Below are 51,739 nucleotides of genomic sequence, written 5' to 3' on the forward strand. Positions count from 1 at the left end.
AGTTTTGGCATAAATCCCATGTTTACGGCAGCCAATAACAATCCCGGGTTTCTCTACATCTTTCAGAATTGCCTCTTTTTCTTCTCCTGTCCATGTTCTTTTCATATGTCTGAATTAGTGTTTTTAATTCACTAATTTAGTCCTAATGTTTAGGGGGCTAGATCACATAAATCCCATGTTTACGGCAGCCAATAACAATCCCGGGTTTCTCTACATCTCTCAGAATTGCCTCTTCTTCTTCTCCTGTCCACGTTCTTATTATATGTCTGAATTAGTGTTTTTAATTCACTAATTTAGTATTAATGTTTAGGGGGCTAGATCACTTTAAACCGATGTTAAAAAGCTGATAATTGCGTTTAATGATCCGGGTATATTTTCATGTGTCAATGCTGGATCTGATTGGCATTATTTTGTAACTATCTTTGCATATCAAAAACTATCAGATGAAAAAAATCAGTTTCGTTATTTTTTTATTGGGCATTGTCTTTTCATTGCAGGCACAGAATATCACACTCACTTCAAAAAACGCTAAATTCCGCTTAGGGTTTAACATAGGAAACCTTTACCAATGCAGCGATGTTGAACGATTACCTGGATTTGGATATGGCCTTACCCTTGAACGCATATTAAAACCCGGGAGTGATGATTTTTTCAGCTTTTCGCTGAGAGCACGTTACCTTCATGGAATATCAAAAGGACTTGACTATCAGTCATTTAGCGGCATACAGAACAATGTTGCACTGAATGGCACACGAAATACATTAATTAATTATGCCTCTTCTCCGGGATATGTTTACAACAATTACCGGACAAAAATTACTGATTTTTCAGGTGAATTAATGTTGTATTTCAATCAGTTGTGGTTAAAAACGCATATACTGCTTTATGGATGGGGAGGATTCAGCCTTGCTTCGTATGAAGCTACCATCAATGCAGTTGATGGTTTTGGAAATATGTACGACTATTCGTCCGTCATGCCCGGAACAAAAGATTTCGTCAGGGATCAACTGAAAAGCATGCTGGATAAAAAATACGAATCTTATGGCGACAATTTAGCAGGACCTGAACTGCTTTTTGGCCCTTCTGCAGGCATAGGGCTCGGGGTTCAGCTTACCAGACGAATTGCAGTTGGAATCGAACATAAAGTTACCTGGACCAATACAGACCTGCTGGATGGGCAGCAGTGGGATAAAAACAATATTCGCTCAACGGATGATGACATTTACCACTATACCGTTTTGGGATTGAAATTTTTATTAGGAGGAAGTGATGAAACCAAAAAGAAAGACAAAACAAAACCCCAAACAGAAGATCCGCGCAGGCCACAGATTTTCATAACAGAACCTCAGCAAAATCCATATCTGAGCCCCGATTGCAAAACCTATATAACAGGAAGTGTAACCAACCTCACCTCTGCCCAGCAACTGGTTATCAAAGAAAACAATGTGGTTCTCCCGCCAACGGCTTATTTTTTCAGACCTGAAACAGGTACTTTTAAAATAGAAAAGACTATTACACAAAACAGTGAATACCAGATTATTGCCACAAACCAATATGGTAGTGCCATCAAGTTTCAGCACATCCACTGCACACCTAAAATTAATAAACCCATCATAACCATTGAAAAACCGCAGGCCAATCCGTTTCAGACAAACAACTGCTTTGCTGAAATAATTGCTCACATCGAAAACATAAAAGGGAAAGAAAACATCACCGTTACAGAAAATAATGCTCCCCTGCTGGCAGCTGAATACACTTTCAACACCTATAACCGTTTGATTATCAATAAGAATATTAAAGATCGCTCGGTTTTTGTCATCACCGCAAGAAACGAGGCAGGAACTACTTCTGCTGAAGTAGTCATTGATTGCCGAAAACCTTCCAATAAACCAGAAGTTAAAATCACTCTTCCTTCAGTAAGCCCTTTTATTACAAGCGATTGTAAAGCAGACATCAGGGCACTCGCCACCGGAATTACAAACAAATCTCAAATCAGCATCACAGAAAACGGGAATTTATTGTCATCTTCCTTTTTCACCTTTGATCCGGTCAGTGGTTTGATAAAGATAAATAAAAACATCAGTGGATCAAGTACCTTCGTCATTAAGGTTCAGAATGAAAACGGCTCTGCTTCAGCCAGCACGATTATTCAATGCAAACAACTCCCCAAAACTCCTTTCGTTGAAATAACCAATCCCTCAGTCAATCCTTTTACCACAGAGGATTGCAGGGCAAACATCACGGCAACTATACAGAACATAGAGAATATCAATCAGATAAGCGTTTTTGAAGGATCAAATCAATTGTCTTCAACTTACTACACCTACGACAGTTATGCCAAAATTCTGAAAATCAACAAGTTACTCTCCGGAAGTGCTGTCATAAAAATTGTCGTCAGAAATGAAGCCGGGAGTGCAGAAGATGCCGTTGAAATCAAATGTTTAAAAGCACTTCCGCCATTACCAAAAGTAACGATTACCGAACCAAAGGCAAATCCTTTTGTTACAAGTAATTGTAATATAATTGTTTATGCTCTGGTAGAAAACATTAAAGGCTCTGAGCAATTAACCGTAACTGAAAACGGTTTCAGTCTGAATACTTCTTTCTGGAAATATAACCATGCCAACGGCATTGTCAGTATCAGTAAAGAAATCAGTGGAACTTCGGTATTTGAAATAACCGCAAGAAATGAAGCAGGAAATTCAAAAGCCTCTGCAACGATAAATTGCGACAAAAAATCACTTCAACCATGCATCACCATTGTCAGTCCGCAGCAAAACCCGTATCAAACCACAGATTGCAAGGTAAGCGTTCGTGCCAATACCACAAATGTTACCAATAAATCGCAGATTATGATAAAAGAAAACGGTGTTGTAATTCCTTCCACTTCCTATTCTTTTGACAATTCAGGAGTTATCACCATGACAAAAGACTTCAGCGGGAAAAGCAACATTGAAATAAAGGTTACAACAGCCAATGGAACTGCCTCGGCCTCTCTGGTGGTCGAATGCCTGCCCAAAGCTTTACCTCCGGTGGTTACCCTGGTCGAACCAAATGTAAGTCCTTATCTGTCAGCTGATTGTATTGCAAAAGTAAAATTCAGTGTTAAAAATATTGAGAACAAAAACCAACTTGTACTAAAAGAAAATGGTAGCATTGTCCCATCATCCTCATGGTTTTATGATGCAGCCGAAAATATGGTTAGTTATACCAAAAACATTACAGGAGAAAGCAACTTTGAACTGACCGCCACCACAACGGCAGGAACTTCATCGGCAAAAGCAACCATCAGATGCCAGCGACAGGAACAAAAGCTCCCGAAAATTGTGATCACCTTTCCGGTTCAGAATCCATTCAAAACAAGTGAATGCAATGTTCAGGTAAAAGCATTGGCCACGAATGTAACTTTAAAAAATCAGATAACGATAAAAGACAACGGAACCATACTGACATCTGAAGCCTTTTCTTTTGATCCGGCCAGCGGAATTATCAGCTTCACCAGAAATGTCAGTACCAAAAGTATAGTTGAAATAAAAGTCAATACGCCATCGGGCAGCGCAGTTGCTTCTCTGGTAATTGAATGTACGCCCAAACCAGAGCTTCCGGTCATTACCATCACACAACCTACCACCAATCCATACACCAGTCCTGACTGTAATACCGGGCTTAAAGCCACTATCAGGCATATTAACACCAAATCTCAGATTTCGGTTAAGGAAAGCGGCAGCCTGTTACCGGAAAATCTCTGGAGTTTTGACCCGTCAAGCGGATTGCTTAGTTTAAACAAATCAGTTGTGGGAGAGCAGTTATACGAAATTACAGCCACCAACCAGGCAGGTACATCAACGGCAAAAATAACCATTAAATGCCAACCTAAAATTCTTCCGCCTACTGTGGTGATAAGCAGTCCTGCCATCAGCCCCTATGTAACAACAGATTGTAAAGCCACAGTAATAGCCAAAACCACCAATATCAGTCAAAAAAGTCAGATTAACATTAAGGAAAACGGAGTAACGATCCAGTCAGACCTGTTCACATTCGATCCTGTCAAACAGCAGGTAACTTTAACCAAAAACTTTGCAGGTACAGCCGTTTATGAAATATTTGTTACGAATGAAAGCGGAACTTCTTCAGCCAAAACCACCTTTCAATGCCAGATACCTAAAAAACCACCTACAGTAAAAATTGTACAGCCCACGCAAAATCCTTTCATGACAAGCGAATGCAATGCAATAATACAGGCCACCGTAACAAATATCGAAAACAAATCGCAAATTACTGTTAAAGAAGGAAATACGCTGCTTACACAAAATGACTTTGAGTTCGATATTGCCACAAAAACTATCAGGGTTAAAAGGAATGTCAAAGGAACGGTAAATTTTGAAATCACAGTCAGTAATCAGGATGGCTCAGCAACTGCCAGACAAACAATTACCTGTATTGAGCCGGTATTGCCACCGGTTGTAACCATCACCCAGCCTGCACTGAACCCATATAATACTTACGACTGTAAGGCTGATATCAGGGCAAATGTTAAAAATGTTACCGACAAAAACAATATTTCCATTTTTGCAGGCAATCAGAAGCTTACCGCCTCCGAATTTAATTTTGATGCAGCAACAGGGAATATCAGTTTTATTAAAGCATTGCCTCAAAGCAGTACAATTAAAATTACTGCAACCAACAGTGCAGGGACATCCGGTGCAGAAGTTACCATCAATTGCCTGCAGAAAGCTGATCCTCCGGAAGTGGTCATTATTACCCCTTCATCCGACCCGTATTTATCTGCACAATGCAATGCTTACGTAATCGCTAAAACAAAAAAAATCACGTCTAAGAACCAGATTACCATTTACAAAAACGGCTCTGTTCTGGATGGAATGTATTACAATTTTAATGAAGAAGAAGGTGAAATCATGTTTGACCAGGGTCTGAGCGGAGAAACCACTTTCCGTATAGTCGTTAAAAATGAAGGCGGCAGTGCAGAAGACAAGGTAACAATCAAATGTCCTCCACCTGTAAAAACTCCTGACATAAAAATTCTGTCACCGGCCTCGAATCCTGCACAAATCAGCACCTGCAGAGCTGTTCTTCAGGCAAAAATCCTTGATTTTGGAGATGACGGGAAACTTGACGTCAGGGAAAACGGAAAAATATTACCTGCCTCCAACTATCAGTTTGATAAAGCTACCGGATTGCTGAACATCACCCGTGAATTTGTAGAAAAAACCACTTTCACCATCAATGTTTCAAACAAAGCTGGAAGTAAATCTGAGAGCATTTCATTTGTCTGTTCCGGTGGTGAAAAACTTCCGTTGGTTACAATAACAACACCCGTTGAGAATCCATATTATTCCGCTGATTGCAGTCTATATCTGACAGCTGATGTAATCAATGTTCAGGATGCAGACGGCCTGACGGTTCAGGTCAATGGGAAAGAACTTGAAAATAGCCAGTACACCTTTAATGCAGATAGCGGGAAACTGGTCGTCAACACCCGAAACCTGCCGGCAAAAGCAAAAATTACCCTTACTGCCAGAAATGAATACGGTACAACCGTCCGGTCGCTTGAGGTGAACTGCAAACCGGGATATTGATATTAAAAAATTCTTGAGTTTACGACAGAATACCCGACAATTTCCCAATTGTTGTAGAAACGGGAACGCATATAAACCAGTATGAGGTAATCATTTTCGGTTTCGTAGTGACTCCCCTGAAACCTGAAACAATCAGCTTTTCCGGAGGCCGGGTCTTTAATGACATAATAATAATTGTAGTAACCCTGCTTCAGGAAAATATCTGTCATATAAAGCTGTTTTTCAGGTACATAATGAAGTTTAAAGCGTGGATCAATCTTCCAGTCGCTCAGCGCCCCGAAAAGATAAATCTCTTCATCCTTGGGGTAAGGAGTACTTAACCTGAAAAACACTTTCACATAGTCAATTTCATTCATTCTCAGGGTTCGGGTTTCTCCTGCTATAATTCTTTCACCATTGATGTCGCTCCATTCGGCATAATCGAGATAGCTCCTGTCTTCATCAGTCAGCAGGTAGTACCTGAAAAAGGAATCGAGAACAATTTTATGAACACCCTGACCTGGAAATTTCTGCGGGCGTAAATCAATGAAACGCCATTCACTCAATCCGTCAAACAGATTTTCCTCATCATAATCATAAATCAGAACATTGTTTCTGACAAACATGGGTTGCAAATGTGTAATGACATTGTCCTGCCTTTTGTTTTGCGTGATGCTAACTTTGAAATCCAGTAAGGGGTTAGCCACATCAAGCCCCTGATAATCAACTTCAAAATCAATTTCCTGTTTGCCGGCTTTAAACCTTGCCTGAGAAGCTCTCAATACTTCGGCAGTCACTTTGGCTGACGAGCTGACCACATAAAATCTGCGGATAATAACCGGCTGATCTTTTTTCCCTGCCGGATAAACCATCAAGGCATAATTCCCCGTTAGTTTGAACCATGTTCCCCGAGAGGGAAAACTGACATAATAGTTGGTATATCTGATATAAGTGTTGATGGAAAAATTGTAGTTTTCAATGTATCCATAATCAGGGCCTGTCAGGTATTGATCAGGGAAAAGTTCGCTGACCGTCCAGTCAAAATTGCAATAAACTATCTGATATTCAAATGATTTATAACCACCGCTCATGTCGTCAAAAGCAAGGGTAAGCGACATATCAGGTTTATTGATGTCGATAAAAGGATAGGAATTAATCTTCCCCGACTGATAAAACAAAATGGTCTGGAGCTGGTTGTCCAGAATAGTATCGGAAATGACATCAGGAAAAGAATATCCGGTACGATGGCACAGCATTAACAGCAGAAAGAATAAAAAAGTACTGGTTTTTTTCAAGAAAATATTCATTTATTGTGTTTTAGAGCCAGTGCAAAAATGACAAATATCATTATTCGGTTGAATTCAGTAAGATAATTTTGCAATTCGTACAACTTTAAAGCCACAACCAAAGACAAGTATAAAAAGTTTCGCATAGATTAGAAATAATGAATTTAATAATTCAATACTTTTGCAGAAGAAATTTTTATTCAATTTTTAATTGGAAAGCAAATGTCATCAGACATCATCAAAATTAAAAGAGGATTAGACATCAAGCTGGCAGGACAGGCTGAAAAAAAAATACATGAGGCATTAAGCATCGAAGAATATGCCCTGAAACCTACAGATTTCAGAGGAGTCAGGCCAAGGTTGCTGGTAAAGGAAGGGGATAGCGTTAAAGCCGGAACTCCTTTATTTTACAGCAAAGACAACGAGCAAATCATGTTTTCATCTCCCGTTTCAGGTACTGTCATTGAGGTGTTGAGAGGTGAAAAGAGGGTTTTGCTTGAAATCAAAATCAAAAAAGATGAAACACAGGAGTACATTGATTTTGGCTCAGCTGATCCGAAAAATCTTAGCAGAGAAGAAGTTCTTGAAAAGATGCTGAAAAGTGGTGTATGGCCACTGATACGTCAGCGTCCCTATGCCATAATGGCTAACCCCATCGATCAGCCAAAAGCCATTTTCATTTCTGCATTTGATTCTGCTCCGCTTGCACCCGACAAAAACTTTATTGTTCAAGGATATAAAGAAGATTTTCAGGCGGGTATTCATGCGCTTTCCAAACTGACAAACGGCAAAATTCATTTGAATATCAGGGAAGGGGAAGCTGTTTCTGACGTATTTACAGGAGCAACCGGAGTTCAGATAAACCGTTTTAAAGGCCCTCATCCGGCAGGAAATGTTGGTGTTCAGATTCATCATATCGACCCGATCAATAAAGGGGAAAAGGTCTGGTATTGTTATCCTGAAGATGTCATCATCATAGGACGCCTGTTTTTAAAAGGTATTTATCAGCCTGAAAAAATCATTGCCCTGACAGGCTCCGAAATTAAAGAACCTGCTTATTACCGTATCATATCGGGAGCAAAAGTAGAAAGCCTGCTGAAAAACAATCTTTTATCAGATCAGGTTCGTGTGATTAGCGGTAATATACTGACCGGAACAAAAATTTATCCAAAAGGATTCATTGGTTTTTACGATAGTCAGATAACCGTTATCCCCGAAGGGAATTATTATGAAATGTTCGGATGGCTGAGCCCCGGATTCAAAAAATTCAGCTTTTCCAGGACATTTCTCAATTTTTTCAACAGGAAAAATCTGAAACTGGATACCAACCTGCATGGAGGCGAACGTCCCTTCATTGTTACAGGACAGTACGAGAAGGTATTTCCTTTCGACATTTATCCGGTCTATCTGTTAAAGGCCTGCCTGACGGAAAACATTGATAAAATGGAGCAACTGGGCATTTATGAAGTAGCTCCTGAAGATTTTGCCCTTTGCGAAGTCGTTTGCACTTCCAAAATCAATTCCCAGGACATCATTCAAAAAGGAATTGATTTAATGATTAAAGAAATGAGCTGAAAATTTTTATAAAATTTTAAAACGAGAAAAATTGAAAGCGCTTAGAAATCAAATAGATAAAATCAAACCTCACTTTGAAAAGGGAGGAAAGTTTTATTTCCTTCACTCGACATTCGATGCGTTCGAGACATTTCTGTTTGTCCCCAACCATACAACCAAAAGCGGAGCACATATCAGAGATGCCATCGATTCGAAAAGGACAATGATTATAGTGGTTCTGGCTCTTCTTCCGGCCATGTTTTTCGGATGCTGGAATGTTGGCTATCAGCATGACCTGGCTCTTGGCCTGGATGGCTCTGTTTTCAGCAGGTTCTGGCTGGGATTTGGTAAATTCTTCCCGATATTGGTGGTATCTTATGTGGTTGCACTGGGAATTGAATTTGCCTTTGCTCAGATTAAAGGCCACGAAGTTAATGAAGGGGTTTTGGTAACCGGATTTCTTATTCCACTGATCATGCCCCCTACTATTCCGCTGTGGATGGTGGCTGTTTCCACTGCTTTTGCCATTATTTTCGGTAAGGAAGTTTTTGGTGGTACCGGAATGAATGTGTTTAACCCTGCATTGGTTGCCAGAGCCTTCCTTTTCTTTTCCTATCCATCCAAAATTTCTGGTGTTGAGCCATGGGTTTATACAGGTGGTCAGCCGGTGGTAGATGGATTCAGTGCGGCAACACCGCTTGGAAATGCCGGAACGGGTGAATTCGATAAACTTGCCTCAACATGGGATGCATTTGTGGGAACCATTCCCGGTTCCATTGGTGAAACCTCTTTCATCGCCATCATGATTGGTGCTTTAATTCTTTTACTGACCGGAATAGGCAGCTGGCGTATTATGCTTTCTGTTTTTGCCGGAGGTGCCCTGATGGCATGGATATTCAACCTGATTGGTGCTAATGAATATATGCAAACCGTTGACCCTGTCATGCACCTTGTTTATGGCGGTTTTGCCTTCGGGGCCGTATTTATGGCAACCGATCCCGTTTCTGCTGCTCAGACCAATACCGGTAAATACATCTATGGTTTCCTGATTGGTATTTTCACCATTTTAATCAGGGTAATTAACCCGGCTTATCCGGAGGGAATGATGCTTTCCATTCTCCTCATGAATACTTTCGCTCCCCTGATTGATTATTATGTGGTGGAAGCCAACATCAGGAAAAGGACAAAAAGAGTTAAATTAGTCAATAAATAAAATCACTTTTATGTTTTCAAATCGGTATATTTTTATTTATTCATCAATATTGACGATTTTGGTGGCGACAGTTCTGGCTGCTGCGGCAAATCTGTTAAAGCCCCGTCAACAACAAAATATTGAAATTGAGAAAATTCAGAACATTTTGTCACCGGCAGGCATTGAAAGCACCTATTCGACTGCAAAAGAGCTTTTTGCCAAATATGTTACCAAACAAATTGTGGTCAATAGTAATGGCGAAGAAATTCAGGGTGTCAGGGCTTTTGATGTTGACCTGTATATTGAAAACAAAAAGCCACTGGAAAAAAGGAACCTTTCCATTTTCGTCATCACCCACGATGACGGAGAAATCAATTATGTAGTTCCTGTCAGAGGAAAAGGTCTGTGGGGACCAATCTGGGGATACATTGCTTTCAAGGATGATTTAAATACCATCAAAGGTGTCCGCTTCGACCACAAAGGTGAAACACCCGGACTTGGCGCTGAAATCAATACGGAACACTTTCAAAGCCAATTTCCCGGTGAACAGATACTGGATGCCACAGGAAAGTTTATTTCCATAACTGTTTACAAGGGAAAAACGCAGCCTGAAGACAAGCATGCCGTGGATGGCATATCAGGGGGGACTATTACCAGCAAAGGGCTTGAAGCCATGTTGCGTGATGGTCTGTCCGGTTACGAAAATTATTTTAAAAAATTACGAAACTCACAGAATCAGTAAGATACTATGACACAGAAACAATCATTATTTTCAGCAAAAGAAAAAAAGCTGCTGTTAAATCCGCTGAATAAAGAAAATCCGATTACCGTTCAGGTACTTGGGATTTGTTCAGCACTTGCGGTTACAGTTCAGATGAAGCCTGCTATCGTCATGGCATTGTCAGTAACCATCGTTACTGCATTTTCCAACCTGATTATTTCTCTGCTCAGAAACACTATCCCGCCCCGAATCAGAATCATCGTACAACTGGTAGTCATTGCGTCACTGGTAATCCTTGTAGATCAGATACTTAAAGCCTATATGTATGATGTCAGTAAAAAACTTTCCGTTTTTGTCGGACTAATCATCACCAACTGTATCCTGATGGGTCGCCTTGAGGCTTTTGCAATGGCCAATAAACCTTTTCCTTCCCTGATTGACGGACTTGGCAATGGTTTGGGCTATGGTATGATTCTGATTATCGTGTCATTTATCAGGGAACTTTTCGGATTTGGGAAAATACTCGGCTACCCGGTATTTGAAAAGCTTGGCATTTATTCTATCGGTTATGAAAACAATGGTTTGATCATAGCACCACCAATGGCTCTAATCATTGTCGGAACTATTATCTGGATACAAAGAACCAAAAACCGTGATTTGATTGAAACAAAATAAAAAATAATAAAACATGCAGGAATTATTTAACATATTCGTCAGGTCTGTCTTTATCGACAACATGGTCTTTGCCTATTTTCTGGGCATGTGTTCTTTCCTGGCAGTATCAAAAAATGTCAAAACAGCTATCGGTCTCGGGACCGCAGTAGTTTTTGTACAAATTATAACTGTTCCGGTCAATTATCTTATTGAAAGGTACGTATTGAAAGAAGGAGCATTGGCCTGGTTAGGAAGCGGTTTCGCTGAACTCGACCTGAGTTTTCTTACCTTCATCATATTTATTGCTACCATAGCCTCAATGGTTCAGCTGGTCGAAATGGTGGTCGAAAAATTTTCTCCTTCTCTCTACAATTCATTGGGTATTTTTCTGCCACTTATTGCGGTCAACTGTGCAATACTTGGCGGCTCTCTCTTTATGTCAGAACGTGAATACCAGTCATTTGGCGAGGCATTTTCTTTCGGACTCGGTTCTGGTGTAGGTTGGGCTATTGCCATCATCTCCATTGCTGCCATCAGGGAAAAAATTCAGTATTCACATATCCCTGCCCCCCTGCGTGGGCTTGGTATTTCATTTATTCTAACCGGATTGATGGCCATTGCTTTTATGAGTTTCATGGGAATTAAAATTTAATCATCGAATAATTTTAAAAAAATGATACTACTTACCGTAAGTTTGTTCAAAATCTTCATTATCAGCTCAATAGCTTTTTTATTGATTATTTTGTTGCTTGTGGCAATATTACTGTACGCAAGGTCGAAACTCACCTCCGAAGGAGAAGTCAATATAAGGATTAATGGAGAACACGACCTGAAAGTCAATGCCGGCACTTCCCTGCTTTCGGCACTTTCGGCTCAGAAACTTTTCCTGCCCTCAGCATGCGGAGGCGGAGGTACCTGTGGCATGTGTAAATGCCGTGTCATTTCAGGTGGAGGAAGTATTTTACCAACAGAAACCAGCTTTTTTACCCGTAAAGAACAATTGAACAACTGGAGATTAGGTTGCCAGGTAAAAGTCAGGGGTGACATGGAAATCATTATCCCCAAAGAAGTCTTTGGAATTAAAAAACTGGAATGTGAAGTAATCTCCAACAGAAATGTAGCTACCTTTATCAAAGAATTTGTCGTTCGTTTACCCGAAGGAGAATCACTTGATTTTCAGCCAGGTGGATATATTCAGATTGATGTGCCGCCCATTGAGGTTGATTATAAAACCATTGAGGTAGATGAAAGATTCAAAAGCGATTGGGATAAGTACAAGATGTGGGATTTAAAAATGAAGAATACAGAGCCAATTTTCAGGGCATACTCTATGGCCAATCACCCCGCTGAAGGAAATATCATCAAGCTTAATATCAGAATAGCCACACCTCCATGGGATCCGAAGAAAGGAGGCTTCATGAATGTAAATCCCGGGATTTGCTCATCCTATATTTTCTCCCGTAAGCCAGGCGATAAAGTAGTTATTTCAGGACCTTACGGAGAATTCCATATCAAGCATACCAAACGTGAAATGATGTACATTGGTGGTGGAGCAGGAATGGCACCGCTCCGTTCTCATATTTTCCATCTGTTCCATACTTTAAAAACCACCGACAGAAAGGTTACATACTGGTATGGCGGACGTTCATTAAGGGAACTGTTTTATGTGGATGAGTTCAGAGCTATTGAGAAAGAATTTCCAAATTTTACTTTCAACATTGCCTTGTCGGAGCCACTACCTGAAGATAACTGGACAGGCTACACCGGGTTCATTCATCAGGTCATTATCGATAATTATCTCAAGCTTCATCCTGAGCCGGAAGAAATTGAATATTATTTCTGCGGCCCTCCCATGATGAATGCGGCAGTGCTTAAAATGCTTGATGATTTTGGTGTGCCACAGGAAAATATCGCCTTTGATGATTTTGGCGGATAAGTATTTTCAGGGCATAAAACTTTTAAAAAAATTAATTTTGACAATATTTTTTTTCTCCAGATATTTGCACCCCCTAAATAATTAGTCATGGCGCGTGTATGTGAATTAACAGGTAAAAGGCCGATGGTTGGGAATCATGTTTCTCACTCCAATAAAAAAACCAAAAGAAGATTTTTACCCAATCTTCAGATGAAAAATTTCTTTATCCCGGAAACAGGTCAGACCATCAGGCTAAAGATTTCAACGAGTGCACTTCGGACAATCAACAAAAAAGGTTTGTACAATTACCTTCTTGAACTTGAGAAAAAGGAAGGGATTAAAATTTTAAAATAATGGCAAAGAAAGGAAAAGGCGGAAGGCAGCAGATCATTTTAGAATGTACTGAACATAAAGACAGCGGAATGCCCGGAACTTCCAGGTATATCACTACCAAAAACAAAAAAAATACTCCGGACAGACTTGAGCTGATGAAATACAATCCTATTTTAAGAAAACATACACTGCATAAAGAAATTAAGTAATATGGCAAAGAAAGTTGTTGCTGGTCTTAAAAAAGCTACAAATATTGTAAAGGTCATTTCCCCTGTCAAATCCCAGAAAACAGGGAAATACAGATTCAAAGTCGATGTAATCGATAAAGAAGAACTTTCAGGATTCCTCGCTAAGAAAAAATAATTTTTCTCTCTCTTTCACCCTTCATATTTAGATTCAGTATCCAAACATACTGATTTTTCTCATTACAAACAGGTGTTCCCGATAATTATCGAAATTATTGTAGTATATTGCGTTTACAAAAAATCAGCCTTATGAAAAGATTATACGCTCTTTTAATAACAATTTTAGTAATAACAATTTCAGCAAATGCCCAGAATTATTGCACTCCGACCTATACAGGAGGCGGGCAGTTGTCGAGATTTTATACACATATACTTAATGTAACTTTCGGGGAGATTAACTTTACCACCGCAGAACCCTGGAATCTATATCCTGATGTAATTTATCAGGATTACTCCACTTATTCCACAGGGACAACTGATGTAGTTCCTAATTATACCTACCCCATTTCCATCAAAGTCGGTAACGGAGCAAACACGCAGGACGTGACGGCATGGATCGACTTTAACCAGAATAAAATATTTGAATCGAGTGAACGACTCTTTCTGGTCAGAGATTATGAAAACACTGGCGACCACATTATACGTGCAAGTGTAAAAATCCCTGCCAATGCTGTATTAGGAGTTACCCGCCTGAGGGTATGTACCCAATCGGCCACAGCCACCCCACCGGATCCTTGTGTCAGCAATATTACCGTTCAGGGCGGAAATCCTCCGACAAATGTCAGCTCGGTGCATTATCAGGATTTTCAGGTAGTCATCAAACAGCCTGATATTCAAAAGTTTATCAGTACAACCTGCTCTCACGACATAACGGATGAGGTAGTTGCCGGCACCAATAATAATCAGATATTGAAAATCATTATCACCACCAACACAAACGGGACATTATCACCCTTGAATGCCGATACATTTTATTTTTCAACTCTGGGGACCACCAATCCTGCCGAAATCACCAATGCAAAATTGTTTTTTACCGGAAAAAGTCCTGAATTTTCAACCAAAACACAGGTTGGTTCAACAATTTCCTATCCTTCTTCCATGTTTAAAATTTCCACTTCACAAAAGCTCGAACCAGGGACAAATTATTTCTGGCTCACTTATGATATTTCAGGCAATGCTATTCTCGGCAATATCATTGATGCCCGTTACAATGGCATTCATATAGTGTCGAGGCGTTTTCCCACGGTATTTGACCCAACAGGTTCGCGAAGAATTGGTTATTGTATCTCAAAAGGAAGTAAAAGCCAGTTTGTTTATACACGAAGGGTAACAATAGGCACTATCAATAACGGTATTCAATATTATTCAGGGACAGGGTATTCGGACTACACTTATCTTAGTACACAACTCTACAAAAATAATTATCAACAGCTATCAATAGAAACCGGGAACGGGGTTAATCCAAACTATGTTTCTGCATGGATTGACTTCAACAAAGACGGACTATTTGACAATTCTACCGAAAAAGTTTTGTTCGACAGTATTCTTCCTGTAGCCCCGAATGCAAGTTATGGACCTGTTATCGATAGCTTTATGATTCCTTTAAATGCACCGGTCGGGCCTACCAGAATGCGTGTTACTACTCATTTTCGCGGACAACCCGGTGCACTCCGGACCCCGGCACTTCCCTGTGAAAACCCTGTCGATGTCGGTGAAGTGGAAGATTATTCCATTATCATAGCTGATTCAGGACAAACCGTTGCCGATTTCAGCTCTAATGTTACCTGTCTTGGCAGTCCGACCATCTTCACTGATAAATCATATACTTTCGGGACACAATACAAAGTCAGTTCATGGATATGGGATTTTGGAGACGGTGATACTTCTCATGCGCAAAACCCATCACACACCTATAAAAATCCGGGCGTTTACAATGTCAAGCTTACAGCCAAAACAAATGCTCCCAATGCTATCAACGGAACTGTCATAAAATCAGTCATTGTCAATAAACCAAAAGCTGATTTTTCATGGAACAGTTATCTCTGGAAAAATCCTGTTACATTTCTGGAAGAAACCACTGGTGGAATCACAACAAGCTGGTATTGGGACTTTGGTGATCCTAACAGTGGCTACAATAACTTTTCAAATTTGAAAAATCCTACTCATATTTATGATACAACAGGCTTTTTCACAATAACGCTGATTGCAACGGTTCAGGGAGGATGCCGCGATACGGTTAAAAAGACCATTTTAATCGACAGTGTGGTGGCTCCGGTTGCTGATTTCAGTGCATCTACCTACAATCCATATTACAATCAGAATATCAATTTCCTCGACCTTTCTGTCAATAAACCTCAATCGTGGAAATGGGTAATTACCCCCTCTTCTTTCAAGTTTAAAAACGGCACCAACCAATACAGTCAAAACATTACTGTTTCCTTTGACAGCATCAGGACTTACAATGTAAAACTGATTGTCAGCAATTCAAGAGGAAAAGACTCAGTAACCAAGGTCATTACCGTTAAAAACTATTCAAAGCCAACTGCCGATTTTTCAGCCATGCCATTGAGTGCCAAAGCAGGTCAGTTGGTTAGTTTTCTTGATGAATCAAAAAATGACCCCAGTTCGTGGACATGGAGTTTTGGAGACAAAGATTCTGCTTTTGTACAACATCCAAACCATGTTTACACCCAAACAGGTAACTACACAGTATCGTTAAAAGCCTCCAATCCTGCCGGAGATGATACAAAAATCAAAACAAACTATATCAAAGTAACCAATGAATACACGCTTTGCGACAACGATGCCCCCCGTTCCGACCTGTTCAGCGGTTTTATCTTTGATTCAGGCGGAAACAACGGCAATTATAAAAACAACTCTTCCTGCGGATTCCTCATTCAACCGAATTGTGCCGGGCCTATTACCCTGAATTTCTATTTCCTTGACTATGCCTCCGGTGATTATCTCAGGATTTATGACGGGGTTGACAACAAAGGAAAACCCTTGTTCAGCGGAGATGGATTTACCGGATCTGTTAAACCCAATCCGATCACTGCCTATTCCGGGGCCATGTATATTGAAGAAATAACCGATGGGACTACCAATGCCACCGGATTCAGTGCTGCATGGAGCGCTGTACCCAACATCAAACCCAAAGCCGTTATTGACGCTGACACTGTTGGTTATCTCAACGGGCCGGTAACATTTTTCAATAAAACCATTTTGGGAACAAATAACAGCTATAAATGGGACTATGATGATGACGGCATTTATGATGATTCGACCCACGTCAATGGGAATTTTAAGTTTACAACTATTGGTTATCATACCGTTGCCTTGCTGGCAGAAAATTGTGCCGGAAGTCATGTTACCAAACATACCCTTCGGATAATCAAGCCCACTCAGGCTCCGGTTGCCGACTTTATGACCGATAAAGATACTGTTGCTGAAGGCGAAAAAGTTCAGTTTTATGATCTTTCCACCAATGGCCCGACTCACTGGAAATGGGAAATAAAAGCTTATGATTACTGGAGCGCATGGTATTTTACTGATGGCACTTCCGACACTTCACAAAACCCTGCCATTGAATTTTACGGAATTGATGCTTTCGACATCAGTCTGACAAGTGGAAATGACATTGGCACTAGCCAGAAAATCACCAAAAAGAAAAAGGTTGTAACCTTTGTCAGGGCACAGATGGGGACCTGGCCTTTCGAACAGGATGCTGGTGCCGGCAGGCTTTTCGATGGAGGAGGCCCTAGCGGAAACTACCTGAATAATGAAAACTATGCCTTACTCTTAAAACCCTGCGGTGAAAAAGTTTACCTGAAGTTTTCAAAATTTGATTTTGCAGCAGGAGACTATCTCAGGGTTTATGACGGGAAAGATAATACCGGCAAGCCATTGCACCCCGGTTCAGGATTTACCTTCGGTGCTCCGCCTTCCTTTACTTCACCCATTGTTGCCGAAAGCGGATTTATGTATATCGAAGAAGTTACAAACTCAAATACCACAGCTACCGGATTTGTGGCCGACTGGTGGGTTAAACCTGTTGCCACTCCGGTTGCCTCTTTTGAATATCCCGATACTGCCTATACCGGAGGTGCTTTTACCTATTTTAAAAATACTTCCAAAGGAAGAGTAGATAAAACTTACTGGGATTTTGACTATGATGGAAGCATTGACGATTCAAGCTACAACGGAATTTACCAGTTTTCAACTCCAAAACATCAGTATGTTTACATGAAAGTTGTCAACTGTGCAGACGAACATTCTACGACCAATGAGTTTGAGGTAATAAATCCTACCCGTAAGCCTCTTGCCGACTTTAAAGCAGATCGTTTAAATGCCGATACTTCAGACATTATAGAGTTTACCGACCTGTCTAAATTCGGGCCTAATAAATGGCAATGGGTATTTACGCCACCCAATGAAAAGATAGTTAACCCGGAAGGAAATAATTTCCCTGTCATACAGGCAAAAATCTCCACTCCGGGAAAATATGACGTTGAACTCAAATCTTCCAATGGCTTTGGAACAGACTCTCTTTTAAAACAATCTTACCTGAATATTTTTGCCTATTGCAGGCCGGGTGTCAGCAATCTGCAAAGCAACTGGGGTATTACACGTGTCATGTTAAATACCCTTGACAACTCTTCAGAAGCCGGTAAAGCAGCCTATACCGATTATTCTGCCACTAAATCCACTATCCTTGAAGTTGGAGGAACTTATGCTTTTACCGTTCAAAGTCCCAATCTGCCTTATTCATTCAGTAAAAAGATATGGATTGATTACAATCAGGATGGTGTGTTTACAGAGCCCGATGAATTAGCAGCATCTATTGCTTCCCAGCAGGCAACACAATGGAATGGGACATTAAAAGTTCCCTCCACTGCGATACTTGGCCCGACCAGAATGAGGGTCAGCTACAATTATTCCGGCTATGCCCACACACCCTGCGGACCAAATCAATTTGGCGAAATTGAAGATTACCGTATCATCATTTCCAAAGATGTTACTCCTCCTAAAATTACCCTGAAAGGATATAATCCCACCATGACAGAGATCGGATACCCTTATATTGATTCCGGAGCTGTTGCCATTGATGCAGTTGAAGGTGATCTTTCTTCACAGATAATTCTGACTACCAATGTTAATGTCAATAAAGTAGGTCAGTATTATGTCAAATACAATGTTTCGGACAGCAAAGGGAATAAAGCAACTGAAGAAGTCAGGGATGTATTTGTAACACCCGACAAAACCAAACCTGTTGTATCCCTTAAAGGTTCTAATCCTCAGATTGTTGCTGTTCATTTTCCATATATTGAATCAGGTGCCACTGCCACCGATAATCTTGACGGAGACGTTAGTGCCAATCTGGTCATTCAGAATCTTGTCGATACAGGTAGAGTTGACACATATTTTGTCAGCTACATTGCTTATGACAAAAACGGTAATTTCTCTGATCCTGTGAAAAGAACCGTTTATGTCGTTGATACGGTGGCTCCGGTAATTACCCTTGTCGGGCCCGATACACTTATTGTTCCGCTTGGCGGCCCTGTTGATGACCCGGGTGTCGTCATCACCGACAATTACTACACCGGCTTAAAACCTTTGGTAACAGACAATATTAACATCAACAAGGATGGCTGGTACTGGTACAAATATGATGTTACTGACCCTTCAGGAAATAAGGCAAAACAGGTAATCAGAGTGGTTAAAGTCGGGCACCCTGAATCTATAGACGAAAATGGTTTCAATGACTTAATTGCCGTTTATCCAAATCCTTCTTCCGGTGTGATCAATATTAATTTCAATCTCAGGAATGAAGCCAATGTAGTTACCAGTATCTATAATTCTTTAGGCGAACTGATCTTTTCCGGAAAGCCTGAAAGAATTCAGCAATATGTAACCACGCTTGACCTGAGCCATTATGCCGAAGGAATTTATTTGATCAGAATCAATGTTGACGGTAATACCATCAGTTATCAGATAACGCTGACAAGATAGTCTGCAATAATATGGTCGCAAGGAAAGATGAGGTTACGCTGAAGGAAGCTATCAATAAGTTTATTGAACACTACAATCTGAGAATTAAATTTGATGAAAGAAGAATTACCGAACACTGGCAGGAAATAGCAGGAGAGCTTATTTATCGGCATACCACCAACCTTTTCATCAAAGAAAATGTTCTTTTTATTGAAGTCAATTCATCTGTTGTGAAGCAGGAACTGATTTTTTTAAAAGCAAGGCTGAAAACTGTTATCAACCGGTTTTTGGGTCAGGAGATAATCAAAGACATTAAGATTCTGTAACTTTTTTGGTTTGCGGGCACTTAACCCTGAAATTTACCGGATGAAAAAAACATATCTGTTTCTCATTTTTATTCATTTTCAGCTATTTGTCAGTGGTAACCGGTATTTGTCCGGTGAATTTTCATTTGATGTAGCAGGAAAAGACAGTATTCTCGTCAGGCTGACGCTGGTGAGAGATTGCCTAGGAGATGTTTTAACTCCTGTAACCATAAACGTTTTCTGTGCTGAAAATGAAATATTATTAACTCAGCTGAAGATTGATGTCCCGGCAGGAACCGACATTACCTATGCCTGTCCATTGATGGGAGGTAGCAGATGTGAGAATCCAAAAAGTGTTTTTCCTTTCGGCTTTGAACAGTTTATTTTTCAGAAACTGTTAATATTGCCCGACACCCTGAATTGTTGTGCTTTGAGATTTAATTTTCAGGATTGTTGCCGGTCGCTCAATCTAAAAACAACTTCAATAAATCAACCTTTTTACACGGAAAGCACCCTTAACAGGTGTCTGATGCAGGAGACTTCAATCAGCTATGCAAATCCTTCTGCCTTTGTCTATATTACACATATTGAACTTATTTATTCGCAAGGGATTCAGATAACTTCCAAAGGCTTAACTATAGACTCTGTCAGGTGCAGACTGGCCACCCCAAAAAATTCACACAATTCATCTTTTATTTTTGACAGTCCTTATACTTTTTCTACTCCTTTGTTTTTCAGGGGATTCCCGGATACATCTCTGGATTTTCCATCCGGTTTTCACTTGTCGAAAGAAGATGGGACACTCTCATTTACAGGCGATACTGCACAAACAACTGTTTTATCTGTTCTTTATGAGCTTTTTGCACAGGGGAAAATGCTTGCCTCGCTCAGACGCGAAATGTATGTAGCCATTATGGACTACCCCATCAACCATCTCCCTGAATTGATTTACGACACCACCTATAAAGAGGTTAAAGCAGGAGATTCCGTAATTTTTCATTTTCAGACTTTTGACAGCGACACTTCCAACACTGTATTAATCTCCTATTCCGGTAGTCTGCCGGGGGCAATATGGACAAGTAACAGCGGATATGCAAAGCATCCGGAGGCGCAACTGATCTGGAAAACAAAAAGAGAATTTATCAATGTCATACCTTATCAGTTTACGGTTACTGTCAGCGATAATCATTGCCCTTCACATGGCATTGTTTCAACCGACTTCTATGTGCTTGTAAATGAAACAGGTGCGATGCCGGATATCCCTGCCATGTTTACCATCGAAAAATCTGAAGACAAAATATTCATTCATTTTAATCCTTCTTCACAAGATGATTATACGCTACTGATTACTGATGTTTGTGGTAAATTACTGTATTACAATAACTCCTGTCGTCATTCAGAATCAATTGACTTAAGTAAACTGCCCTCAGGGATATACTTTCTCCGCATAAACAGTAATTATATGTTGAAAGAGAAAAAGGTATATAAATTTTTCAGAAAATGAGGCAACAGGTCAATCAGTGTTTTTTAGCCCTGTAAAAATTAATGGGATAACCGGCATCTGCCGTACCTTTCAGAATGGCATCCAGCTTTTTGCGGATGAGCCGTTTTCTGAGAGGGGAAATCAGGTCAATAAATAAAACACCCAGCAGATGATCATATTCATGCTGAATCACTCTTCCGTTGATTCCGGTAAAAGTTTCCGTTTGCTCTTTAAAATTTTCATCCAGATACCTGATGGTAACTGTATCAAGCCGCTCAACGTCTTCCCTGATTCCCGGGAGGCTCAGGCATCCTTCTTCATATTTCCACAACTTTCCGCTTTCTTCAAGGATTTCGGGATTGATAAAAACGAGTTTTTTCCCTTCAGGGTAGTTGTCAACACGGGTAGTATCGATAATAAATAAATTGATACTCAGTCCGATCTGGGGAGCAGCAAGCCCGACCCCACTGGCTGAATACATGGTTTCAAACATATCAGCTATCAATACGTCAAGTCCCGGATAATCCGGATTAATGTCTTCACTTTGCTGTCGCAATCTGGGATCGCCATACGCTGTAATTCTTCTGATCATCTGTTATGGATTTCGAGATAAGATTGTAAAATGATGGTTGCACTGACTTTGTCCACCAGCTCCTTTTCCCTTCTCTTCATTTTTTTCAGGCCACTTTCGATAATTACCCTGGAGGCCATCCGTGAAGTTAAACGCTCATCAATTGTAACTATATGAATATCAGGGAATTTATTTTGAAAAAGTTTGATGAATTTTTTCACAGCCGGAGTGGCATCTGTCTCATTTCCGGATAAATCGACCGGATATCCTATCACAACTTTTTCAACTTCTTCATTTCTAAGGTAATCTTCCAAAAATGAAAGGAGGCCGGTTGTTTCAACTGTGGTCAGTGAAGTGGCAATAAGCTGTAACTTGTCGGTAACTGCAATACCAACCCGTTTCAAACCATAATCTATTGCCAGAATTCTTGCCATGATTTTTAAAGTTGACTTAATTCACAAATATTATGCAATTATTTTTCAGTACTTTAGCTTTGGATTCCTACTTTTGTCAAAAAATCAGGTGTTTAAAATCAGGGAGATACATATTGAAAATTATAAAAACTTATCGTCTGTCCACCTGAATTTTTCTTCCCGATTTATTTGTTTTACAGGAGAAAACGGAGCCGGAAAAACCAATATGCTCGATACCATTTACTACACTTCGATGGGAAAAAGTTATTTTTCCGGTAATGATGTAAGGAACATTCAGGAAGGCAAGCTTTACTTCAACCTCAGGCAGGTCAATGACATCAACGGAGAGATTACGGAAGTTTTCGTAGCCCTTGCAAACGGAAGTAAAAAAAGGATCAGAGCCAATCAAAAAGATTATGAAAAAATCTCAGACCACATCGGGCGTTTTCCTTTGGTTATGGTTACACCTTACGACATTGAGCTGATCGACAATGGCAGTACAGAAAGAAGAAAATTTCTTGATCGCCTGATTTCTCAAACAGACCAGAATTATCTCAATCTGATACTTCAGTATAACCGTGCACTTCAGCAGCGTAATGCCCTGCTTCGCTGGATGAATGAAAAAGGCAGCCGGAATGTAAAGCTGCTTCAGGCTTACAATCAGGTAATAATAAAAACATCCAGTCCCATTTTCCTGATCCGTAAGCAATATATTGAAGATTTGAACGAGCTGGCTTCTGAATTTTATGCTGGCATTGGGAATAAAAAGGAAGAAATCAGTCTTTCCTATGTTTCTGTTTTAAATGAAAAATCAGCTGAAAATATTCTGACAGAAATGGAAGAAGATGATATCTCAGCCGGCAGGACAATTACCGGAATACACCGGGACGACATCAACATACGCCTGAATGGTAAAGAAGCAACATCATTTGCTTCACAGGGGCAGAAAAAAAGCATTCTGCTGGCTGTAAAACTGGCTGAATATATCCTGATAAAAAACCATAAAAATTTCAGACCTGTTCTGCTCCTTGACGACCTCATGGATAAACTCGATGAAAAAAGATTTCAAAACCTGCTACATTTGATTACAAATGACGATTTTGGTCAGGTCTTTATTACCGACACCAGCTATGAAAGAATGAAAAACATGTTGGATGCTGTAACTGCTGATTATTCTTTTTTTGAGGTCAATGAAGGGAATATTCAATTAAAAACTATTTTTGAAACATCATAAATCATCTGGTTTTTACGATAAAGCTGTATTTTGAACCGTTTTGAAAAATATCTCCGGCTGTTTTTGATGTGGCGTGTAAGAAACATCAAAGATAAGCCTTTTATCCTTATCCTGAGTGTGTTGATTGGTCTGCTGACCGGATTGGCTGCTGTAGTACTGAAAAACACGGTTCATTTTATTCAGGAAGTCCTTGTTAAACAATTCAGTGACCTGAATATCAATTACCTGTATCTTTTTTACCCGTTTATGGGAATTTTATTTACGACCTTGATTATCAAATACATCATAAAAAAACCATTGGGACATGGAGTTCCGGCCACACTGCTTTCCATTTCGCGTCAAAATGCAATAATGCCACTTCATTCGACCTATTCTTCCATCATTACAAGTGCTTTTACAGTTGGTTTTGGGGGAAGTGTCGGATTGGAAGGTCCGACTATCAGCACCGGAGCTTCGATTGGCTCAAACGTAGGTCGTTTACTTCGTCTCGACTTTCGCAACCGTGCTCTCCTGATGGCTTGTGCGGCTTCAGGTGCTATGGCAGCCATGTTTAAAGCTCCCATTGCGGCTGTCATCTTTTCTATTGAAGTGCTGATGCTCGACCTCACCCTTTCTTCCATGATTCCCCTTCTTCTGGCTTCTTCCGTAGCCGTTCTGACTTCTTATTTTTTCTTTGGAAGAGATGTCCTTTTGCATCCCGACATGAAAAATGCCTTCTTTTTTCATGAAGTCCCATTCTTCGTTTTACTGGGAATTCTTACGGGATTTTTCTCTGTCCATTTTACAAGGGGATTCTATATGGTCTCCGGATTTTTTAACAATATTAAAAATACTTTTACCAAAATTTTAGCCGGAGGTGTTTTTCTGGGTGTTCTGATTTTTATATTTCCCCCACTCTTTGGCGAGGGTTATGAATCCATCAACTTCCTGCTGCAGGGGAACCATGATGTTTTGCTGAAATCTTCATTATTTTTTCCATTCCGTGATAATGTATGGATGGTCATCCTGTTCCTTGGGAGCATGGTTTTCTTTAAAACATTTGCAACCGCTGCCACATTAGGAGCAGGAGGAATAGGTGGGATTTTCGCTCCTTCCCTGTTTATGGGGAGCCTGCTGGGTTATACTTCAGGCCTCATTGCCAATGAGTTATTTAACATGGATGTTTCACTCATCAGTGCAGCTCTGGTAGGCATGACAGGCACTGTTGCCGGGGTTTTACACGCCCCGCTGACCGCTATCTTTCTGATTGCTGAGGTTTCTTCGGGCTATGATCTCATCATTCCGCTGATGATGACCTCTGCCATTTCCTATTCCACCATGAGATATTTTGAAAAATATTCTATTTACACTTCTGAACTGGCAAAGCAAGGCGACCTCCTCACTCATCATAAAGATAAAACTGTCCTGACCTTGCTGAAAGTTCCCGATCTTGTCGAGAAAAACTTTTTAACAGTTAGTCCTGACGACAGCCTGAGAACTTTAGTAAAACTTATCAAGGAATCTGTCAGAAATATTTTTCCGGTCGTAAGTGAAGACGGTGATTTTCTGGGGCTTATACCATTGGATAACATCAGAAAAATTATGTTTGAGCAGGAAATGTACGACAATGTTTTTGTCAGAGACCTGATGATACAACCTGGTGAACTGGTAACCATGCAGGATAATATGGATATTGTTATGGAGAAATTTAAATCCTCCGGACACTGGAATCTTCCGGTAGTGGACAACGGTAAATATATAGGCTTCGTTTCCCGTGCAAATATCTTTAATGCTTACAGAAATATGCTTCTGCGTTTTTCAGAAGATTAAAATTTTCCTTATTTTTATCCTTAAAACTTTAACTTTGTGGGTGATTAATCCTTAAATTTTTTTAAAATGGCATCATTAAACAAAGTATTTTTAATCGGGAATCTGGGACGTGACCCCGAAATCAGAACATTCAGTGAAGGTTCAAAAAAAGCAACTTTCACTCTGGCAACCACAGAAAGATATAAAGACAAAAACGGTGACTGGAAAGATGATACGACCTGGCATAATATAGGTGCATTCGGATTTCTGGCCGACCGTGCTGAGACATATCTGAAAAAAGGCAGCCAGGTGTTCATTGAAGGTCGTATTACGACACGTACTTACACGGATTCAAACAATGTTGAAAAAAAATTTACTGAGATAATTGCCAGCAATTTCATGATTCTGGGTAAAAAGGAAAGCACTACTGAAACAAGGGAAACCCCGGATCAGGTTCCTGAAATCGATTATCCTCCTGTCGGACTTGAAGCTGCACCTGAAGACGACCTCCCTTTTTAAATTCTGCAAAATAATATATGATTCTTTCGGAGATAATCTCTGTTTATTTCAATTTGCTGCAAATTATTCAGGTTAAAAATGAAATCGACCTGAATTATTATCTGGTGGCTGCTTGTCTCCTTATTCTTTTATTATTGTCGGCTTTAGCTTCCGGCTCCGAAGCTGCCTTTTTCAGTATTTCACCTAAACAAAAACATCTGATTGAACAGTCAAAACATTACCATGATAAACTTATTTCCAAACTCATACATGAGCCGAAAAAACTGATCGGAACCATCCTCCTGTTTAACAATCTGGTCAATATTTCGATTGTGGTATTGTTTACTCTTTCCTTTAATCATTATTACAGGATAAGCAATTCACCCCTTCTGTCTTTTTTATTTGAAGTGGTTTTTATCACACTTTTACTGGTTATTTTCGGAGAGTTATTCCCGAAAATTCTGGCAACTCAAAAAAATTATTCCTTTTCAAAGTTGGTGGCAATTCCAATATCCTTCTTGTTTAAACTTTTTAGCCCGTTTACTTTTCTGATGATCTCAGGAACAAAAATAATTGATGAAAGAATCAAGCGTAAAAACATTGGTTTTTCTGCAGAAGAGCTCAGGCATGCCATTGAACTCACCGGTAATAAAGAGCAGTCTGCCGAAGAAAAAAACATACTGAAAAGGATAGTTACTTTCGGCAATGTGTCTGTCAAACAAATCATGACCCCACGTATGAATGTGGTTGCCGTTGAAAAAAACATGGACTTCCTTGAACTTTTAACGGAAATTAAAAACAATAAATTTTCAAGGGTTCCTGTGTATGATCTTAATCCGGACAATATTTCAGGCATTCTTTATATCAAGGATCTTCTTCCTTATCTTGATAAAACTGCAAAATTCAACTGGCATAAGCTGATTCGGCCTGCATATTTTGTTCCGGAAACCAAAAAAATTGACGATCTGTTACACGATTTTCAGACAAAAAAAGTTCACATGGCTGTTGTTTTTGATGAATTTGGCGGATTTTCAGGAATTGCTACCCTTGAAGACGTTTTAGAAGAAATTGTGGGTGAAATAACGGATGAGTTTGACGAAACCCAACTTCCTTTTATCAGAAAAATTGATGAAAATACTTTTCAGCTTTACGCTTCTACTTCTCTGACAGATACTGTTAAAGCGCTAAATCTGGAAGAAGATTTCTTCGATACATATTCAGCAGAGGTGGAATCTATCGGTGGACTGATTGTCGAAATTCTCGGTAACATTCCGTCCACAGGGCAAAAAGTTAGTTTTAAAAATCTTGAAATGACCATAACTGCATCTGATGAGAAAAAAATAAATGAGATTACCATAAAAATAATTCAACCGGAAGAATAATTACCCATGCCTGATTTTTCCCATCTGCTTAATGATCAAAACATCTCCCTCGTTATTTTTATTATCACCTACACCGGTATTATTTTCACCCGACTTCCGTGGATCAATGTTGACAGGCCTTCAGCAGCCTTCTTCGGTGCTGTTGCGATGGTTCTTTTCGGCATCCTCAGTATCGATGAAGCTATTCATGCTATCGATTTCAATACAATCCTGCTTCTGCTCGGCATGATGATTATTATTGCTACCCTTCAACTGGACGGTTTTTTCTCCCTGATCGCCACCAAAACCATTACCTACTCCCGGAATCAAAGACGTTTGCTTGTGTTTATCGTTTTTGTTACAGGCATTTCAAGTGCTTTTCTGGTCAATGATGCTGTTGTCCTGATTTTTACGCCTGTTATTATCATTATCTGTCAGCAATCTCAGCTCAATCCTCTTCCTTTTCTGATGGCTGAAATTCTCTCGTCCAACATCGGTTCAGCCATGACCATCACCGGTAATCCGCAAAATATGCTGATTGGTATTAATTCCGGTATTTCCTATTCCAGATTTTTATTTCAGCTACTACCTGTTTCGCTGATGGGTATGATCATGATTGTTTTTGTTGTCAGGTGGGTTTATAAAAAAGAATTTACGACTAAAAAGAAACTGATAACCAACCATGATGAATTTTCCTTTAATTACTCCTCTATGAAGTTATCGGTTCCGGTATTCCTGCTGGTGATCATTTTTTTCTTTCTCGGCAAATTATTTTCAATCAGCATTCCCCTGATTTCCCTGACCGGAGCTTCCCTGATACTGATATTTGGAAAAATAAAGCCATCAAAGGTTATTCAAAAAGTTGACTGGGTGCTGCTGCTCTTCTTTGCTTCCCTGTTTATTGTGGTGGAGGGTATTGAAAAAACGGGCATTACACGAGAACTTATTTCTTCTCCCATACTTCATGAAGACTTGAAAAGCATAGGTATCATTCATCTGACCAGTCTTTTTATGTCGCAGATTGTCAGTAATGTTCCATATACCGTACTGATGCTTCCTGTAATGAATCAACACCAGAGCGAACTGTTGTGGCTCTGTCTGGCTTCTGCTGCTACCCTTGCTGGTAATGCCACTCTCATTGGTGCCATGGCCAATCTTATCGTTGCCGAAAGTGCATCTTCCTATGGTATTAAAATCAGATTCAATGAGTTCCTCAAGTCTGGTCTGCTGACCACTTTTTTATCATTTCTGATTTCGATAGCTGTTTTTTACCTTTACCTTCACAGATAATAAAAGGCTGTCTTTATTCAAGACAGCCTGACAGGTTTATATGTATTTTCCTTAGTTGTTTTCAGTCGTGAGCGGCTCAACAGAAACGTAGGATTTGTCGTTCCTTTTCTTCCTGAACTTCACCATGCCGTCAATCTTTGCAAACAAGGTATGGTCTTTTCCGATTCCGACATTTTCACCGGGGTGATGTACTGTCCCGCGTTGCCTGACCAAAATGTTTCCTGCTCTGGCAAACTGTCCGCCATATAATTTAACGCCTAATCTCTTGCTGTGTGATTCGCGTCCGTTTTGTGAACTACCCGCACCTTTTTTATGAGCCATTTTGCTTAGTTTTTAATGTTTGTGATTAAAATTTTTGTCAGATACTGACGGTGTCCTCTTTTTACCCGGTAACCCTTATGCTTTTTCTTCTTGAAAACGATTACCTTATCTCCTTTCAGATGTTCAACAATTGATGCCGTAACTTTTGCACCTTCTATGACGGGACTACCTACTTCTACTTTCCCATTATTTTCTCTCAGCAATACTTTATCAAACTCCACCACATCACCTTTATTGCCTTCAATACGATGAATATACAAAGACTGATTTTCCTGAACCTTAAATTGCTGGCCTACAATGTCAACTATTGCGTACATAAAATGTTTTATTTGGGGGTGCAAATATCCGGACTATTTTTTCAATTGCAAAATTAATTTTGATTTTATCTGAGTTTTTTATGCTCCTTAACATCTAACTTGACCTTTAACGAATCACTGATTTTCTATCTCATAGAAAATCAAGTTGTTACATCTCTCTCCATTCCTGATCTTTTTGCAAAACCAAGGAACTCACTTTGTCATTAAGTAAATAACATGATTCGACCTCATTTTATTAAAAATCTATTTAGTCCATTAAATGATGAATGGTTTAGCTAAGAATAATCAGAACCTTCTCCAAAATATTTTTACAAAATTTATCTGCTTTAAAAATTTTAATCTCCCCACATCTCATCTTCTGAGGAAGCGATAACTTACCTTTGCAGTATCATTATCTGTTGAATTTCATGCTGAAAATATATTTTTGGATTATCACCGGTTGGTTTATCCTTCTGTTTCTATTCATTATATTCAGGAAAAGAAAAGTCAGAAAATTATTGCTTTATTTGGTTCTTATCAGTTTTTCCCTGATTCTGCTCGAAGCTTTGTCGCTGATTGCGTTAAAAATCAATACCGGATACTGGCTTTTCACAGAATTGCACAACCCCAATGCTGAATTATTCAAGCCCAATCCATATATGGTCAGCGAGCCGATTCCTGGTGCCTGCCTGCATATCAGGGGGATCACCTATACTCATAATTCATTGGGATTCAGAAATAAGGAATTCAAAAAGGGCAAAAATAAATTCCGGATAATTGCCATTGGGGGCTCCACAACATACGGGACAGGAGTCAGCGATCATCAGACATGGCCATATTACCTCGACAGCTTACTGGAACCAAAAGCTGAAGTACTGAATTTCGGAGTGTCAGGTCATTCCACTGTTGAACATCTTGCCCAATCTTTTCTGATAGTACCGGATTATCATCCGGATGCAGTAATTCTTCTTTGCGGTTTAAACGACCTCAGAAACTGTTTCATAAAAAATGTACGGAGCGATTATACCGATTTTCACCCCTATAATCTTGAAGCGGTACTTGGGTTTCACCAGTTCAACAAATTGCCACGCTTTGCTCTTATTCGGGTCAGCATTCTTTTGTTACAAAAGATTGGTTATTACCCCTATTTCAATTTTCAAAAAGTCCATATTGAAGAGGAACATAGCATTGCAAATGATCAATATATGCTTGGACTTTATCGCAGGAACCTCTGTTCACTGGTCAATCAGCTTAAGTTTATTGGTGCAGAAATTGTTTTAGTACCTCAGGTCTTACACCCGGAAGCAGTTAAGGGAGGGGGATTGAAATGGTGGATTCCATATGTAAAAGATAATGAATTGATTCCATTGCTCGACAAATACAATGAAGTCGGAAAAGAAGTTGCCGACTCGATGAAGGTAATTTTTGCATCTGATGTATTGAATGCCGGCTGGAAAGCAACCGATTTTACCGACCCAAGCCATTTTACTCCTGAAGCTAATCTGAAATTTGCAGGAATTCTGGAAAACTGCATCAGGAAAAACATTTTACCTAATTAATTGACAAATGAAAAAAGCAATAATTTTACTGTTTTTCAGTGCTATTACATTTTTAGTTTCTTCCCAAAGCCCAGACATCAGCATACGAACCACAGGAAAAATATGCGGAGAAATTCTGGAAGCTGAATTTATCAATGCAGGAACAACAGAATTATACATCAGTATTCAGCCCTTTTATTTACCGGATTTGCCGGGCGGACAGGCAGTTATTGTCCCGTACGGATTATCCTTCAACCTTCAGCCTTCAGAGCGAAAGCTGATTAACCTTAATGGTTTTACAGTTTTTTCCGACAGACCCTTTCCTGAAAAAGGCCTGCAGTTTACCCGACAGGATATTGAAAAATACAGGCTCACAGATAAAACTGACTTTAATGATTCAATAAGCCTTTACGGGAATTATATCCCTGAAAAATTTACAGGTTCACGGCTAATCTCCCTTGATTTTATTCCGACCAAACCCGGCACTTTTGAACTTTTAGGCTATAAAATTGATTTACAACATCAACCCACTATTGCTTCCAGATTTTTGTTATCTCAGGCAAAGATGCTGGCAGATGGCTATGAGAAGCTTTTTACAGCCGGAAAAGTCATTACTCATTTCAACAATGACCCTCGTCTGGAAAAGAATATAATGATACAGGCAGCTCTATGGATCTGTTCTGCCGGACTCGAAGGCAAAGCATTGAAAAACAAAATTTTATCAAAACTCTTCAGGGATATGTACATTGCTGTTTTACATCAGAAGCCTGAAGATGATTTTCTGAAACACACCGATAGTTATTTACGCCTTCTCGACCGGATGGGAAAAGAGGGAAAAGTGTTTATACGACCCGAAGACCTCGACCGTAAGCCACAGTGCCTTCCTGCTGTAGTTGGGCTGAGTGCTATCAGCGACAATGTCAGAACGCCAACCTTCAGCAAGGTCAGGTTTGCTGAATATACAGTGAGGAATCAGGCGATGCTCGGCCCAAAAAATGATTGTCTGCCTTGCATTTTACGTGAAGATATGAAACCCGCCTTAAGAAATTACCTGTATCAGACCGAAATCACAAAAGCATACGGAAATTTTACCTTTTTACGTAATTTGCTCGATTCGGTAGCTTTACCCGTTTTTGTTGCCCAGCCGCTTTCTTATCTCGATGGAATGAAAAATTTTGAACCCCGCCTCTGGGTTGCCGGAAGTGATAAAGAGCTAAATGAAACCCTGTTGCTGATGTATGAAAACATGGCCTATTACCTCCAAAATATTACCAGATTTACTGATATTCAGGAACTTAAACCTGTATATAGTTTTGTATCTGCCTATCAGACGGAATACATTAACTTGTTTAAATTCATATCGGATGTCTTCCGTTTCAGGGAAAGCCGGTATTCATTCGACTGTTGTGAGCTGACAAAAATGCCTGATGTTTCTTACCTGCAACTCAGTCAAAAGCTGGAAGAATTTTTTAAAAAGTATCATAAGGATTTAAGCATAGAACTGCCACAATATGTTCCGCTTGTGTTTGATTCTCAGTTTTTTAACGACTTCATCATTAAGGGAATCGTTTTGTATAGCGAAAAGGCATTATTAAGTTTTTATAAAATGCTGGCCTCAGATAAGCAGATGATTTGCCTTGAAAGTCCTTTTCCGACAGAAAGATATTCCGCCCTTGAAAGAATCAATGCATTTCTGGGAACGAATCTGTCGGATATTGGTTCCTTTGCTTATGGCAGACTACAGGTAAATCTTGATGAGAATACCGCATTGGAGTTTCGTTTTGGCGAATGCAACTGCGGAAAAAAACGTGAAAGCATGTTGCCTTTTCCGGTCATCGAACCGGAGAGTACTGCCTTACTGACAGAGCGACTGAAGCAGGTCAATCTTCAAACCAGGTATGAGATTTCAGCTCATGCCGGCAGGGCTTATTTTTCTTCAGACGGAGCTTCTGCTTTTGACGGAGGTGGATTGGACGGATTCAGCAACATACCTCAGCTTGCCGATTCATTTATCAAAATCCGTTATGGTGAAAAATACTGGTTTTCTTCCCCCGACTCTTTCCGTTTTGACTGGTTTTCAGTTTACAGCCTTTCAGCAGGCTATGATCTCAATAAAAACCTGCAAGTGCGCATTTCGGGTTTCAAATCCAATGGCCTGGCACAGGCGAAAGCCGGATTTCACTACCTCTCCAACCCACTGGATAGTAATTCGGAAAAAGTCGTCAGTTCAGCTATTTTTACAAAAGTAAATGAATGGTCGGTCGGAGCTGGAGCCAGATATTATTCCGGGAATTATACCCGTATTTTTGGCGGAATTCAGCTTGCATACCACAGTTTTTCAGGCAATATAGCCAAAGATTACCTCGAAGAGCTTGAGATTGAAATGAAAAAAACAAATGGATTTTCCTGCTTTTCAGCCGGTATTGAAGCAGGTGCTCGTTATTACTTTAACCAGGATTTTTTTATTGAAGCTGCTGGCTTGCTGTCGAAACGTTTTGTTCAGAAAAGTTTTGCAGGAAGCGGAGGTTTTGATAAACAACTACTCATTGGTGCCGGAGCAAGATTTTAACAGTCGCTTAAGTCTCCGATCACTCATTCATTAAGATTTCGGCAAAACAGGACAAAAGCTCTGTATTCTCAATGAAAAACCTTAACTTTGATGAGCTTACTAATGCCTCATTATGCAAAGATTTATATCCACAAAGGTTACTTCTTTTGATGACTACGAACTTATTTGGATCAAAGTTGACCTTTCGGAATTCAATGACCTTGCATTGGCAGAAAGTATCTATTCAGGCTGCATTCAGAACCTGCATGAAAAAAACAGCTACATCCTTTCTGAAAAAGTGTTTGGGACAGAATCAATAATGTCCCTTTTATCTGAAATCAAGAAAAAATATATTGATAATCAGCTGATTAATCCTTATCCGACCAGTTATATTTATTCAAAACGGGGAGTAAGATTTGACAACTCCTGCTGTTCAATCGTTGCAATTCGGTCGTTATCCGGTTCGGTGAGTCTGAAATATATAAATGATAAAAAATCAGGAAAAATTGAAGGAACATACCTTAAGACAAAAGATACGGAGCGTTTGTACCTGACATCTTCAAATAAACGAGAATCAGGCACAGGCTTTACTGCTTCATTTTACAATCTGACTAAGGCAGCTTCTGAATTTGGTTTTAAAGAGAAAGACCTGATTCGCACCTGGTTTTATCTTGATAAAATCGGTTTTAATTACACAGAATTTAATCAAAACCGAAACCAATGTTATCAGGCACTTGGAATCGATTTATCCGCACAGTCGGATCATTTACCTTCGAGCACCTGTGTTGGTAAAAACGGGATAGAAGATAGCCTGAATGTGGAAGCGTGGTTTATTAAACGTAATAATGAAAACATCAGGATTTCAAGGATTTTTAATCCCTTTCAGAAAGAACCTGATGGAAAAAATTATATGTTTCAGCCTGCTTTTTCACGTGCCATACTGATAGAAACCCACGACTACAGGGAACTTCAGTTATCCGGAACAGCCAGCATCGGGATAAACGGAGAAACCTTATTCCCGGGTGATACGGCCATGCAGATTAAAACCACTTTCGAGAATGTATCAGCCATTCTTCATCAGTCAAAAATGGATTTTCAGGATTTTTGCCTTGCATATTGTTATCTGAAAAACCCTGAAGATGCTGAAATTTTCCATCGTATCATCAGGGAACTCAAGATTAACGCCCCTAACAGTTTATTGATTTTTAATGATATATGCAGACCAGATCTGACATTTGAAATAGATGGTATAGCTATTAAAAAAATCAGGAATGATGAAAAATAAACATTTACACTTTGGATGCTTGCTGAGCCTTTTTGTAACACTATGGCTGATGCAGGCCTGTCAGTCGAATGATGCAGAAAAGATATTTAATTCATGGCAGGAACATCCTGTTTATGCCTATCTCAAAATCATCTATCCTTTCGACAGCAGTTTATTCCCTTCAGATTTTGCCTGTCCCGGGTTCATCTGGGAGGAAGATAGTGCAAAGTCAGTTTCGTGGATCATTTCATTTTATGACAAGAACCAACACTATTGTTTTTCATCCGGGACAAAAAAATGGAAACCTGAAAGGGGTTTCTGGGAAAGGATAAAAAAAGAATTCAAGGGTAAATATTTGAAAATCTGCATAATAGGAGTAGATGATAAAAAAAATATCACTTCAGCGGCTCAGATTAACATTGGCATTTCTCCTGACCCTGTCGGAGCTCCGGTATTTTACCGCGACATACCTTTACCTTTTGCCTTTGCAAGAGCTCATGTGGATTCAATAAAATGGAGATTACAGGATGTCAGCTCTGATGAACTGGCACCTGTGGTGATGGAAAACCTGCCTGTTTGTGCCAATTGCCATTCCTTTTCCCCAAATGGCAAATATTTCGGGATGGATGTGGATGCCCTGGGAATTAAATCGGCTTATATTACTGCTGATGTCAAAGAGGAAATTGATTTTTCCCCTGAAAAATTCAATTATTGGAGCGACTTTCAGAATGGAGAATTTACTTACGGGCTTCTTTCTCAGGTTTCACCAGACGGACGTTTTGTCGTCAGCACCCTGAAAGACCACGAAATATTTGTCCCCAAACCAGATCTGTATTATTCCAACTTTTTCTTTCCCATCAGGGGTATATTGGTGGTGTATGATCGTCAAACGAAAAAATATTGGGCACTTCCCGGTGCAGACAATCCTGATTTTATTCAGAGCAATCCTTCCTGGTCGCCCGATGGAAAATACATTTATTTCACACGGGGAACTGCTGTGTCACCTGAAGAATCAGGCATTCTGAGGGGAACTGCCATTGCTGATTCGGTTAAATTCAATGATTTCCTCAACAGATGTTTTGAATATAAGCGTCTGGTGGTGTTCGATCTGTATAAAATTCCCTTTAATGAAGGCAAAGGTGGGAAAGCAGAGCCTGTCAAAGGTGCTTCAGAAAATGGAATGAGTAATTATTTCGCTAAGGTTTCTCCTGATGGTAAATGGTTGATTTTCAACAAAGCAAAAAGTTTTATGCTCCTGCAACCCGACAGCCGTTTATACATTATGCCGGTTGAAGGTGGCTGGGTACGTGAACTGGAATGCAACACCAATCAGATGAATTCATGGCATTCGTGGTCGCCTGACGGGAAATGGATCGTATTTTCTTCCAAAGTACTCGGGCCTTATACCCGTTTGTTTCTTTCCCATATTGACGAAAACGGACATGCCAGTAAGCCTGTGATGATTGAAAATCTTGTTCCTGACAAGCGGGCTGTCAATATACCGGAATTTGTCAACATACCCCCGGGTCAGAAGATGAAAATGAATGACAAGTTTTCAAAAGAAGGGGATTACAATCTGATTGTCAGGGCTTATTGGCTCAGGCTCAGGGGCGACTATGACGCTTCGCTTCAAACACTTAATTTCGCCATGAAAAAAACGCCATCCGACCCTGAGATTTTTTATCAGCGAGGACTCACCTATATCAAACTGAACCGCCTCGAAGAAGCCTTAAAAGACCTTGACAGCTCAATTGTGCTGAATCCTGAAAATGCCTCTGCATGGGGCGAAAGAGGACATGTCAGACTTATGATGAAAGATTTTAAGGCAGCAGTGAAAGATTTGGAAAAATCAGTTGCTATTTATCAGAAATCACCTCAGGCCTATTACAATCTCGCCTATGCACACAGCAAACTCGGAAATAAAAACGCTGCCATCCGGTATTATACAAATGCCCTCAGCCTGAACCCGGGATACATTGAAGCCCTGATGAACAGGGGGGTTGAAAGGATTGAAATAAAAGACTATCAGGGAGCCATTGCTGATTTTTCAGCGTATATCAGGCTAAAGCCGGATGATCCGCTCATTTATGTCTTACGTGCCAATGCCTATGATGAAAGTGGAAATTACAGTCAGGCTCTTACTGATTATGATAAAGCCATCAGCCTGAAAAGAAATTTTCTCCCTGCTTACCTCAACAAAGCCATCGCCCATTACAGGCAAAACGATTTTAATCAGGCATGGAACAATATTATTCAGGCCTGGCAACTAGGCAGTCAACATCCTGAAGTGTTGTACTGGAAAGGTATGATTAGCATAGCTATGGGTAAAAAGACGGAAGGATATAACGACCTGAAAGCTTCAGCTGCCAAAGGTTTTCAGCCTGCCAGAGCCGAAGTCGAAAAATATTCAAGATAAAAAAACCAGCTCACGAAATAATTTGCGGGCATTGTTTATAAAATTGTATTTCAACCTCCCGGATGCAGGTTACCGTTTAAGAATTATTGATTATTCGTCCTTTAATTCTTTTGTCAGCCAACCACATAATTATCCAATACACAGGCATTACAAAAGGATATAAAATGATTGCCAGAAAATAATAGCCATGATAATTCGAGGCTGCATCACCAATAATCAGGTCAATGATATTGAATGAGAACATGTAAATCAACAAAACTATAAACGGAAGAATAATACTGCCGGTAATGACAATCCTTGAATGTTTTTTTGCCGGCTCTTTTCTCCTGTATTTTTTAATACCAATGAGATGAAGAAAAGCAGTCAGCACAAAGAAAATGAGCGCCATTCCAATTGGTCTGACAGCAATCATTGCCTTTGCAAAACCATTAATTCCGGGCTTGTAAATAACTTCAAAAAAGTCTGCAGGTAGTTCTGAAAAATTCCAGACAGAAATACCATCATTCTGCCCTTTGTTTGGCTTTCCGAGATTTGTTGTCAGCGGATAAGTAAAGTCCGATGCGTCTAAGGTTATTTCCAGATTGTCAAAAGATTTCCAATATTTTGCTGGTGAAAGAGAATAACGAAAGCTATATTCCTTAACCCAGTCCGACCTGTCTGTCCAGACATTTGCCATGTACTCAACCCTGATTTGATGTTCCCCCTTTGTCAGGTCAATCTCAAAGTATTTCAAATCATTCAGATAATAAATGGTCCCTGAATTTTCCTGCCAGAAAATTTCCACAGTTTCCCCCTCTTCATCCCTGGATGATCGATTAAATGAATTTGAGAATTTTTCAAAAGGAGTATGCCTGATCGTCTTATATTCATAAGGTACATCAAGAACTTTAATCTCCCGGTTATCAACCCAGACGCTGAAATTGCCATTATAGTCCTTAGCGATAAATAGCATTGGAATTTGTTGGCCGGAAGTGTCAGTTCTGATGAGGTATTCTATCCTGTAAAATGCTGTCTTAAAGTCCTTATCAATTTTCAGGTAAATTTTTTCTTTGAGGATATCAATGTCATGGCTGGAGAAAGCAGAACCGGTTCGGGTTCCTTCCAAAACAGGGGATGCCATATTCGCCAAACATATTCGTCCGGAAAGAAATAAAATTATTGTCAGTATCTGCCTCATTATTTTTTTAAATTTTAAATCCGAAAAAAATATTTCAACCTATCTGCAAATCACGAACAAATGTAGGAAAAGATTTAATGGAAGTAGTAAAGACATATATCAATTTCTTTCACCATATTTTTTGGCAGTAAAGCAGACGTCCTTAAAATATTTCCCGGGCAATGATTTAATGTATTACATTGATCTTCATAACACAATGATTATCTCTGTTGATTCTGACGAGAAATGTTCCTTCAGGAAGTAATTCGGTCGAAATTGTATTTTGTGCCTTGTTTTGAAGTTTCTCTGAAAGCCACAAACGTCCGTACAAATCAAATATTTCGACTGAAAAAATGCCTTTTGATGTATTGATAGTCAATTCTTTATTTGCGGGATTTGGAAAAAGAACAAATGATTTTGGGGAAATTTGCTCCGTTATAGAGTTTAGTACTTCAATAAAGGCCGTTTTATTCATAGTATCAGAATTACCCTGCTGGTCAGCCACGGCAAGAGAAACTGAAAAACTTCCCGGTATGGGGTAATGAATGTAAGGAGGAGTTTTTCCCGTCCACTGAGATGGAGTGCCTCCCTCAAAGTTCCATTGCCAGCTAATGGGATTTCCTTCTGAAATGTCGGTAAACAATAAGCTATCGCCTGCAGTGATTTGCTGTTTACTGGCAATAAATGAAGCTTTCAGAGGCCTTTCCTCCACAGGCCATACACAAGTCCATAATCCCCTGCCATGTGTGGCTGCAATTACTTTATTGTCTGATTTTCTTACCTGAAGCATATCAACCCTGACGTTTGGAATGGTATTGCTTTGCAGTATCCATTCCGGAGCAGCGGCTGAAATATTATCACATGTCCATATCCCTGTTTCAGTGGCGAGCATGGCCTGAAGTGAGTTTTTAGGGTGAAGAATTCCCCACCTGACCGGTATGTCGGGGAGATTGCCTTCGATGGCTTTCCATGTTTTTCCTTGATCGAAAGTCAGCCAGACAGATGAAACTCCGTAATTTGAAATGGTTATCAGGATGGTGTCGTCAGTCGTACCGGTAGCTATGCCGGAAATGTTGGCTGTTGGAAATGAAGGGCTCCCGATTTCCTTAGCTTTTGCCGAGGTCAGTATTTTTTCAATCTTAAACAATCTTCCCGACAGGGTACCAACCAATACATCCGGATTATCATCTTTATATGACGGACAAATCTTTACAGCAGAGAATATTGCTGAAGAGCCTGTGTTTGCATTGATAATTAAAGAAACGGGAGGGTTATCATTGGCATCAATAGTCAGGAGTTTGTCAATATTATCTCCTGCAAAGGTTACTGCATTGGCAATCAAAATATTATCGGCAGAGGCATAATCGGCAGGGGAGATAAAAGTTCCTGACTGAATACCTGCATTGGCATAAAACTGACCATTGTCGGTAAACTGATAGCGGTTATAATAAAAAGATGTGATCAGCATGTCGGGATAATCTTTGTCGAAGAAGCAAAAAGCTCCATCTCCGCCATTTATCATATCCCTCAGACTGAAAGCCTTGCCTGTAAACCAAAGGCTGCCATTATCCTGAAGGCCTCCGGCATATTCATTTCTCTGCGGATGAATGTCGCAGGTATAAAACTGAAGACTGTTAAAACCCCTGTTTCTTGGATAAAAGACCGGTGTCGTTGAATTGGCATCTTCTGTATAAAAAATACCTCCATCGGTGGAGATAAGCATTTTTCCACCCGTACCAAGGTATAAAAACTGATGAATATCTGCATGAACAAAGTCGTCTCCGCCAAGGGTGTACATTTTTGCCCAATCGCTCATTTTCACCCATGAGTTACCGCCATTTACAGAGCGGTGAACATCCAGTCCTCCGATATAAACTGTATTGGCATTCAATGGGTCAACTTCCACAGTTAAGGCATGCCAGGCAATGGTAGCAAAACCATTTCCGCTGACATTGGGAAGGTTTTTTTGTTGCCAGCTTTTGCCCCCATCATTCGACCTGAGGATGTGTTTACAATAGCTGTAATTAAAACCTTCAGGAGTGAAATAGCCCGATCCAATCAGGGCATATACCGTATTGGCATTTGAAGGAGCAGCAGCCAGCATCACCCGACCCGGGACATTCAGCTCCGGTGTAGCTTCTATCATTTTCTGAAAACTATCTATGACTGTCCATGAACCGGGAGTTCCGGCATCCGACCATAAAATCACTGCTCCACCCTTTGACTTCATGTTTTTCATTGTGCCGGCAATCAGCCTGTTTCCTGCTGTAATCTCTATATCAGAAACGGCATAAGGTTCTTTCTCACCTTTAATATCCGGCAAAACCTGTGTCCAGCTTGCTCCTCCGTCTTCCGAACGATAAAGCCCATCCTCCGGCAGGCTTTGATGTGTTTGTCCCTGATAAAATCCTGAGACCACGGCAGCATACACTACTGAATTCCCGTTTTCATTTCTCACCACGATATCTGAAATATAAGCAAAATCTTTTGTTGAAGGGAGTTTAAACCATGTTTTACCTCCGTCACTACTCTTAAAAATACCGCTTCCACGCCCGGATGATTCCCTGTAAATGATCCTTGCTGTAAAAGGCTCTCCCGTTCCAACGTAAAAAGTGGAGGGATGGTTTGGATCGTAACAAATTGCACTAACAGAAAGATTTTCCTGAAATCCATCTGCTACATACCACATTGAATTACTGTCAATTATATTGTTATTATACCACAAACCACCAGTAACACTGCCCGCCCAGATTTTTTTACCGCTGCCTTCATTGGGATCTATCATCATAGCCCTTACTCTTCCGCCCATATTTGAGGGTATTTCATTCCATGTCAACTGGCTTCCTGAACGGTAAAAACCGGATGATTTGATTTGTTGTAATGCATTTTCCAGTCTTTCGAGCGGTACACGGTTTAACTCCGGATCGAAAGTCATCAGAAAGTTTTGCCAGGCTGCGGCTGCAGGTTCATCCGCCATTTGTTTTTCATTCCTTATACCAAAATGACTTTCATATTCATCATAAAAAGCACAAAGTTTCCGTTCAAATTTTTCATGAGGGCTTAAAACCATTTCCCCTCCTTCAATAAACAGAAACGATAACAGAATGACAAGGATAAACGCTTTCATAAGTTCAAATAATCAATGAATTCAGGTGATTTTTCAGGCTGTAATTTACATCAAAAACGAGTAAGAAAACGATCTGACTTTCAACTTTTAGCAGTTGAAGCTAATACGACAGCAGACAGGATAAGGCTACCGCCCAGCAAGGTTGACCATGAGGGTATTTCATGCAGCAGAAGGAAAGCAAACAAAATCCCGTAAACAGGCTCCATACTTGCCGCCAGGCTTGCATAGGAGGCTTTAATATGTTTCAGAGAGCGCACAAATAAAGTGTGTGCCAGAGCTGTGAAAATGGTTCCTAATAAGAACAACAGAATAAATGATTTAAAATTCAGACTGAAAGGAATGAAGAATAATAACGGTAAAAGGCTGATACATGCAAAACCATCGAGATACAAAGAAATCAGCCATGGGGAATTTTGCTGAACGAGTTTCCGGTTTCCCAGTGCAATAAAAGAAAAAGACAGTCCTGAGAGGATGCCCCAAAGCACGCCTTTTGTTTCAGTATATGCCAGATTAAATTCAGGTATCATCAGATAAACGCCTGCAATTGCGAGTAATGCAAGAAAAATGAACGTTTTTTTTAACCTTTCCCTAAAAAACAATGGTTCAAAAAGGGAAGTAAACAGTGGGAATGTACTATAGGATAGCAGGGCAATACCGACTGTGGAAAGCTGAACGGCTCTGAAAAAAGAAAACCAGTGAAAAGCCAGTAAAATTCCAAGGATTGCTGACAAGCCATAATCTTTATTTTCATAAAGCTTAAAACTTTTCTTATTAAGACCTAAAGTGAGGGAAAGAGCAGCAGCTGCAAAAAGCACCCTGCCAAATGTAATCACCATTGCCGGAAGGCTCAGCCATTTGCCAAACAGCCCTGCAAAGCCAAATAACATGACTGAAAAATGGAGATTCAGATAGGATAGCTTCCTTTTCATTCATGACAAAGGTCGGGAAATATTGGATTTACTTCCTGATGCAGCGACATTTTGTACCAGGAAATTTATCAGATTTTGTGAATATTCACGCTATCATTTAAGCATGACGTAATATATTTATCCTCTGACCGGGGAAAAAACCAGTTCAGAAAACATCCCGTGTTTATTTTTTCACTACTGCCGTAACTTTTTCTGCAATGTGCAAAGCAGTGGTCAGGGTACTGAGATCCGGATACAATTCTCCGTTTTGACCAGAATAATGTCCATGTCCGATGGGTTTTAACTCATACAAGGCCTGAAGGTTATCAAGATCAATATCAGCTGCATAAATCAGGGATGGTTGGCAAGAGGTTTTGTAATTTTCATCATCCGGATACTTGTTGTTGGTCCAGTATTCATTCCAGTCCCAGGTCTGGTTGATTTCCATCAAAAGGCGAAATTTTGAGGAGGGAAGTTCTCCGGTTTGACTGATGAGAACAAAATCGGCTTTGGGAGTGGCTGAAGTAACTGCATCTGGCATAGGTGTTTTAGCTGTTGGAATATAAAGGCCATCGGCTTCAACAACTCCTCTTTTGTGAGACCAGTAAGGAAGAGCAGCAGGTCTTCTTATCTCTCCCGGCTGCCAGTAGTTCCGGCTCTTGTCTCCATGTTCAAAAACCCCTTTGGCAATTGATTTCGCTACATAAAGAGTGGTAATATATTGTCCATCCATTGTTTCAATCCAAATAGCCATCAGCGGATGATTGTGATATTTGCCTTTCTTAAAATTCAGTTCAATCTGAGGACCTGTCGTATGCAGGGAAGTTGTTATAATTTCAGGCATCATTTCTACCTGCTGATTTTTTTTGGTTCCTGTACAGGTTGATAGCAGGCTGATTATCAGGACAGCAAGCAAGGTGGCAATTATTTTATTTCTCAGGGTTAAAATGCTTTTTTTCATATATGGAGTTTTAAAATTCTACAATGATACCAATAGAAGGCAATACCGTTCCCGAAAATGACCTGATGCTTCGAAGCTGATAGCGTTTGGGGTCATTAGGATCATATAAAATATTGCCATTTTCATCTGTGTTCAGTAAAAATTCCTGTGTTTCAGACTGAAAGTTATACACATTCTGAACGTCAGTATATAAGGTCAGAGACCATTTTTTAAAGAAAAATGATTTGTCGATGCGAATATCAAGTTGATGAAAAGGCTTGAATCTCAAGGAATTAAAGCGGGAGTAGTCGAGATATCCCCTTCCGCTTGCATCCCAGGCGGCAATCAGGCTCGATTTCTCAAGATCATAAGGCGTATAAGGAGTTCCTCCAACAAAGCGCCATTTAAAGCCAACATCCCATCCTTTGCCAAATGTTTTTCTGACAGTGATATTGAGCAGGTGTTTGTTGTCCCAGGCAGATGAGATATATTTTCCATCACCATTCAGAAATTCACTTCTGACAAAGGTATAGGAAAGAATAAAATTAATGCCTTTCCATTCTTTTTCCTGCATCAGCACTTCGAATCCATAAGCTCGTCCTTTGCCTGTAGGAACAACTTCTTCGTCTCCGAAGGTTCCGAAATCACCGCCTTTGCTGGCAATACTGATGGAATCGGTAACCGAAAACGGATAATTGCTGTATAATTTATAAAAACCTTCCACTGTCATCCGTGCAGTTTTTGAAGGACGAAATTCAAATCCAGCGACAAGATGATCAGACCTGATGTATTTAAGCCCATTTTCCTTGTTGACAAGAACATTGTTGTTGTTTCTGTATCCCATGGTGGTGTAGGCAGGGGGTTGAAAATATCTTCCTGTATTGAAATTCAGGGAAATTTTATCAGTTAAAACATAAGATGCTGAAAATCTTGGAGAAAACTGATTCAGCAAATTCGACATCTGTGGGGTAAAGCTGTTGGCATCCATTCTCACACCGAGCGAAAGCGACAGCCTTTCATCCAGATAAGAGTTAGTGATTTGTCCAAAAACATTCCATTTGAACAGGTCGAATGCCGAGTAATATTTTAATGTAAGTAAGCTATCAAAAGCAAACACTTTCCGGGAAGTTTCATTGTTATAGCGGGCAAATTCAATACCTGCCCCAAATTTTATTTTATAGGATTTCAGGCTTGAGGTGTTTTCATACCTGAACTTATTTTCCATTTCCTGAGATTTGTAGTTCAGCAAAAGATTTTCTGCTTTTGATTCATCATTGTTGAAATATTTGTAGGAGACATTATTTAGCATGTTTCGGCTGATGATAAAATTTTCAAAGGATTTTTCTCTGAAATGCTTAAAATTGGCGCCAATGGTATAGCTCCATTGTTTATTAACGGGCAGGTAGCCCAATATATAACGTTGGAACTCATTCGGGTTTTTCAGTCCGGTATTGAGGGTTGAAACGTCCAAAGCTCCTAAGCTAAGAATGGTTACTTCCGTTTTGTTGCTGATTTTTGATTTGACTTTCAGCTGATAATCATTATAGGTTGGCAAAAATGGAAGTCCGATAGCATCGAAAAGGAATTGAAGGTATGACCTGCGTACGGAAGCAATAAAGGTGGTATTATCTGACAGGGGACCGTTGGCTGTCAGTGCAAGGTCGGTTGCTCCGACTGATCCTTTAAAAGAGAGTTTTTCAGAATTTCCGTCAATTTGTTTCATGTCGAGTACAGAACTCATGGCATTTCCATATACAGCAGGAAAAGCGCCTGTATATAAATCCACTTCCCTGATAAAATCAACGTTTATTATCCCTGTTGCACCGCCTGAAGCACCCTGAGTGGCAAAGTGATTAATATTCGGTATTTCAATACCATCCAGATAGAACCTGTTTTCACTGCTTCCTCCTCCCCTGACGATGAGATCATTTCGGTTTGCCGGTGTTGAAGCTACTCCCGGAAAAGATTGAATAACTTTTGAAATATCGCGGTTGCCTCCCGGACTTTTTTCTATCTCGCTGATGCTCAACGTACGAAGACTTACCGGACTTTCTTTTTTTATTTTAAATGGGGTAGCCTCGATTTTAATTTCCTCTGTCTCAATAACTGTTTGCTGCATGGGAATATCAATGACCGAGGTTTTGGCACTGCTGACCTGAATTTCTTCTGTGATTACCATTTTATAACCGACTGAAGAAACCGCCAGCCTGATAAAACCAGGATTTACACCGGTAAATATAAATTTTCCGTCAAGGTCGGAGGTAGATCCGATATTGGTTCCATAAATGACAATATTGGCAAAAGGTAAGGGCTCATTATTTTTTTCATCATAAATTCTGCCCTGAATTTTTCCGGTCTGGGCAAAGGTGTTGATGATTGATAAAATCAACAGAATAATTGTAAAAACAGTTTTGTTCATTTTTCAGGCTTTCCTGTAAAACAAGTTAGAAGAATTTTTGTTCAGATGTAATTAATTATTTTGGTTTTGCAGGTGGCTTTTTCTCATCATACACATTGACCGATTCTTTTTGTCCCTGCTCGTTGTACTTAACAAGTTTTATAATATTACCTCCTGAATAGGTTCTCTCTGCCTTGATTACTCCGTTTTCATACCACTCATAGGCAAGACCTTCAATTTTTCCAAACTTGTAATTTTCTTCAACACGTTTACCTCCGGTAGGGTAATATTCCGTTCGCTTCATCAGCGTATTGTTTTCGTAGTATTTTTCTTCCTTAACCTGTTTATTGATAAACCACTGATATTCAATTTTTACGGTTTTATCAACCAGATATTCCTCCTGATAGATTTTCAGCCCGAGTTGATCATATTTGATAAGCCTGACCAATCGGTTGTCTTCATAGTGTTTTTCGAATTCCGTTTTTCCATTCTCGTACCAGGTATATTCAATACCGATAATGGAATCGTTTGAATAGGTAATCTGGGATCTTTTATTGCCGTTGGCATACCACTCCGTAAAAGTTCCGTGTTTTTTCCCATCTTTGAAGTATTGAGCCATTTTTGGCTTTCCGTCTTCATACCACTGCTTCCATGAAACGACTTTATTGTTATTGTATATTTTTTCTTCTTTTTTCTGACGGCTGTTGGGATATTTGACAGTCTCAACCCGGTTTGGACGGGGTTGCTGGGCAAAAACCATCTGGCTGATCAGTAGAAATAAAGTCAGTATTTTAAGGTTTTTATTCATTTTCAGGGCAAAGATAAGCTTATTTACGATTTCTGCTGTATTTTCTCCAAAATGTGTTTTCTTGCTTCATGCATGGCTCTCTGAATACCTTCAGGGTTTTTGCCCCCTGCACTTGCAAAAAATGGCTGACCTCCGCCTCCACCCTGTATTTCTTTGCTGATGGATTTTATCAGCTCAACAGCATTTAGTCCTTTTTCTTCAATCAGTTCAGCGCTCAGCATCACCCACAGATTGGCCTTTCCTGCTGTCTGTGAACCAATTACCACCACTGATGGCTTAAGCTTTTTATTGATTGCAAAAACAAGATCTTTTATCAATGAAGTATTTTCAATATCAATCTGCTTGACAATCAGATAAATATGATTAATTTTCTCGGCTTTTTCCATTAAACTCTCAGCAAGATGATTCATTTTTTCCTGCTGTAAACCTTCATTTTCTTTTTTCAGGCTTTTGTTTTCATCCAAAAGTCTTTCAATAGCAAATTGAATTTCTTCTGATGGTGTGTGAAGAATTTCGGCAGCATTTTTCAACGCAATCTCCTGATTTTGAATATATTTCAAGGCATTGAGCCCGGTTACGGCTTCTACTCTCCGGATTCCTGCCGCAATGGCACTTTCGGAAACAACTTTAAAAAAACCAATTTCTCCTGTGTTTTTCACGTGTGTACCTCCGCAGAGTTCAACAGATTGACCAAACTGTATCATTCTGACTTTATCTCCGTATTTTTCACCAAACAAGGCTATCGCACCTCTTTCAATTGCTTTTTGGTAGTCAATCTGACGTTCCTCCGAAAGGGAAAGGTTTTCCATGATTCTTTCGTTGACAAACTGCTCTATTTCAAAGATTTCCTGTTGACTTACCTTAGTAAAATGTGAGAAGTCAAAGCGTGTTCTTTCATGATCAACATAGGAGCCTTTTTGTTCAACATGAGGGCCTAATACCTTACGCAAAGCCTGATGCAACAGATGAGTGGCAGAGTGATTTTTCATGGTTGCCCTTCTGTCCGATTCATTGACTTTTGCCCTGAACACGGATTGAAGCCGTTCAGGAAGTTTTTTTGCCAGATGAACGATTAAATCGTTTTCTTTTTGAGTATCAATAATTTCTATAACTTCATGATCATCAACAATTTGCCCCCTGTCACCCACCTGTCCACCGCTTTCAGCATAAAATGGGGTTTTATCAAATACCAGCTGAAATATTTCTTCATTTTTGACTTTAATCTTTCTGTACCTGTTGATTTTCACATCACATTCAAGTTCATCATATCCCACAAATACCGTTTCACTATCTTCCTTAGAAACCATCTGCCAGTCGTCACGTTCGATAATACCTGCCTGCTTCGACCTTTGTTTTTGTTTGTCAAGTTCCTGCTGAAATTCTTCAAGATCAACATCCAGATTTTTCTCCTTTAAAATCAATTGAGTGAGGTCAACAGGGAATCCATAGGTATCATAAAGAATAAAGGCCGTCTTTCCATCGAGTTGTTTTTTCCCGGAGGAAATAACATTTGAGGTGGCCTGATTCAGCATTTTAATCCCAGTATCGAGTGTACGAAGGAAGTTTTCTTCTTCTTCCCTGATTACTTTTGAAATAAACTCCTGCTGGGTCTTTAATTCCGGAAACTGATTTCCAAGTACATCCGACAAGGTGGGTAAAAGTTTGTATATAAAAGACTCTTTTTGATTCAGATAAGAAAAACCATAGCGGATAGCACGTCTGAGAATACGTCTGATAACATAGCCGGCCTTGTTGTTGGAAGGAAGCTGGCCGTCAGCAATGGCAAAAGCGACTGCCCGGAGATGGTCGGCAACCACACGCATGGCCACATCGCTCAAACCACCCATGCCATAACGAAGACCTGTTATTTCTGTAATTTCCCTGATGACCGGCTGGAAAATATCTGTATCATAATTTGATTTTTTCCCTTGTAAGACCATGCAGAGTCTTTCAAAACCCATTCCCGTATCCACATGTTTTTCAGGAAGTTGAATAAGAGTTTTATCCGACTGTCTGTTAAACTGAATAAAAACGAGGTTCCATATTTCAATCACTTCAGGATTCCCGGTATTGACAAGTTTTTCTCCGGGTATTTCCCTGCGTTGTTCATCATTTCTCAGGTCAATGTGGATTTCAGAGCAAGGTCCGCAAGGGCCTGTTTCACCCATTTCCCAGAAATTATCTTTTTTTGAACCAGCCAGTATTCTGTTTTCAGGCAGTATTTTTTTCCAGAATTCGTATGATTCCTTATCGGGATCGAGGTTTTCGCTTTCGTCTCCACCAAAATAAGTGGCATACAGCCTGTTTTCATCAATACCATATACATCGTGGAGAAGCTCCCATGCCCATTCGATGGCTTCTTTTTTAAAATAATCGCCAAAACTCCAGTTGCCAAGCATTTCGAACATGGTATGATGATAGGTATCGTGCCCCACTTCCTCAAGATCATTGTGTTTACCGGATACCCGCAGACATTTTTGTGTATTGGCAATTCGCTTGTTTTCTGCTGTCTTGTTTCCTAAAAAATAATCCTTGAATTGATTCATGCCTGCATTGGTAAACATCAGGGTCGGATCATTTTTAACAACTATAGGGGCAGATGCAACAATTTTATGATTTTTTGACTGGAAAAATTCAAAGAATTTCTGACGGATTTCCTGGCTTTTCATTTTTAAGAGAATTATTAAATAAACTGCAAAGGTCTGAAATTTCCGGCAGACCTCAAACAGGAAACATGAGCAATAGGACGAAGCCTGATTACTTTATCTCCAGCAATAAACCGAGATTGATTCCGGTGCTGTTGTAAGGGAATGTATGGTGCAGTGGCTCTTGTCCGCTTGGGTACGGATAATCGATTTTATCATAAAACTTCACCACTGTTCCATCTGATTCTTTACGGCTACGTGGAAACCAAACCAATGAAGCATGATAAATTTCACCAAAAATGCTGACGGGCTCTAACACTTTAATCCTTATTCCCAAGCTGCCGTTATATCCAAAAGGTATTCCTCCCCTGAAATGCTTGACATCCGTACCACCGACTGTTAATTTCATCAGAGGCAAACCTGTCAGAAAGCCTGCTTTCAGATAAGGGTTCACCTTTTTTTCATTATTCATTATGAAAATCATGGAAGGACTTACCGAGATAAGTGATCCCCTGAATTCTTTTGTTAACATGCCCGGAACAGTAACTTTCTGCCCCGTACTGTATCCCAGCAAGGCTTCAAAACCAATATGGCTTTTGGTAAAATAGCCAAGGGCTGCAGAAATATTGATGCCTCCACCAAAGCTCCCATAGATGTTTTCATCGTAGGTAGTAGCGTAATACACCCCGATTATTTGTTTTTGGGTGGGAAGCCCATACCCTGCCTGACCTTTTATAAAGAATGACTGGCTTTTTATCTGTGCTGAATATAATAATATTATTACAACAGCGCCAAGTTTAATAACTGTTTTCATGTATTTTTTTCTGCAATATTAAGAATAATTAATCACAAGTATTTATGTTTTCTGGCACAAAATTATCTTTGTAAGCTACCCTAAATTAAGCATACCATGGGAATCACTGAGTTTATTGCCACCTATGTAACTGATTTTATCGATAAGACGGGTTATATTACCATATTAATCGGAATGACAATGGAAAGTATGGTTTTCCCGGTTCCAAGCGAGGCAGTCATGCCATTTGCCGGTTTTCTGATCGCTGAAGGCCGTTTTACTTTTGCCGGTGTTATTGGATTCAGCACTTTGGGGAGCCTGATAGGCTCTTATTTATCTTACCTGATCGGCAGATATGGCGGAGAGCCTTTTATCAATAAATTTGGGAAATATCTTCTGCTTGACCACGAAGAGCTGGAAATTACCAATAAGTTTTTCAGCCGTTACGGCCAGCTGACTGTATTTATCAGCAGGTTTATCCCTGTGGTGCGACATCTGATTTCGATACCAGCAGGGATTGCCAAAATGAATCTTTTCAGGTTTATGTTGCTGACCCTGATTGGCGCAGGAATGTGGAATGCCTTTCTGGCCTGGTGTGGATATTATCTTCGCCAACGCTGGCATCTGGTCATGGAATACAGCCATGTGGTGGATATTGTCGTTTTGGTTATTTTGGTTCTGCTGTTTTTAATGTTTGTCTATCGCCAATACCGGAAATATACAAAAAGGAGACTGTTGGCAAAATAATAGATTTTCGAGCAGAAGATCAACCATTCCTCGCTAAAAAGAATTGTCATAGATAATTCAGAATCACATATTCAGGCAAGAAAAAGCACAGAAGAAAAATATCCTGATTATTTAATCCGGTTTATTTCACCCAAAAGGATTATTTTGTCAAATGATGAAAAGCAGCAGGAAGGATAAAATCAAGTGGGGCGTACTGGGCTCGAACCAGTGACCTCTTGCCTGTCAAGCAAGCGCTCTGAACCAACTGAGCTAACGTCCCAAAGCCTTTATTTTGGCACTGCAAAATTATACTTTTTCAAAAGATATTTTTCTGATACCGTTAAAATTTTTACGCTCATTCTAATGTTTTCAACCGGCCTGTCGTTTTGACCCTTTGGCTGGTCGGCAATTTTTTCTGCCACCTCCATTCCGGATATAACCTTTCCAAACACGGTATAGCCACCATTTAAGTGGGGTGTACCATTTTTGTTGATGACGATATAAAACTGCGACCCGCTCGACCTGCGTTCTGGATTGATGTTGTCGCCTTCGCGGGCAGCTCCCACAGCCCCGTATTCATGTTTCAATTGTGGACGAATTTCAGCAGGTATAGTATAATCAGGGCCTCCTTGCCCGTCATTCAACGGATCGTTGTCTTTCGAATTGGGATCGCCTCCCTGAATCACAAAGTTTTTTATTACCCTGTGAAAAGTTGTCGAATCAAAATATCCCTCACGGGCAAGTTTGATAAAATTTTCCTTGTGCTGAGGGGTTTCCTGATAGAGCCAGATTAATATTTTTCCAAACCTTGTTGAAATTTCAGCTATCTCATGTTTCTTTGATGGCTGCTGAGCTACACATGAAAAACCAAATAACAAAAACAAATAAATAGCCGTATTTTTCATCATTTTCAGGCCTTTTTCTGTCCCTGAGCTTCCCTCAAAATTGTCTGCTCTTTTTTGCTAAACTCAATCAGAATAGGCGTTGAAACAAAAATGGAAGAATAAGTTCCAACAATAATACCTATCAATAAGGCAAATGAAAACCCGCGGATGACCTCACCACCAAACAGGAATAATACGATAACCACCAAAAGAGTAGTACCTGCGGTTAGTAAGGTACGGCTAAGTGTTTCATTGATGGCCAGATTAATAGTTTCAAAGTAAGGCCTTTGTTTCAAAAGCCCAAGTTTTTCCCTGATCCTGTCGAACACCACCACCGTATCGTTTATGGAATAACCAATAATAGTCAGCAGGGCTGCGATGAATGCCTGATCAATTTCGAGGCTGAAAGGTAAAATATCTTTGAAAAGAGAAAATATCCCCAGAATAAAAAGAACATCATGGAAAGGAGTCAATGTAGCGGCAAGAGCATATTGCCAGGTCCGGAACCTGACAAAAATGTAAAGAAAGATAATGAAAAGAGAAATAACAATAGACCAGACAGCA

At 39.9% G+C, this 51,739-nt stretch carries 39 protein-coding genes and 1 tRNA gene; 23 read left to right on the top strand and 17 right to left on the bottom strand.

Annotated features, from left to right (window positions below; all coding sequences use genetic code 11):
• Positions 1-105: transposase (locus GX437_01590; protein ID NLJ06341.1), on the bottom strand; the 105-nt coding region annotated here is incomplete at its 3' end.
• A gap of 338 nt (positions 106-443) precedes the next feature.
• On the opposite strand from GX437_01590, the gene GX437_01595 reads away from it, so the two are divergent.
• The gene (locus GX437_01595; GenBank protein ID NLJ06342.1) at positions 444-5,597 is read left to right on the top strand and encodes a hypothetical protein; all 5,154 of its coding nucleotides are present in this window, start codon (positions 444-446) and stop codon (positions 5,595-5,597) included.
• Positions 5,598-5,599: 2 nt separating this feature from the next.
• Here the strand turns inward: GX437_01595 and GX437_01600 are convergent, their stop codons facing one another.
• Positions 5,600-6,883, bottom strand: a complete 1,284-nt coding sequence (locus tag GX437_01600) for a DUF5103 domain-containing protein (GenBank protein NLJ06343.1) — start codon at positions 6,881-6,883, stop codon at positions 5,600-5,602.
• Positions 6,884-7,084: 201 nt separating this feature from the next.
• Between GX437_01600 and GX437_01605 the strand changes: the two genes are divergently transcribed.
• The 12 genes from GX437_01605 (at position 7,085) to GX437_01660 (ending at position 21,273) form a co-directional block, all read left to right on the top strand.
• Entirely contained in the window at positions 7,085-8,437 is a 1,353-nt protein-coding gene (locus tag GX437_01605) for a Na(+)-translocating NADH-quinone reductase subunit A (GenBank protein ID NLJ06344.1), read from the top strand.
• A 31-nt stretch (positions 8,438-8,468) separates the two neighbouring features.
• Positions 8,469-9,629, top strand: coding sequence for an NADH:ubiquinone reductase (Na(+)-transporting) subunit B (locus GX437_01610; GenBank protein NLJ06345.1), 1,161 nt, complete (start codon positions 8,469-8,471; stop codon positions 9,627-9,629).
• Between the two features lie 10 nt (positions 9,630-9,639).
• Positions 9,640-10,350: an NADH:ubiquinone reductase (Na(+)-transporting) subunit C gene (gene nqrC, locus GX437_01615; GenBank protein ID NLJ06346.1), complete on the top strand. Its 711-nt coding sequence runs from the start codon at positions 9,640-9,642 to the stop codon at positions 10,348-10,350.
• A gap of 6 nt (positions 10,351-10,356) precedes the next feature.
• A complete protein-coding gene (locus tag GX437_01620; GenBank protein NLJ06347.1) occupies positions 10,357-11,004 on the top strand; it encodes an NADH:ubiquinone reductase (Na(+)-transporting) subunit D in 648 nt (215 codons plus the stop codon).
• 13 nt (positions 11,005-11,017) lie between these two features.
• On the top strand, positions 11,018-11,635 hold the full coding sequence (gene nqrE / locus GX437_01625) for an NADH:ubiquinone reductase (Na(+)-transporting) subunit E (GenBank protein NLJ06348.1): 618 nt from the start codon (positions 11,018-11,020) through the stop codon (positions 11,633-11,635).
• A 21-nt stretch (positions 11,636-11,656) separates the two neighbouring features.
• Positions 11,657-12,919 (top strand): NADH:ubiquinone reductase (Na(+)-transporting) subunit F, encoded by a 1,263-nt coding sequence (locus tag GX437_01630; GenBank protein NLJ06349.1) that lies wholly within the window; start codon positions 11,657-11,659, stop codon positions 12,917-12,919.
• Between the two features lie 87 nt (positions 12,920-13,006).
• The gene (gene rpmB / locus GX437_01635) at positions 13,007-13,252 is read left to right on the top strand and encodes a 50S ribosomal protein L28 (protein ID NLJ06350.1); all 246 of its coding nucleotides are present in this window, start codon (positions 13,007-13,009) and stop codon (positions 13,250-13,252) included.
• Positions 13,252-13,440, top strand: coding sequence for a 50S ribosomal protein L33 (gene rpmG / locus GX437_01640; GenBank protein NLJ06351.1), 189 nt, complete (start codon positions 13,252-13,254; stop codon positions 13,438-13,440). Before rpmB ends, rpmG begins: the two co-directional genes overlap by 1 nt.
• Position 13,441: 1 nt before the next feature.
• Positions 13,442-13,594 (top strand): DUF4295 domain-containing protein, encoded by a 153-nt coding sequence (locus tag GX437_01645; protein NLJ06352.1) that lies wholly within the window; start codon positions 13,442-13,444, stop codon positions 13,592-13,594.
• Positions 13,595-13,725: 131 nt separating this feature from the next.
• Positions 13,726-19,485: a DUF5011 domain-containing protein gene (locus GX437_01650; GenBank protein ID NLJ06353.1), complete on the top strand. Its 5,760-nt coding sequence runs from the start codon at positions 13,726-13,728 to the stop codon at positions 19,483-19,485.
• An 11-nt stretch (positions 19,486-19,496) separates the two neighbouring features.
• Positions 19,497-19,790 carry a DUF721 domain-containing protein gene (locus tag GX437_01655; protein NLJ06354.1) on the top strand — a complete coding sequence of 98 codons (294 nt, stop codon included), beginning with the start codon at positions 19,497-19,499 and terminating at the stop codon, positions 19,788-19,790.
• A 40-nt stretch (positions 19,791-19,830) separates the two neighbouring features.
• A complete protein-coding gene (locus GX437_01660) occupies positions 19,831-21,273 on the top strand; it encodes a T9SS type A sorting domain-containing protein (protein NLJ06355.1) in 1,443 nt (480 codons plus the stop codon).
• 13 nt (positions 21,274-21,286) lie between these two features.
• Here GX437_01660 and def read toward each other — a convergent pair whose 3' ends face one another.
• Both def and ruvX read right to left on the bottom strand, forming a co-directional pair.
• Complete coding sequence (gene def / locus GX437_01665; GenBank protein NLJ06356.1) at positions 21,287-21,844, bottom strand: peptide deformylase; 558 nt, start codon at positions 21,842-21,844, stop codon at positions 21,287-21,289.
• Complete coding sequence (gene ruvX, locus GX437_01670) at positions 21,841-22,257, bottom strand: Holliday junction resolvase RuvX (GenBank protein NLJ06357.1); 417 nt, start codon at positions 22,255-22,257, stop codon at positions 21,841-21,843. The genes def and ruvX overlap by 4 nt, the downstream gene beginning before the upstream one ends.
• Before the next feature lie 88 nt (positions 22,258-22,345).
• Here ruvX and GX437_01675 point away from each other — a divergent pair, with 88 nt between their 5' ends.
• From GX437_01675 to GX437_01695, 5 genes are all read left to right on the top strand, one after another.
• Positions 22,346-23,470: a DNA replication/repair protein RecF gene (locus GX437_01675; GenBank protein ID NLJ06358.1), complete on the top strand. Its 1,125-nt coding sequence runs from the start codon at positions 22,346-22,348 to the stop codon at positions 23,468-23,470.
• A 30-nt stretch (positions 23,471-23,500) separates the two neighbouring features.
• Complete coding sequence (locus tag GX437_01680; protein ID NLJ06359.1) at positions 23,501-25,279, top strand: chloride channel protein; 1,779 nt, start codon at positions 23,501-23,503, stop codon at positions 25,277-25,279.
• 66 nt (positions 25,280-25,345) lie between these two features.
• The gene (gene ssb, locus GX437_01685; GenBank protein ID NLJ06360.1) at positions 25,346-25,777 is read left to right on the top strand and encodes a single-stranded DNA-binding protein; all 432 of its coding nucleotides are present in this window, start codon (positions 25,346-25,348) and stop codon (positions 25,775-25,777) included.
• 17 nt (positions 25,778-25,794) lie between these two features.
• Positions 25,795-27,138: a gliding motility-associated protein GldE gene (gene gldE / locus GX437_01690; protein NLJ06361.1), complete on the top strand. Its 1,344-nt coding sequence runs from the start codon at positions 25,795-25,797 to the stop codon at positions 27,136-27,138.
• Between the two features lie 6 nt (positions 27,139-27,144).
• Positions 27,145-28,407, top strand: a complete 1,263-nt coding sequence (locus tag GX437_01695) for an anion transporter (protein ID NLJ06362.1) — start codon at positions 27,145-27,147, stop codon at positions 28,405-28,407.
• 51 nt (positions 28,408-28,458) lie between these two features.
• On the opposite strand, the gene rpmA is transcribed toward GX437_01695, so the two are convergent.
• Positions 28,459-28,728 (bottom strand): 50S ribosomal protein L27, encoded by a 270-nt coding sequence (gene rpmA / locus GX437_01700; protein ID NLJ06363.1) that lies wholly within the window; start codon positions 28,726-28,728, stop codon positions 28,459-28,461.
• 5 nt (positions 28,729-28,733) lie between these two features.
• Complete coding sequence (gene rplU, locus GX437_01705) at positions 28,734-29,045, bottom strand: 50S ribosomal protein L21 (GenBank protein NLJ06364.1); 312 nt, start codon at positions 29,043-29,045, stop codon at positions 28,734-28,736.
• Positions 29,046-29,452: 407 nt separating this feature from the next.
• On the opposite strand from rplU, the gene GX437_01710 reads away from it, so the two are divergent.
• The 4 genes from GX437_01710 to GX437_01725 all read left to right on the top strand — a co-directional run bounded on the left by GX437_01710 (position 29,453) and on the right by GX437_01725 (position 36,790).
• Positions 29,453-30,583, top strand: coding sequence for an SGNH/GDSL hydrolase family protein (locus GX437_01710; protein ID NLJ06365.1), 1,131 nt, complete (start codon positions 29,453-29,455; stop codon positions 30,581-30,583).
• Positions 30,584-30,590: 7 nt separating this feature from the next.
• The gene (locus GX437_01715; GenBank protein NLJ06366.1) at positions 30,591-33,131 is read left to right on the top strand and encodes a porin family protein; all 2,541 of its coding nucleotides are present in this window, start codon (positions 30,591-30,593) and stop codon (positions 33,129-33,131) included.
• A gap of 112 nt (positions 33,132-33,243) precedes the next feature.
• Entirely contained in the window at positions 33,244-34,395 is a 1,152-nt protein-coding gene (locus GX437_01720) for a hypothetical protein (GenBank protein ID NLJ06367.1), read from the top strand.
• Positions 34,382-36,790, top strand: a complete 2,409-nt coding sequence (locus GX437_01725) for a tetratricopeptide repeat protein (GenBank protein ID NLJ06368.1) — start codon at positions 34,382-34,384, stop codon at positions 36,788-36,790. Before GX437_01720 ends, GX437_01725 begins: the two co-directional genes overlap by 14 nt.
• A 76-nt stretch (positions 36,791-36,866) precedes the next feature.
• On the opposite strand, the gene GX437_01730 is transcribed toward GX437_01725, so the two are convergent.
• From GX437_01730 to GX437_01765, 8 genes are all read right to left on the bottom strand, one after another.
• Positions 36,867-37,967, bottom strand: coding sequence for a hypothetical protein (locus GX437_01730; GenBank protein ID NLJ06369.1), 1,101 nt, complete (start codon positions 37,965-37,967; stop codon positions 36,867-36,869).
• 166 nt (positions 37,968-38,133) lie between these two features.
• Positions 38,134-41,073 (bottom strand): PKD domain-containing protein, encoded by a 2,940-nt coding sequence (locus GX437_01735; GenBank protein ID NLJ06370.1) that lies wholly within the window; start codon positions 41,071-41,073, stop codon positions 38,134-38,136.
• Between the two features lie 80 nt (positions 41,074-41,153).
• The gene (locus GX437_01740; GenBank protein ID NLJ06371.1) at positions 41,154-42,002 is read right to left on the bottom strand and encodes an EamA family transporter; all 849 of its coding nucleotides are present in this window, start codon (positions 42,000-42,002) and stop codon (positions 41,154-41,156) included.
• A 163-nt stretch (positions 42,003-42,165) separates the two neighbouring features.
• Entirely contained in the window at positions 42,166-42,942 is a 777-nt protein-coding gene (locus tag GX437_01745; protein NLJ06372.1) for a hypothetical protein, read from the bottom strand.
• A 10-nt stretch (positions 42,943-42,952) separates the two neighbouring features.
• Entirely contained in the window at positions 42,953-45,340 is a 2,388-nt protein-coding gene (locus GX437_01750) for a TonB-dependent receptor (GenBank protein ID NLJ06373.1), read from the bottom strand.
• Positions 45,341-45,395: 55 nt separating this feature from the next.
• Positions 45,396-46,127, bottom strand: coding sequence for a hypothetical protein (locus GX437_01755; GenBank protein NLJ06374.1), 732 nt, complete (start codon positions 46,125-46,127; stop codon positions 45,396-45,398).
• A gap of 23 nt (positions 46,128-46,150) precedes the next feature.
• Positions 46,151-48,796: an alanine--tRNA ligase gene (alaS, locus tag GX437_01760; protein ID NLJ06375.1), complete on the bottom strand. Its 2,646-nt coding sequence runs from the start codon at positions 48,794-48,796 to the stop codon at positions 46,151-46,153.
• Between the two features lie 88 nt (positions 48,797-48,884).
• Positions 48,885-49,586, bottom strand: a complete 702-nt coding sequence (locus tag GX437_01765) for a porin family protein (protein ID NLJ06376.1) — start codon at positions 49,584-49,586, stop codon at positions 48,885-48,887.
• A gap of 96 nt (positions 49,587-49,682) precedes the next feature.
• Between GX437_01765 and GX437_01770 the strand changes: the two genes are divergently transcribed.
• Positions 49,683-50,312, top strand: coding sequence for a DedA family protein (locus GX437_01770; protein NLJ06377.1), 630 nt, complete (start codon positions 49,683-49,685; stop codon positions 50,310-50,312).
• A gap of 184 nt (positions 50,313-50,496) precedes the next feature.
• On the opposite strand, the gene GX437_01775 is transcribed toward GX437_01770, so the two are convergent.
• The 3 genes from GX437_01775 to secF form a co-directional block, all read right to left on the bottom strand.
• Positions 50,497-50,571, bottom strand: a tRNA-Val gene (locus GX437_01775).
• A gap of 7 nt (positions 50,572-50,578) precedes the next feature.
• Positions 50,579-51,196: a peptidylprolyl isomerase gene (locus tag GX437_01780; protein ID NLJ06378.1), complete on the bottom strand. Its 618-nt coding sequence runs from the start codon at positions 51,194-51,196 to the stop codon at positions 50,579-50,581.
• A 5-nt stretch (positions 51,197-51,201) separates the two neighbouring features.
• A partial coding sequence (gene secF, locus GX437_01785; protein ID NLJ06379.1) for a protein translocase subunit SecF occupies positions 51,202-51,739 on the bottom strand: 538 nt, incomplete at its 5' end.

This window comes from Sphingobacteriales bacterium (assembly GCA_012517435.1).
Taxonomy (GTDB): Bacteria; Bacteroidota; Bacteroidia; order CAILMK01; family JAAYUY01; genus JAAYUY01.

Excerpts from the sequence above, each read along its gene's own strand:
- GX437_01660 (NLJ06355.1), top strand. The coding sequence starts at position 19,831 with ATGAAAAAAACATATCTGTTTCTCATTTTTATTCATTTTCAGCTATTT.
- def (NLJ06356.1), bottom strand. The coding sequence starts at position 21,844 with ATGATCAGAAGAATTACAGCGTATGGCGATCCCAGATTGCGACAGCAA.
- GX437_01600 (NLJ06343.1), bottom strand. The coding sequence starts at position 6,883 with ATGAATATTTTCTTGAAAAAAACCAGTACTTTTTTATTCTTTCTGCTG.
- GX437_01695 (NLJ06362.1), top strand. The coding sequence starts at position 27,145 with ATGCCTGATTTTTCCCATCTGCTTAATGATCAAAACATCTCCCTCGTT.
- GX437_01595 (NLJ06342.1), top strand. The coding sequence starts at position 444 with ATGAAAAAAATCAGTTTCGTTATTTTTTTATTGGGCATTGTCTTTTCA.
- GX437_01645 (NLJ06352.1), top strand. The coding sequence starts at position 13,442 with ATGGCAAAGAAAGTTGTTGCTGGTCTTAAAAAAGCTACAAATATTGTA.
- rpmA (NLJ06363.1), bottom strand. The coding sequence starts at position 28,728 with ATGGCTCATAAAAAAGGTGCGGGTAGTTCACAAAACGGACGCGAATCA.
- GX437_01750 (NLJ06373.1), bottom strand. The coding sequence starts at position 45,340 with ATGAACAAAACTGTTTTTACAATTATTCTGTTGATTTTATCAATCATC.
- ssb (NLJ06360.1), top strand. The coding sequence starts at position 25,346 with ATGGCATCATTAAACAAAGTATTTTTAATCGGGAATCTGGGACGTGAC.
- nqrE (NLJ06348.1), top strand. The coding sequence starts at position 11,018 with ATGCAGGAATTATTTAACATATTCGTCAGGTCTGTCTTTATCGACAAC.
- GX437_01735 (NLJ06370.1), bottom strand. The coding sequence starts at position 41,073 with ATGAAAGCGTTTATCCTTGTCATTCTGTTATCGTTTCTGTTTATTGAA.
- GX437_01725 (NLJ06368.1), top strand. The coding sequence starts at position 34,382 with ATGATGAAAAATAAACATTTACACTTTGGATGCTTGCTGAGCCTTTTT.
- GX437_01710 (NLJ06365.1), top strand. The coding sequence starts at position 29,453 with ATGCTGAAAATATATTTTTGGATTATCACCGGTTGGTTTATCCTTCTG.
- GX437_01770 (NLJ06377.1), top strand. The coding sequence starts at position 49,683 with ATGGGAATCACTGAGTTTATTGCCACCTATGTAACTGATTTTATCGAT.
- GX437_01650 (NLJ06353.1), top strand. The coding sequence starts at position 13,726 with ATGAAAAGATTATACGCTCTTTTAATAACAATTTTAGTAATAACAATT.
- GX437_01620 (NLJ06347.1), top strand. The coding sequence starts at position 10,357 with ATGACACAGAAACAATCATTATTTTCAGCAAAAGAAAAAAAGCTGCTG.
- GX437_01740 (NLJ06371.1), bottom strand. The coding sequence starts at position 42,002 with ATGAAAAGGAAGCTATCCTATCTGAATCTCCATTTTTCAGTCATGTTA.
- GX437_01720 (NLJ06367.1), top strand. The coding sequence starts at position 33,244 with ATGCAAAGATTTATATCCACAAAGGTTACTTCTTTTGATGACTACGAA.
- rplU (NLJ06364.1), bottom strand. The coding sequence starts at position 29,045 with ATGTACGCAATAGTTGACATTGTAGGCCAGCAATTTAAGGTTCAGGAA.
- nqrC (NLJ06346.1), top strand. The coding sequence starts at position 9,640 with ATGTTTTCAAATCGGTATATTTTTATTTATTCATCAATATTGACGATT.
- GX437_01730 (NLJ06369.1), bottom strand. The coding sequence starts at position 37,967 with ATGAGGCAGATACTGACAATAATTTTATTTCTTTCCGGACGAATATGT.
- rpmG (NLJ06351.1), top strand. The coding sequence starts at position 13,252 with ATGGCAAAGAAAGGAAAAGGCGGAAGGCAGCAGATCATTTTAGAATGT.
- ruvX (NLJ06357.1), bottom strand. The coding sequence starts at position 22,257 with ATGGCAAGAATTCTGGCAATAGATTATGGTTTGAAACGGGTTGGTATT.
- rpmB (NLJ06350.1), top strand. The coding sequence starts at position 13,007 with ATGGCGCGTGTATGTGAATTAACAGGTAAAAGGCCGATGGTTGGGAAT.
- GX437_01605 (NLJ06344.1), top strand. The coding sequence starts at position 7,085 with ATGTCATCAGACATCATCAAAATTAAAAGAGGATTAGACATCAAGCTG.
- GX437_01745 (NLJ06372.1), bottom strand. The coding sequence starts at position 42,942 with ATGAAAAAAAGCATTTTAACCCTGAGAAATAAAATAATTGCCACCTTG.
- GX437_01765 (NLJ06376.1), bottom strand. The coding sequence starts at position 49,586 with ATGAAAACAGTTATTAAACTTGGCGCTGTTGTAATAATATTATTATAT.
- alaS (NLJ06375.1), bottom strand. The coding sequence starts at position 48,796 with ATGAAAAGCCAGGAAATCCGTCAGAAATTCTTTGAATTTTTCCAGTCA.
- GX437_01630 (NLJ06349.1), top strand. The coding sequence starts at position 11,657 with ATGATACTACTTACCGTAAGTTTGTTCAAAATCTTCATTATCAGCTCA.
- GX437_01655 (NLJ06354.1), top strand. The coding sequence starts at position 19,497 with ATGGTCGCAAGGAAAGATGAGGTTACGCTGAAGGAAGCTATCAATAAG.
- GX437_01780 (NLJ06378.1), bottom strand. The coding sequence starts at position 51,196 with ATGAAAAATACGGCTATTTATTTGTTTTTGTTATTTGGTTTTTCATGT.
- gldE (NLJ06361.1), top strand. The coding sequence starts at position 25,795 with ATGATTCTTTCGGAGATAATCTCTGTTTATTTCAATTTGCTGCAAATT.
- GX437_01755 (NLJ06374.1), bottom strand. The coding sequence starts at position 46,127 with ATGAATAAAAACCTTAAAATACTGACTTTATTTCTACTGATCAGCCAG.
- GX437_01715 (NLJ06366.1), top strand. The coding sequence starts at position 30,591 with ATGAAAAAAGCAATAATTTTACTGTTTTTCAGTGCTATTACATTTTTA.